At 63.9% G+C, this 53,824-nt stretch carries 62 protein-coding genes and 1 tRNA gene (1 of these 63 cut by a window edge); 30 read left to right on the top strand and 33 right to left on the bottom strand.

Annotation, left to right across the window (positions count from 1 at the left end; translation table 11 throughout):
• The 3 genes in view from Q4C89_RS00310 to Q4C89_RS00300 are tightly spaced (each overlapping or abutting the next) and all read left to right on the top strand, a layout consistent with a single transcriptional unit that may run on beyond the window.
• Positions 1-10, top strand: partial view of a branched-chain amino acid ABC transporter permease gene (locus Q4C89_RS00310; RefSeq protein ID WP_303100613.1) — the end only. It extends 920 nt beyond the left edge of the window; the window shows 10 of its 930 coding nt (coding positions 921-930); the start codon falls outside the window, past its left edge; its stop codon occupies positions 8-10.
• Positions 7-798: an ABC transporter ATP-binding protein gene (locus Q4C89_RS00305; protein WP_303100612.1), complete on the top strand. Its 792-nt coding sequence runs from the start codon at positions 7-9 to the stop codon at positions 796-798. The genes Q4C89_RS00310 and Q4C89_RS00305 overlap by 4 nt, the downstream gene beginning before the upstream one ends.
• Positions 798-1,508 carry an ABC transporter ATP-binding protein gene (locus Q4C89_RS00300; RefSeq protein ID WP_303100611.1) on the top strand — a complete coding sequence of 237 codons (711 nt, stop codon included), beginning with the start codon at positions 798-800 and terminating at the stop codon, positions 1,506-1,508. Before Q4C89_RS00305 ends, Q4C89_RS00300 begins: the two co-directional genes overlap by 1 nt.
• Positions 1,509-1,733: 225 nt before the next feature.
• Here Q4C89_RS00300 and Q4C89_RS00295 read toward each other — a convergent pair whose 3' ends face one another.
• From Q4C89_RS00295 to Q4C89_RS00240, 12 genes are all read right to left on the bottom strand, one after another.
• Positions 1,734-3,230 carry a pyruvate kinase gene (locus tag Q4C89_RS00295; protein ID WP_303100610.1) on the bottom strand — a complete coding sequence of 499 codons (1,497 nt, stop codon included), beginning with the start codon at positions 3,228-3,230 and terminating at the stop codon, positions 1,734-1,736.
• A gap of 201 nt (positions 3,231-3,431) precedes the next feature.
• Positions 3,432-5,390: a bifunctional diguanylate cyclase/phosphodiesterase gene (locus Q4C89_RS00290; protein WP_303100609.1), complete on the bottom strand. Its 1,959-nt coding sequence runs from the start codon at positions 5,388-5,390 to the stop codon at positions 3,432-3,434.
• 174 nt (positions 5,391-5,564) lie between these two features.
• Positions 5,565-6,158, bottom strand: a complete 594-nt coding sequence (locus Q4C89_RS00285; RefSeq protein WP_303100608.1) for an adenylate kinase — start codon at positions 6,156-6,158, stop codon at positions 5,565-5,567.
• A 158-nt stretch (positions 6,159-6,316) separates the two neighbouring features.
• Positions 6,317-7,636, bottom strand: a complete 1,320-nt coding sequence (secY, locus tag Q4C89_RS00280; RefSeq protein WP_303100607.1) for a preprotein translocase subunit SecY — start codon at positions 7,634-7,636, stop codon at positions 6,317-6,319.
• Positions 7,636-8,106 carry a 50S ribosomal protein L15 gene (rplO, locus tag Q4C89_RS00275; protein WP_303100606.1) on the bottom strand — a complete coding sequence of 157 codons (471 nt, stop codon included), beginning with the start codon at positions 8,104-8,106 and terminating at the stop codon, positions 7,636-7,638. The genes secY and rplO overlap by 1 nt, the downstream gene beginning before the upstream one ends.
• Positions 8,103-8,270 (bottom strand): 50S ribosomal protein L30, encoded by a 168-nt coding sequence (gene rpmD, locus Q4C89_RS00270; protein ID WP_303100605.1) that lies wholly within the window; start codon positions 8,268-8,270, stop codon positions 8,103-8,105. Before rpmD ends, rplO begins: the two co-directional genes overlap by 4 nt.
• Entirely contained in the window at positions 8,267-8,851 is a 585-nt protein-coding gene (gene rpsE / locus Q4C89_RS00265; protein WP_303100604.1) for a 30S ribosomal protein S5, read from the bottom strand. Before rpsE ends, rpmD begins: the two co-directional genes overlap by 4 nt.
• Positions 8,841-9,185 (bottom strand): 50S ribosomal protein L18, encoded by a 345-nt coding sequence (gene rplR / locus Q4C89_RS00260; RefSeq protein ID WP_303100603.1) that lies wholly within the window; start codon positions 9,183-9,185, stop codon positions 8,841-8,843. The genes rpsE and rplR overlap by 11 nt, the downstream gene beginning before the upstream one ends.
• Positions 9,185-9,742 carry a 50S ribosomal protein L6 gene (gene rplF / locus Q4C89_RS00255; RefSeq protein WP_303100602.1) on the bottom strand — a complete coding sequence of 186 codons (558 nt, stop codon included), beginning with the start codon at positions 9,740-9,742 and terminating at the stop codon, positions 9,185-9,187. The genes rplR and rplF overlap by 1 nt, the downstream gene beginning before the upstream one ends.
• Before the next feature lie 75 nt (positions 9,743-9,817).
• A complete protein-coding gene (gene rpsH / locus Q4C89_RS00250) occupies positions 9,818-10,219 on the bottom strand; it encodes a 30S ribosomal protein S8 (RefSeq protein WP_303100601.1) in 402 nt (133 codons plus the stop codon).
• Positions 10,220-10,443: 224 nt separating this feature from the next.
• Positions 10,444-10,713 (bottom strand): 30S ribosomal protein S14, encoded by a 270-nt coding sequence (gene rpsN, locus Q4C89_RS00245; RefSeq protein ID WP_303100600.1) that lies wholly within the window; start codon positions 10,711-10,713, stop codon positions 10,444-10,446.
• Positions 10,714-10,911: 198 nt separating this feature from the next.
• A tRNA-Leu gene (locus Q4C89_RS00240) sits at positions 10,912-10,996 on the bottom strand.
• Positions 10,997-11,336: 340 nt separating this feature from the next.
• On the opposite strand from Q4C89_RS00240, the gene sufC reads away from it, so the two are divergent.
• The 5 genes from sufC to sufD all read left to right on the top strand — a co-directional run bounded on the left by sufC (position 11,337) and on the right by sufD (position 15,474).
• Positions 11,337-12,101 (top strand): Fe-S cluster assembly ATPase SufC, encoded by a 765-nt coding sequence (sufC, locus tag Q4C89_RS00235; protein ID WP_303100599.1) that lies wholly within the window; start codon positions 11,337-11,339, stop codon positions 12,099-12,101.
• Between the two features lie 77 nt (positions 12,102-12,178).
• Positions 12,179-12,448 (top strand): type II toxin-antitoxin system Phd/YefM family antitoxin, encoded by a 270-nt coding sequence (locus Q4C89_RS00230; RefSeq protein WP_303100598.1) that lies wholly within the window; start codon positions 12,179-12,181, stop codon positions 12,446-12,448.
• A 22-nt stretch (positions 12,449-12,470) separates the two neighbouring features.
• Positions 12,471-12,701 carry a Txe/YoeB family addiction module toxin gene (locus tag Q4C89_RS15095; RefSeq protein ID WP_368493189.1) on the top strand — a complete coding sequence of 77 codons (231 nt, stop codon included), beginning with the start codon at positions 12,471-12,473 and terminating at the stop codon, positions 12,699-12,701.
• A gap of 10 nt (positions 12,702-12,711) precedes the next feature.
• The gene (gene sufB, locus Q4C89_RS00225) at positions 12,712-14,118 is read left to right on the top strand and encodes a Fe-S cluster assembly protein SufB (RefSeq protein ID WP_303100597.1); all 1,407 of its coding nucleotides are present in this window, start codon (positions 12,712-12,714) and stop codon (positions 14,116-14,118) included.
• A gap of 3 nt (positions 14,119-14,121) precedes the next feature.
• Positions 14,122-15,474 (top strand): Fe-S cluster assembly protein SufD, encoded by a 1,353-nt coding sequence (gene sufD, locus Q4C89_RS00220; protein ID WP_303100596.1) that lies wholly within the window; start codon positions 14,122-14,124, stop codon positions 15,472-15,474.
• A 73-nt stretch (positions 15,475-15,547) separates the two neighbouring features.
• On the opposite strand, the gene Q4C89_RS00215 is transcribed toward sufD, so the two are convergent.
• Entirely contained in the window at positions 15,548-16,243 is a 696-nt protein-coding gene (locus tag Q4C89_RS00215) for a hypothetical protein (protein WP_303100595.1), read from the bottom strand.
• 44 nt (positions 16,244-16,287) lie between these two features.
• Here Q4C89_RS00215 and Q4C89_RS00210 point away from each other — a divergent pair, with 44 nt between their 5' ends.
• Positions 16,288-17,847, top strand: a complete 1,560-nt coding sequence (locus tag Q4C89_RS00210) for a hypothetical protein (RefSeq protein WP_303100594.1) — start codon at positions 16,288-16,290, stop codon at positions 17,845-17,847.
• A gap of 279 nt (positions 17,848-18,126) precedes the next feature.
• On the opposite strand, the gene Q4C89_RS00205 is transcribed toward Q4C89_RS00210, so the two are convergent.
• The 3 genes from Q4C89_RS00205 to Q4C89_RS00195 form a co-directional block, all read right to left on the bottom strand.
• A complete protein-coding gene (locus Q4C89_RS00205; protein ID WP_303100593.1) occupies positions 18,127-18,381 on the bottom strand; it encodes a hypothetical protein in 255 nt (84 codons plus the stop codon).
• A 68-nt stretch (positions 18,382-18,449) separates the two neighbouring features.
• Positions 18,450-20,051 carry a signal peptide peptidase SppA gene (gene sppA / locus Q4C89_RS00200; RefSeq protein ID WP_303100592.1) on the bottom strand — a complete coding sequence of 534 codons (1,602 nt, stop codon included), beginning with the start codon at positions 20,049-20,051 and terminating at the stop codon, positions 18,450-18,452.
• A gap of 105 nt (positions 20,052-20,156) precedes the next feature.
• Positions 20,157-20,768, bottom strand: a complete 612-nt coding sequence (locus Q4C89_RS00195) for a c-type cytochrome (protein ID WP_303100591.1) — start codon at positions 20,766-20,768, stop codon at positions 20,157-20,159.
• A gap of 124 nt (positions 20,769-20,892) precedes the next feature.
• Here Q4C89_RS00195 and Q4C89_RS00190 point away from each other — a divergent pair, with 124 nt between their 5' ends.
• A complete protein-coding gene (locus Q4C89_RS00190; protein ID WP_303100590.1) occupies positions 20,893-21,351 on the top strand; it encodes an Rrf2 family transcriptional regulator in 459 nt (152 codons plus the stop codon).
• Positions 21,352-21,475: 124 nt separating this feature from the next.
• Here the strand turns inward: Q4C89_RS00190 and Q4C89_RS00185 are convergent, their stop codons facing one another.
• From Q4C89_RS00185 to Q4C89_RS00165, 5 genes are all read right to left on the bottom strand, one after another.
• Positions 21,476-21,862: a diacylglycerol kinase gene (locus Q4C89_RS00185; RefSeq protein WP_303100589.1), complete on the bottom strand. Its 387-nt coding sequence runs from the start codon at positions 21,860-21,862 to the stop codon at positions 21,476-21,478.
• A 2-nt stretch (positions 21,863-21,864) separates the two neighbouring features.
• Entirely contained in the window at positions 21,865-22,332 is a 468-nt protein-coding gene (gene ybeY, locus Q4C89_RS00180; protein WP_303100588.1) for an rRNA maturation RNase YbeY, read from the bottom strand.
• 133 nt (positions 22,333-22,465) lie between these two features.
• Positions 22,466-23,539, bottom strand: a complete 1,074-nt coding sequence (locus Q4C89_RS00175; RefSeq protein ID WP_303100587.1) for a type III polyketide synthase — start codon at positions 23,537-23,539, stop codon at positions 22,466-22,468.
• Positions 23,540-23,647: 108 nt separating this feature from the next.
• Positions 23,648-25,195 (bottom strand): hypothetical protein, encoded by a 1,548-nt coding sequence (locus Q4C89_RS00170; protein WP_303100586.1) that lies wholly within the window; start codon positions 25,193-25,195, stop codon positions 23,648-23,650.
• Positions 25,192-25,734 (bottom strand): gamma carbonic anhydrase family protein, encoded by a 543-nt coding sequence (locus Q4C89_RS00165; RefSeq protein WP_303100585.1) that lies wholly within the window; start codon positions 25,732-25,734, stop codon positions 25,192-25,194. The genes Q4C89_RS00170 and Q4C89_RS00165 overlap by 4 nt, the downstream gene beginning before the upstream one ends.
• Before the next feature lie 326 nt (positions 25,735-26,060).
• Between Q4C89_RS00165 and infC the strand changes: the two genes are divergently transcribed.
• From infC to Q4C89_RS00145, 4 genes are all read left to right on the top strand, one after another.
• Positions 26,061-26,681, top strand: a complete 621-nt coding sequence (infC, locus tag Q4C89_RS00160; RefSeq protein WP_303100663.1) for a translation initiation factor IF-3 — start codon at positions 26,061-26,063, stop codon at positions 26,679-26,681.
• Positions 26,682-26,790: 109 nt separating this feature from the next.
• Positions 26,791-27,015 (top strand): DUF2905 domain-containing protein, encoded by a 225-nt coding sequence (locus tag Q4C89_RS00155; protein WP_303100584.1) that lies wholly within the window; start codon positions 26,791-26,793, stop codon positions 27,013-27,015.
• A 71-nt stretch (positions 27,016-27,086) separates the two neighbouring features.
• The gene (locus Q4C89_RS00150; protein WP_303100583.1) at positions 27,087-27,332 is read left to right on the top strand and encodes a glutaredoxin family protein; all 246 of its coding nucleotides are present in this window, start codon (positions 27,087-27,089) and stop codon (positions 27,330-27,332) included.
• Between the two features lie 80 nt (positions 27,333-27,412).
• A complete protein-coding gene (locus Q4C89_RS00145) occupies positions 27,413-28,273 on the top strand; it encodes a glycerophosphodiester phosphodiesterase (RefSeq protein WP_303100582.1) in 861 nt (286 codons plus the stop codon).
• A 1-nt stretch (position 28,274) separates the two neighbouring features.
• Here Q4C89_RS00145 and Q4C89_RS00140 read toward each other — a convergent pair whose 3' ends face one another.
• Positions 28,275-29,102, bottom strand: a complete 828-nt coding sequence (locus Q4C89_RS00140; RefSeq protein WP_303100581.1) for a PH domain-containing protein — start codon at positions 29,100-29,102, stop codon at positions 28,275-28,277.
• A gap of 59 nt (positions 29,103-29,161) precedes the next feature.
• On the opposite strand from Q4C89_RS00140, the gene Q4C89_RS00135 reads away from it, so the two are divergent.
• Positions 29,162-29,923: a class I SAM-dependent methyltransferase gene (locus Q4C89_RS00135; protein ID WP_303100580.1), complete on the top strand. Its 762-nt coding sequence runs from the start codon at positions 29,162-29,164 to the stop codon at positions 29,921-29,923.
• A gap of 235 nt (positions 29,924-30,158) precedes the next feature.
• On the top strand, positions 30,159-32,108 hold the full coding sequence (thrS, locus tag Q4C89_RS00130; protein ID WP_303100579.1) for a threonine--tRNA ligase: 1,950 nt from the start codon (positions 30,159-30,161) through the stop codon (positions 32,106-32,108).
• Positions 32,109-32,169: 61 nt separating this feature from the next.
• On the opposite strand, the gene Q4C89_RS00125 is transcribed toward thrS, so the two are convergent.
• The 4 genes from Q4C89_RS00125 to Q4C89_RS00110 form a co-directional block, all read right to left on the bottom strand.
• Positions 32,170-33,273 (bottom strand): permease prefix domain 1-containing protein, encoded by a 1,104-nt coding sequence (locus tag Q4C89_RS00125; RefSeq protein ID WP_303100578.1) that lies wholly within the window; start codon positions 33,271-33,273, stop codon positions 32,170-32,172.
• Entirely contained in the window at positions 33,270-33,620 is a 351-nt protein-coding gene (locus tag Q4C89_RS00120) for a PadR family transcriptional regulator (RefSeq protein ID WP_303100577.1), read from the bottom strand. Before Q4C89_RS00120 ends, Q4C89_RS00125 begins: the two co-directional genes overlap by 4 nt.
• Positions 33,621-33,695: 75 nt before the next feature.
• Positions 33,696-34,166, bottom strand: coding sequence for a hypothetical protein (locus tag Q4C89_RS00115; RefSeq protein ID WP_303100576.1), 471 nt, complete (start codon positions 34,164-34,166; stop codon positions 33,696-33,698).
• 17 nt (positions 34,167-34,183) lie between these two features.
• Positions 34,184-35,164 (bottom strand): MBL fold metallo-hydrolase, encoded by a 981-nt coding sequence (locus Q4C89_RS00110; protein WP_303100575.1) that lies wholly within the window; start codon positions 35,162-35,164, stop codon positions 34,184-34,186.
• Positions 35,165-35,207: 43 nt separating this feature from the next.
• On the opposite strand from Q4C89_RS00110, the gene Q4C89_RS00105 reads away from it, so the two are divergent.
• From Q4C89_RS00105 to Q4C89_RS00090, 4 genes are all read left to right on the top strand, one after another.
• Positions 35,208-35,618, top strand: a complete 411-nt coding sequence (locus Q4C89_RS00105) for a 2Fe-2S iron-sulfur cluster-binding protein (RefSeq protein WP_303100662.1) — start codon at positions 35,208-35,210, stop codon at positions 35,616-35,618.
• A 64-nt stretch (positions 35,619-35,682) separates the two neighbouring features.
• Positions 35,683-36,327, top strand: a complete 645-nt coding sequence (locus Q4C89_RS00100) for a DNA-3-methyladenine glycosylase (protein ID WP_303100661.1) — start codon at positions 35,683-35,685, stop codon at positions 36,325-36,327.
• 18 nt (positions 36,328-36,345) lie between these two features.
• Positions 36,346-36,903, top strand: coding sequence for an AAA family ATPase (locus Q4C89_RS00095; protein WP_303100574.1), 558 nt, complete (start codon positions 36,346-36,348; stop codon positions 36,901-36,903).
• Positions 36,896-37,981, top strand: coding sequence for a crosslink repair DNA glycosylase YcaQ family protein (locus tag Q4C89_RS00090; RefSeq protein ID WP_303100573.1), 1,086 nt, complete (start codon positions 36,896-36,898; stop codon positions 37,979-37,981). Before Q4C89_RS00095 ends, Q4C89_RS00090 begins: the two co-directional genes overlap by 8 nt.
• Here the strand turns inward: Q4C89_RS00090 and Q4C89_RS00085 are convergent.
• Together Q4C89_RS00085 and Q4C89_RS00080 are read right to left on the bottom strand one after the other, a co-directional pair.
• On the bottom strand, positions 37,974-38,966 hold the full coding sequence (locus Q4C89_RS00085) for a phosphotransferase family protein (RefSeq protein WP_303100572.1): 993 nt from the start codon (positions 38,964-38,966) through the stop codon (positions 37,974-37,976). The two genes, Q4C89_RS00090 and Q4C89_RS00085, sit on opposite strands and share 8 nt — an antisense overlap.
• On the bottom strand, positions 38,963-39,244 hold the full coding sequence (locus Q4C89_RS00080) for a hypothetical protein (protein WP_303100571.1): 282 nt from the start codon (positions 39,242-39,244) through the stop codon (positions 38,963-38,965). Before Q4C89_RS00080 ends, Q4C89_RS00085 begins: the two co-directional genes overlap by 4 nt.
• Before the next feature lie 125 nt (positions 39,245-39,369).
• Here Q4C89_RS00080 and glmM point away from each other — a divergent pair, with 125 nt between their 5' ends.
• Positions 39,370-40,704 carry a phosphoglucosamine mutase gene (glmM, locus tag Q4C89_RS00075; protein ID WP_303100570.1) on the top strand — a complete coding sequence of 445 codons (1,335 nt, stop codon included), beginning with the start codon at positions 39,370-39,372 and terminating at the stop codon, positions 40,702-40,704.
• Positions 40,705-40,825: 121 nt separating this feature from the next.
• Here glmM and Q4C89_RS00070 read toward each other — a convergent pair whose 3' ends face one another.
• Positions 40,826-41,932, bottom strand: coding sequence for a BMP family protein (locus Q4C89_RS00070; RefSeq protein ID WP_303100569.1), 1,107 nt, complete (start codon positions 41,930-41,932; stop codon positions 40,826-40,828).
• 189 nt (positions 41,933-42,121) lie between these two features.
• Between Q4C89_RS00070 and ligA the strand changes: the two genes are divergently transcribed.
• Genes ligA through tsaD form a run of 5 tightly spaced genes read left to right on the top strand, consistent with a single transcriptional unit; the run spans position 42,122 to position 46,578 of the window.
• A complete protein-coding gene (ligA, locus tag Q4C89_RS00065; RefSeq protein ID WP_303100568.1) occupies positions 42,122-44,206 on the top strand; it encodes an NAD-dependent DNA ligase LigA in 2,085 nt (694 codons plus the stop codon).
• A gap of 60 nt (positions 44,207-44,266) precedes the next feature.
• The gene (locus Q4C89_RS00060; RefSeq protein ID WP_303100567.1) at positions 44,267-44,614 is read left to right on the top strand and encodes an Asp23/Gls24 family envelope stress response protein; all 348 of its coding nucleotides are present in this window, start codon (positions 44,267-44,269) and stop codon (positions 44,612-44,614) included.
• Positions 44,611-45,090: a transcription antitermination factor NusB gene (gene nusB / locus Q4C89_RS00055; RefSeq protein WP_303100566.1), complete on the top strand. Its 480-nt coding sequence runs from the start codon at positions 44,611-44,613 to the stop codon at positions 45,088-45,090. The genes Q4C89_RS00060 and nusB overlap by 4 nt, the downstream gene beginning before the upstream one ends.
• A gap of 27 nt (positions 45,091-45,117) precedes the next feature.
• Positions 45,118-45,576, top strand: coding sequence for a divergent PAP2 family protein (locus tag Q4C89_RS00050; protein ID WP_303100565.1), 459 nt, complete (start codon positions 45,118-45,120; stop codon positions 45,574-45,576).
• Positions 45,577-45,585: 9 nt separating this feature from the next.
• The gene (tsaD, locus tag Q4C89_RS00045; protein WP_303100564.1) at positions 45,586-46,578 is read left to right on the top strand and encodes a tRNA (adenosine(37)-N6)-threonylcarbamoyltransferase complex transferase subunit TsaD; all 993 of its coding nucleotides are present in this window, start codon (positions 45,586-45,588) and stop codon (positions 46,576-46,578) included.
• A gap of 68 nt (positions 46,579-46,646) precedes the next feature.
• On the opposite strand, the gene Q4C89_RS00040 is transcribed toward tsaD, so the two are convergent.
• The 4 genes from Q4C89_RS00040 to Q4C89_RS00025 all read right to left on the bottom strand — a co-directional run bounded on the left by Q4C89_RS00040 (position 46,647) and on the right by Q4C89_RS00025 (position 50,771).
• The gene (locus Q4C89_RS00040) at positions 46,647-47,507 is read right to left on the bottom strand and encodes a DUF4384 domain-containing protein (protein ID WP_303100563.1); all 861 of its coding nucleotides are present in this window, start codon (positions 47,505-47,507) and stop codon (positions 46,647-46,649) included.
• A gap of 105 nt (positions 47,508-47,612) precedes the next feature.
• A complete protein-coding gene (locus Q4C89_RS00035) occupies positions 47,613-48,014 on the bottom strand; it encodes a DUF4259 domain-containing protein (protein WP_303100562.1) in 402 nt (133 codons plus the stop codon).
• Between the two features lie 580 nt (positions 48,015-48,594).
• Positions 48,595-49,863, bottom strand: a complete 1,269-nt coding sequence (gene ispG / locus Q4C89_RS00030; RefSeq protein ID WP_303100561.1) for a flavodoxin-dependent (E)-4-hydroxy-3-methylbut-2-enyl-diphosphate synthase — start codon at positions 49,861-49,863, stop codon at positions 48,595-48,597.
• A 122-nt stretch (positions 49,864-49,985) separates the two neighbouring features.
• Positions 49,986-50,771 (bottom strand): hypothetical protein, encoded by a 786-nt coding sequence (locus tag Q4C89_RS00025; RefSeq protein WP_303100560.1) that lies wholly within the window; start codon positions 50,769-50,771, stop codon positions 49,986-49,988.
• Positions 50,772-50,814: 43 nt separating this feature from the next.
• On the opposite strand from Q4C89_RS00025, the gene Q4C89_RS00020 reads away from it, so the two are divergent.
• The 4 genes from Q4C89_RS00020 (at position 50,815) to Q4C89_RS00005 (ending at position 53,687) form a co-directional block, all read left to right on the top strand.
• Entirely contained in the window at positions 50,815-51,264 is a 450-nt protein-coding gene (locus Q4C89_RS00020) for a DUF2262 domain-containing protein (RefSeq protein ID WP_303100559.1), read from the top strand.
• 56 nt (positions 51,265-51,320) lie between these two features.
• Positions 51,321-51,653: an Asp23/Gls24 family envelope stress response protein gene (locus Q4C89_RS00015; protein ID WP_303100558.1), complete on the top strand. Its 333-nt coding sequence runs from the start codon at positions 51,321-51,323 to the stop codon at positions 51,651-51,653.
• Positions 51,654-51,690: 37 nt separating this feature from the next.
• Positions 51,691-53,256 (top strand): DAK2 domain-containing protein, encoded by a 1,566-nt coding sequence (locus Q4C89_RS00010; RefSeq protein WP_303100660.1) that lies wholly within the window; start codon positions 51,691-51,693, stop codon positions 53,254-53,256.
• Between the two features lie 116 nt (positions 53,257-53,372).
• Positions 53,373-53,687, top strand: a complete 315-nt coding sequence (locus Q4C89_RS00005) for a hypothetical protein (RefSeq protein ID WP_303100557.1) — start codon at positions 53,373-53,375, stop codon at positions 53,685-53,687.
• The last annotated feature ends 137 nt before the right edge of the window (positions 53,688-53,824 follow it).

Genomic DNA, 53,824 nt, shown 5'->3' with positions numbered 1-53,824 from the left:
GAAACCATGACCGCTATGACTTCGGCGGCTGTGACTTCCCGGCCCACCGTGCTGGAAGCCCGCAACATGACCCGGCGTTTCGGCGGTCTGGTGGCGGTCAACGACGTGTCGTTCGAGGTGCGCCAGGGCGAGATTTTCGGGCTGATCGGCCCCAACGGGGCGGGCAAGACCACCCTCTTCAACCTGATGACGGGCCTGACCCCGCCTAGCAGCGGCACCCTCAGCTATGAAGGGCGCTCCATGACCGGCCTGCCGCCCTTTCGGGTCGCCGAAGCGGGCATGAGCCGCACTTTTCAGAACATTCGCCTCTTCCGCGACCTCTCAGCGCTGGAAAACGTCAAGATTGCCCAACATGCGCGCACCAAGGCGGGCCTGTGGGCGGGCGTCTTTGGTCTGACGCGGGCCGAGGAGCAGGCCGTAGAGCGCCGCGCCTGGGAACTGCTCGACCTGGTGGGCCTGAGTGACCGGGCGGGTGAACTCGCCGCCAACTTCAGCTACGGCGACCAGCGCAAACTGGAAATCGCCCGCGCCCTCGCCACTGAGCCGCGTGTGCTGCTGCTCGATGAACCGGCGGCGGGCATGAACACCTCGGAAAAGGGCCAACTGACGGCGTTTATCCGAGAGGTGCGCGACCACTTCGACCTGACGGTGCTGCTCATCGAACACCATGTGCCGCTGGTCATGGGGCTGTGTGACCGGGTGGCAGTGCTCAATTTCGGTGAACTGATTGCCATTGGCGACCCCGCCAGCGTGCAGCGCGACCCCCGCGTCATCGAAGCTTATCTGGGAGGCGAGTGATGGCCCTGCTGCAAATCGAGAATCTGAGCGTCAACTACGGCGCGATTCAGGCGGTGCGCGGCCTGAGTCTGGAAGTGGGCGAGGGCGAAGTCGTCACCCTCATCGGGGCCAACGGCGCGGGCAAGACGACCACGCTGCGGGCGGTGTCGCGGATGCTGCGGCCTGTATCGGGCAGCATTCGCTTCGGTGGGCGCGACATCACCCGCATTCCCGCCGACGAAGCCGTGAAAATCGGCATCGCCCAGAGTCCGGAAGGGCGGCAGGTGCTGGCGCGGCAGAGCATTGAGGACAACCTGGAGTTGGGCGCGTATGTCCGCTCCGACCGGGCCGGAATTCAGGCCGACATTCGCCAGATGTACGAGCGGTTTCCGCGTCTGGGCGAGCGCCGCACCCAGCTTGCCGGGACGCTTTCGGGCGGTGAGCAGCAGATGCTCGCCATCGCCCGCGCCCTGATGAGCCGTCCCAAGCTGCTGCTGCTCGACGAGCCTTCGCTGGGCCTCGCGCCCATCATCGTGCGCGAGATTTTCAGCATCATTTCCGAACTCAACAGCCAGGGCATGACCATTCTGCTGGTCGAGCAAAACGCCAAACTCGCCATGAACGCCAGCCACCGCACCTATGTACTGGAAGCGGGCCAGATGACCTTCAGCGGCGTGAGCAGCGAACTGGTGAACGACGAGCGGGTGCTGCACGCCTATCTGGGCGGATAGTCGGGGCTGTAAGAAGGAACGTCTTCCCTCCGGTCAGCGGAGAGGGGAGACGTTCCTGCTCTTATTGATAACGTGGTATGTCCGTATCACCCGCCGAGAGGCTGTTGCTCCTTGCCATGAGCTATGGGCCATGAGCCATGAAAATGCTGTTCAGACCTTATGGCCCATAGCTCAGAGCCAGTCGGCACGAGAGGCTCGATACTCACTCCGCACGTTATCCATAGTTCATTCTCCGGCAGACTGGGCCACGCTCAGCGCCCGGAACTGAGGCCGCTTCTTGTCGAAGTGGGGCCGCATCCGCCCGATGATGGCCGAGAGTTCGCGCACGCCGTCCACCACGTATGGCCCCTTGTTCAGCATGATGCACTCGGCCCGCACGCCGCCCGCCGCGTCGGTGAATTCGCCGCGTTCGCGCTGGCCTTTTTTGACCAGACCTTCGAGCACCTGCGTCGCCCAGATGACGGGCAGGTGCGCGGCCTCGGCCAGCCACAGCACTTCTTCTTGAATCTCGGCCAGCCGTGCAAAGCCCAGCTCGACGGCGAGGTCGCCCCGCGCAATCATTACGCCGCAGGGCCGTTCGCCTGCCGCCCGCACCATCAGGTCGGTGAAGTTCTGCACCGCCAGCCGGGTTTCGATTTTCAGCACAATGCCGAGGCGTTCGGGCGCACCCGCCGCCCTCAGCGCGTCCAGCAGGGCCGCCACGTCCCCCACCGTCTGCACGAAGGAATAGCCCACGAGGTCGGCGTGCTGGGCGACAAACTGCACGTCGGCGCGGTCTTTGTCGGTCAGGGCAGGCAGGTCGAGCGCCGTGTCGGGAAAGTTGATGCCTTTTTCGGCCTTCAGCTTGGCGCCCTTGAGCGGGGCGTGGGTGACCTTCAGGCGCAGCCAGTCGCCCTCTACCGTTTCGACCACCGTGCCGAACTTGCCGTCGTCGAACCAGACTTCCGCGCCCACTTCCACCTGAAGGAGCGCAGCGGGCAGGGTGCAGGTCACGCCCGGCAAGTCACCGGGCAAGGTGTCCTCCCGCGTGCCCAGGGCCAGCGTGTCGCCCACCTGAAGGCGCTCGGGGTCGTCGGGCCACTGGGGTTCCCCAGTGCGGACTTTCGGCCCGGCGAGGTCCATCAGCACGCGGCAGGTCTTGCCCGTCGTCTCGCGTGCCCGTTCCAAGTGGCGCAGCATCGCCTGCCATTCCTCGGGGCCGTCGTGCGCCAGGTTGATGCGGGCCACCGTCATCCCCGCTCGCAGCAGGTCGGTGACCAGTTCGCCGTTCTGCGCCGCCTCGGAAGGAAAGGTCACCATGATGCCCGGCGTGGCGGCGTCTCCGAACAGGTCGCGGGTATGGACACCCAGCCGCGATTCCAGTGCCGCAAAAGCCGTGCGTTCGGGCCACTGCGGGGCCTGGGCGAGGGCCGAGAGCGCCGCCTGGGTCGCCCGCAGGTTGGGCAAAACGTAAGGTTCGCAGCGGCCCAGGCTGGACACGCCCCAGGTCACCAGTTCGCTTTGCAGGTCACGGACATCGCGCGAGCGCAGCGCGAGGTAATGCGCCAGATTCTCGGCGCTCGGCAAATATGAAGCCCGCTTGAGCCAGGGCTGCCAGCGGCTCAAACGCGCCTGGGCCTCGACCTGCACGTCCCCGGTCAGTTGCTCAAGCTGGCGGCACAGCAGCGCCACTTGCTCCGGAGGCGCGGCGTGGTGGGCCGAATCTGCAAGGGCGCTGGTCATGATGCCCCGCAGTGTGCCGGGCCAACGTAAGCCCCATGTCTGCTGCCTTGCTGCGGCGGCCAAGGAGGTCACAGTTTATCTTGAGATGAACCGAGCGAGCTTTGAAAAGCTGAGCAGCAGAGCGAGGAGCGAAAGAAGGACGTTCAACCGGAAATGAAGCGTTTTCGGTTCCGTTCCGAAAAGGCGAAATGTGAGGCTAATTCAGCTGTTGTGGGACGGCAGCAGCAGGCCCAGCACCTCGCCGCCGGAGATGGGTTTCTGGAAGTAGTAGCCCTGACCGGAATGGCAGCCCAGGCGAGTCAGTTCTTGGGCCTGCTGCTCGGTCTCGACGCCCTCGGCCACAATTTCGAGGTCGAGGGTCGCCGCCACGGTCACCATCGCAGAGATGAGCGAACGGACGTAGAGCGAGCGGGTCTGGTCGGTGGCTGCAGCATCGGGAATCAGGTCGGACACGAAGGTTTTGTCGATCTTGACCACCTGCACCGGCAAGTCGTTGAGGTGAGAGAGCGACGCGAAACCCATCCCGAAGTCGTCGAGAGACAGAACGATTCCCAGATTCCGCAACTGCTCCAGGGTTTTCATGATCTGGTCTTTGTCGCGCAGCTCCACGCCCTCGGTCACTTCGAGTTCCAGGGCGCTCGGCGGCAGGCCGTGCCGCTCCAGTTCAGTGCGAACCAGTTCGGCGAAGCCCGGCTGCATCAGTTGCAGCGGCGAAACGTTGACCGCCACCCGCAGGTCGGTCAGGCCCGCGTCCCGCCAGCGCCGCAGCATCGAGAGGGCCCCGGCCAGCACCCAGCGCCCGATGGGGCCGATCAGACCGCAGGTCTCGGCAATCGGAATGAACTGCTCGGGGCTGACATTGCCCAGTTCGGCGTGTTGCCAGCGCAGCAGGGTCTCGAAGCACAGCGGGCGGCCTTCGGGCAGCGAGCAGATGGGCTGAAACACCAGTCGCAACTCGCCACGCTGCTCGGCATTACGTAACTCTCGCTCGAGGAGTTGGCGGTGTTCGTCTTCGCTGTGCAGTTCGCCGCCGTAAAAGCGCATGCCGTTTTTGCCACTGCGCTTGACGTTGTACATGGCGACATCGGCCCGCCGCAGCAGGTCGTTGCCTTCTTCTCCATCCTGCGGATACAGGCTGATCCCGACCGAGACGCTCAGGCGCAGCAGGTGTTCGCGCAGGATGAACGGGTCGGAGAGCTGTTGAACGAGTTGCCGCGCCAGGGCGTTGACCTCGCCCCGGTGGACGTAGGGAAAAACCACCACGAATTCGTCGCCACTGACCCGCGCCAGACAGCTGGCCTGCCACGCACAGGCTTCGACCCGCGCCGAAACCAGTTTCAGGACCTCGTCGCCAGTGGCGTGCCCCAGGGTATCGTTGATGGATTTGAAGCCGTCCAGGTCGAGAAACAGCACGGCGGCCTGGGTGCCGGGCACAAACAGTTCGCGGAAATGCTGTTCCAGATAGGCGCGGTTATGCAGCCGCGTCAAATCATCGAAGAAGGCCAAGCGGCGCAGGCGACGGTTGCGCCGCTGGTAGCGCTCCACCTTGCGCTGCAATCCGGCAAAGCTGCGCCCGGCCAGCAGCATGCCGCAGCCCACCAGACTCAGTTGAACGAGCTGAAGCCACCCGGCGGTGGACATGCTGCGGCTCTGGGGCGTGGCGGCGTAGGCGAGCAGCAGGCCCATAAAAAACAGCGGCAGAATACTGGTCAGACGTGCAGCCAGTGGGCTGACGCGGGTGGTGGCTGCCAGTACAGGCAAAATCAGCGCCCACAGCAGGATGGTGGAACTGTCTGCCAACACGTCGGCAGCCGACTTCGTGAACAGGCTGAGGGTCAGGCGCACACTCATGACCACTGCCGACTGAATTAGGAGCCAGGAGAGCAGCGTGCGCGGCGTTCTCAGCTGGAGGGCATGCAACACGGCAATAACCAGCACTCCAGCCAGGCCCAGCAGCGCCAGCCAGCCGTCGAGCTGGGCCTGGCCCCTGAGCAGGTTGCTTTGCACCAGAGCAAACCAGTACCCCAGGCTCAGCCCCACGATGCCGAGCCACAGTGGCCCCGACCCCGGCAGATGCTTGGCCAGGCGTTTGAGCGCAGTCATGGTGGCACTTTCCCGCTTGGGGAGTGCTTTGAGGGCGTGGTCTGCGGGCTGGCTCATGGGGACAGGATCAGTTCCAGGAAAAGGCTCTCGGTGGGAAGTGTGAAAAACTCTTGAATTTCATTATGCTGTCCCGAAAGCCGAAAAAGATAATACCGGCTCGCGGCTACATCTTGTCAGTCGCAACATATAAAGTGAGGGGAAAGCCTAAGCTCCCCCCGGAAACGACTGCTTTTACTGGAAGTGACCCGTAATTCGGCTATAGACCTCATCCATGCTGCCGACGCCGTCCACCGTATAAAGATGGCCGCGCTTCTGATAGTGGTCGATGAGGGGTTGGGTCTGTTCGCGGTACACCTGCTGGCGTTTGCGGGCCGTTTCCTCGTTGTCGTCGCTGCGTGGCTTCTCGCCCCTGGCAATGGCCTGACGCCCGCGCTCCACGATGCGGTCAATCAGGAGCTGGTCGGGGACTTCGAGCAGCGGCACGGCACTCACCGGCGCGCCGAGCTCTTCGAGCAGCAGGTCGAGGGCTTCGGCCTGGGCCTGGGTGCGGGGAAAACCGTCGAAAATGACGCGCACCGGCTCCATTCCGGCCAGGCGGTCACGAATCAGCGCAATCAGAATCTCGTCAGGCACGAGTTGGCCCGCTTCCAGAATGGGTTTGACTTGGCGGCCCAGTTCGGTATCACGGGCGACATGGTCACGCAGAATGTCACCGGTGCTGAGTTGCACGAGGTTGTGCTCGCGGGCCAGGCGCTCGGCCTGGGTACCCTTACCTGCTCCGGGAGGGCCGAGAAAAATCACGACCTTATTTTTCGACTGTGTCATTTGACCTCCGTTCGCTTACAGCATAAAGGCTGCGTCGCCCGGACGGGGCACACTGCCCAGACCGCACCGTGCAACTTCGTTCGTGCCACGATGAAAAAGCGGCCTGAAAAAACCGCCCCCCGTGAGGAGAGCGGCTGACTAAAAACCGATGGGCTGGCTCAGCTGTTGGTGCGGTCGCGCAGGCGACCCTTGCTGATGAAGCCGTCGTAACGGCGCACCGTGAGCTGGGCTTCAAGCTGCTTGAGCGTTTCGAGCGCCACACCCACGATAATCAGCAGACCCGTTCCGCTGAACTGGAAGGTCGTGATCCCAGTGGTCTTCTGGACCAGCTGCGGCAGAATCGTCAGAATGACCAGGAAGATGGCTCCCCAGAGGCTCAGGCGTCCGCTGATTTGACCCAGGAAGTCGGCGGTCGGCCCACCAGGACGCACCCCAGGAATGAAGCCGCCCGCTTCACGCAGTTGCTCGGAAATGCGTTTGGGGTCGAACTGCACACTGTTGTACAGGTAGGTAAAGCCGAAAATCAGCAGGGCTTCGAGGGCCAGGTAGAGCGGCTGTCCGAACGCCAGGTTCGAGTTGATCCAGGCGTTCACGTCCGGGGCGCGGGTGGCGGTGGCGCTGGCAATCAGGTTGGGGATAATCAGCATGGCCCCCGCGAAGATCACGGGAATCACGCCCGCCTGGTTGACTTTGATAGGCAGCCACGTGGCCTGTCCCGCTCCACGCGCCTGTCCCGCCGCCCCGCCACGAGCGCGGGCGTAAGTGACGGGCACCCGGCGCTCGGCCTGGTACACGCGCACAATTCCGGCGATGGTCAGGATAGTGACGGCGATAAACGCCACGACGCTCAGCAGGCTGGTCTGCCCGCTGCGCATCAGCTCGGCGGTAGCGGCGATTTCGCGCGGGTACGCGGCAATGATGCCTGCGGTGATGATCAGCGAGATCCCGTTGCCGACGCCGACTTCGGTGATGCGCTCCCCAATCCACATGGTGAAGGCCACGCCTGCCACCTGGGTCAGCACCATGACCAGCACGGTGAAAAGACCGGGGTCCCAGCCCACCGCCACGAATGACGGATTGCTGGTGATGTAGAGCGAGAAGAAGGTCGCCTGCACTGCGCCGAGCGCGACGGCAGCGTAGCGGGTGTACTGGTTGATCTTCTTGCGCCCTTCTTCGCCTTCCTTGGAAAGTTTTTCCAGAGCCGGGATGGTGGTCGTCAGGAGCTGTATGACGATGCTGGCCGTGATATAGGGCAGCACACCCAGAGCGAAGATGGAAAACTGCGAAAGATTGCCCCCCGAAATCATGCTGATGAGACCAAACAGGCCGCCCGAGCTGGCTTGGCTCAGGGCGGCGCTGTTTACGCCTGGGGTGGGAATGGCGCTCCCCAGGCGGTAGACGGCGAGCAGCAACAGGGTGAAGACAATCTTCCGCTGAAGGTCCGGAATCCGGAAAGCGTCGCGGAAGGCGCGGAGCATTACTCCGCCTTCTGAGCTTCGTCTTGCTGGGTCTGGACTTCGGGCAGGATGACTTGACCGCCAGCCGCTTCGACGGCCTTGATGGCGGCTTCGCTGGCAGCGTCCACGTGAACCGTCACGGCGCGGCTGATCTCGCCACTGGCGAGCAGCTTCACGGGGCGGTTCTTGCGGCGCACGAGGCGGTAGGCCTCCAGCACGTCACGGTCGAAGGTGGTTTCCTCGATGTCCTGAAGCTGCGAGAGCTTGACGACTTCGTAGGTGGTGCCGACGTTGTTGAAACCGCGCTTGGGCAGGCGGGCGATCAGGCGGCTGCGGCCACCTTCGAAGAACTGGCCCTTGCCAGCGCCGCTGCGCGACTTCTGGCCCTTGTGACCACGGCCCGCCGTCTTGTCGGTGCCGCCGGGGCCACGGCCCACGCGCTTGCGGTCCTTGCGGCTGCCGGGGGTCGGCTTGAGGTCATGAAGTTTCACTGCTGCACCTCCAGCAAGTGCTTGACGGTGTTGACCATGCCGCGAATGGCGGGGGTATCGCTCACTTCGCGCTCGTCACCGATTTTTCTGAGGCCCAGCGCCTTCACGGTCTTGACCTGATTTTCAGGACGACCAATCACGCTACGCACGAGCTTGATTTTCATTGGTTCCCTCCAGTGTCGGCGACGCCTTCACCGGCTTCGGTGGTGGCGCTGCGACCTGCGGGCGCTTCGCTGCTCAGGCTGGCGCGAACGTCCGTTCCGCGCAGGTCACGAACCTGCTTGGCGGTGCGGAGGTTCTTGAAGCCGTCGAACACAGCGTAGGCCACGTTCACCTTGTTGCGGCTGCCCAGTTCCTTGGACAGCATGTTGGTGATGCCAGCCAGTTCGGCGATGCTGCGGGGCACCGTGCCCGCGATCACGCCCGTACCGGGGCCGGCGGGCTTGAGCAGCACCCGGCTGGTGCTGTTTTCGCCCACGATTTCATGGGGAATGGTGCCGTTTTCCACAGGAACGGTGATCATGTTCTTGCGGGCGACAGCTTTGGCCTTCTCGATGGCGACCGGCACTTCCTTGGCCTTGCCGATGCCCATGCCTACGCGACCGTTGCGGTCACCCAGAATCACGAGAGCGGCGAAGCGGAAACGGCGACCACCCTGGTAGGTCTTGGAGGTGCGGTTGACGAAGAGCATCTTCTCTTCGAATTCGCTGGTCTCCATGCGGTCATTGCGACGGTTAGAAGTCAAGGCCACCCTCCCGCGCTGCGTCTGCGAGCGCCTTCACGCGTCCGTGGTACTTGTACGAGCCACGGTCAAAAACAACCTGCTTGATGCCTTTTTCGGCAGCAGCGGCGGCGAGTGCCTTGCCCACGGCAGCGGCGGTGTCGGACTTGTTGCCCGACTTCAGGGCGGCGCTGCTGGCGGCAGCGAGGGTCTGGCCCTTGCTGTCGTCGATGATCTGGGCGTAGATGTGCTTGCTGGAACGGTAGACGCTCAGGCGCAGGCGGCCACTGGCAGCAGTGGTCGTACGCACCTTGCGACGGGTCCGCAGCTTGCGACGGATAGTCGTTGCGGTAGCCATTATTTCTTCCCTTTCCCGCCCGTCGCACCGGCTTTACCGGCCTTGAGGGCAATCTTCTCACCAACAAAGCGCACACCCTTGCCGTGGTAGGCGTCGGGCTTACGCACCTTGCGGACATTGGCGGCGACTTGACCGACGAGCTGCTTGTCGATGCCGCTCACGTCAATACGGGTCGGCTCAGGCACAGCGAAGGTCACGCCAGCGGGCGGCTCAATCACGACGGGGTGGCTGTAACCGATGGTCAGTTCCAGCGCCTTACCCGCGAGCTTGGCGCGGAAACCCACGCCCTTGAGTTCCAGGTTGATGGTGTAGCCGTCGCTGACGCCCTTGACCGCATTGGCGACCAGGGTGCGGGTCAGGCCGTGCAGGGCGCGGTGCTTCTGAGCGTCACTGGGACGCTCGACGAGCAGCTGGTCGCCTTCTTGCTTGATGCTCAGTTCGGGGTTGTAGGGAACGGTCAGTTCGCCTTTGGGCCCCTTGACCTTGAACACGCCGTCCTGGGCGTTCACGGTCACGCCGCTGGGCACGGCGATGGGTTGTTTACCGATACGGGACATGAGTCCTCCTTTTCCTTAAGCCGCGCTGCATTCAGGCGGGGTCAGGTCTAAACGTCTGGGCAAAGGTTCCGGCGATTACCAGAGGATGCAGATGACTTCGCCGCCGACGCCGTGCTTGCGGGCTTCGCGGTCAGGCAGCAGGCCTTTGCTGGTCGACACGACCGCCACACCCAGGCCGCGCTGAATGCGGGGCAGGTTTTCGGCGCTGACGTAAGCGCGGCGACCGGGACGGCTGACGCGCTCGATGTGCTTGATGACCTGCTCGCGCTTCTCACCGTACTTGAGGGTGACGCGCAGCACGTCGAACTTCTGGCCTTCGGGACGGGTGCGCTCGACGCTCTGAACGTAGCCTTCGCGCACGAGCAGCTTGGCGAGTTCTTCCTTGAACTTGGAAGCCGGGATGTCCACGGTTTCCTTATGCGTGCGCGTCGCGTTGCGGATGCGCGTCAGCATATCTGCGATGGGATCACTCAACATGATGCCTCCAGGGGCATGTTGGCGGGGGCGTGTGTGGCCCCGCAATTGGCCCGGGTATCGGCCCGTACGGGCGACTTCGGGTCAGGCTTCCCTCTTGAAATTGGGCGAATGCTACCGGGGGCAGCTTCACGCTTCTTCTGTTGGGCTATATCCCAGTTCCGGACGATGACCAGACTTGTCGTTGGTTCGTATCCGGCAGGGGGCGGACAGGGAAAGGAGTGGTCTTACCAGCTCGCTTTCTTGACGCCGGGCAGTTCGCCACGGTGGGCCATTTCGCGCAGCACGATGCGGCTGACGCCGAAGAAGCGGATGTAACCACGGGGGCGGCCCGTGAACTCGCAGCGGTTGTGCAGCCGGGTGGGGCTGGCGTCGCGCGGGAGCTGGCTCAGGCCGTAGTAGTCGCCCGCAGCCTTCAGCTCGGCGCGCTTGGCGGCGTACTTGGCCACCGTCTTTTCGCGCTGCTTCTGCTTGGCAAGCTTGCTCTTGTTCGCCATGCTTTGTCTCCTTGGCAGGTCTCTTCTGCGCGGATGTCTCCGGCGCAGCGGCACACTCCACGTGGAATATGCACAAATAAGGATGATAACAGAGGTGGGCGGAGCCGTCTATACCGATAGCCGCAAGAAGTCAAGACAGCAGAGGGTTGGCGGCATGGGAGCACAAAAAAAGCCCCCAGCATTGCTGCTGGGAGTTTGTGGTGCCGAGGATGGGATTTGAACCCACACACCTCGCGGCGCTAGTCCCTGAAACTAGTGCGTCTACCAATTCCGCCACCTCGGCATATCGCTTTGGGCGCTTTCGCGCTTGGGCGCGTTTCAGGCTCAGTTAATGTACTCAGTCGCTCCGATTCTGTCAAGGGTCTCAGCGTGGAGTGCGGGAAATGGCCTACGCCTTGTGCTTTTGACCCCACTTGTCGCCTCGCCCGGCGGGTGCCTCCACGGCGTTTTCCGGGATGCCCTGGTGTCTGCCTGGCCTTACTTCTATGGCCTATGGCGATAGCGACAATGCGGCCTCTCGCCCTCTGATTTCCCTCTGAATCCACAGTGAGGTACTCGGCTTTCGGGTAAACTGGGCAGGTAAACAGGAATCATTCCTGAAATCACCCACCCAAGGAGTACGCATGAGCCAGCACCAACTCGAAATCCGCAACCTGCACGCCAAGGTCGAAGGCACCGACCAGGAAATCCTCAAGGGCATCAACCTCGTGGTGCCGCGTGGCGAACTGCACGCCATCATGGGGCCGAACGGCAACGGCAAGAGCACCCTCGCCAAAGTGATCGTGGGCGACCCCGAGTACACCGTCACCGAGGGCGAAGTGCTGGTGGACGGCGAGAACATTCTGGAAATGGAACCCGACGAACGCGCCCGCCTCGGTGTGTTTCTGGCTTTCCAGTACCCGGTCGAAATTCCTGGCGTGACCATCGCCAACTTCCTGCGCCTCGCCATGCAGGCCCGCAAAGGTGAGGGTGAAGAAGTCAGCTTCACCGAGTTCTACGGCAAGCTGAAGAAAGCCCTGGACGTGCTGGAATGGGACGAAAGCATCGTGGAACGCTACCTGAACGCGGGCTTCTCGGGCGGCGAGAAGAAGCGCAACGAGATTCTGCAGATGCTGATGCTGGAACCCAACTACATCATAATGGACGAAACCGACTCGGGCCTTGACGTGGACGCGCTGAAGATTGTCGCCAAGGGCGTGAACAGTATGCGCGGCGAGAACCTCGGTGGCCTCATCATCACCCACTACCAGCGCCTGCTGGACTACATCGTGCCCGACAAGGTGCACATCATCGTGAACGGTCGCGTCGTCGAATCGGGCGGCCCCGAACTGGCCAAGAAGCTCGACAGCGAAGGCTACGACTGGGTCAAGGAACTGGCGACGGCGTAAGCGCCAATGTCTAAGGGTCAGAAGATCTAAGAGTTTGGGACGTTCGCTGACCTTGATTCCCGATATAAGGAGGCAAGATGACCGCTTATTCCCTTAAATACTTCGAAGAAAATGCTGGTCGGATTGTTCGGGAAGCGTCTGAAAATGCCGAGTCCATTTACATCACTTTGGACAATGGCGAGGCCGTGATTCTGAAACCTGCGGGTAAAGACAAACCCTGGTCAGAAACAGACCCAGTGCTGAATCACCCCGCCAACCGTGAGCATATTCTCGCTTCTATCGCGGAATACCGCAGCGGTAAGACACTGACGCCTGACCTTGATGCGCTGGACGTCTCGCAGCCGTGAAACTTAGTTTCACCGAACGCGGCTGGGAGACTTCCTCTGGATTCGCGATAACGAGCCGAGGCTGGAACGCAAGCTGCGAAGGCTCTTGGAAGAGTGCAAACGCACCCCTTTTCAGGGCACTGGCAAGCCGAAACCCCTCAAGCACGACTACGCTGGATTCTGGGCCAGACGACTCAGTGACGAACACCGTTTGGTCTATAGCGTAGAGCCCGACGCTATCACCGTTATCGCCTGCCGCTCACACTACGAATAAAGGAGTCCTTGTGACCGTAAATCCCGAAGCAAGTCAAATCAACAAAGAGTACGAGTACGGCTGGAGCAACCCCGAACGCTACGCCATCAAAGCGCCCAAGGGTCTGAGCCGCGAGGTCGTGGAAATGATTTCCAAGGCCAAGGACGAGCCGCAGTGGATGCTGGATTTCCGTCTCAAGGCGCTGGACATTTTTTACGCCAAGCCCATGCCCGAGTGGGGCGCAGACCTGTCGGGCCTGAACCTCGACGAGATTTACTACTACATCAAGCCCGAAGGGTTCAACGCCCGCTCCTGGGACGACGTGCCTGAGGACGTGAAAAACACCTTCGAGCGCCTGGGTATTCCCGAAGCCGAGCGTGCGGCGCTGGCAGGCGTGGGCGCGCAGTACGAGTCGGAAATGGTGTACCACAACCTCAAGGAAGAGTGGGAAAAGCTGGGCGTAGTCTTCCTGTCCATCGAAGACGGCCTGAAGGAATACCCCGACCTCTTCCGCGAGCACTTCGCCACCATCGTGCCGCCCGAAGACAACAAGTTCGCGGCGATTAACTCGGCGGTGTGGTCAGGCGGTAGCTTTGTCTATATTCCCAAGGGCGTGAAGGTGGATATTCCGCTGCAAACATACTTCCGCATCAACGCCGAGAGCAGCGGCCAGTTCGAGCGCACCCTGATTATCGTGGACGAAGGCGCACAGGCCCACTACATCGAGGGCTGCACCGCGCCCGCGTACAGCAGCGACAGCTTCCACTCGGGCGTCATCGAAATCGTGGTGAAGGAAGGCGCACGCTTCCGCTATTCCACCATTCAGAACTGGAGCCACAACGTCTACAACCTCGTGACCCAGCGTGCCGCCGTGTACGGCAACGGCGTGATGGAGTGGGTGGACGGCAACCTGGGCAGCAAGGTGACCATGAAGTACCCCGCCTGCTACCTGCTGGAAGAAGGCGCACGCGGCGAAGTGCTGAGCATCGCTATGGCGGGGCGCGGGCAGCACCAGGATGCGGGCGCGAAGATTGTCCACTTTGCGGCGCACACCAGCGGCACCATCGTGTCCAAGAGCATTTCCAAGGATTCGGGCCGCAGCTCCTACCGTGGTCTGGTCAAGATTTATGAAGGCGCGAAGGGCAGCAAGACCAACGTGGAATGTGACGCCCTGCTACTGGACGAAGAAGCCCGCACCGACACCTACCCCTACATCGAGATCGAGGAAAAAGACGCCAGCGTGGGCCACGAAGCCACGGTGAGCAAAATCAACGACGAGCAGATTCTGTACCTGCAAAGCCGTGGCCTGAGCGAAGACGAAGCGGCGGGCCTGATCGTGCGCGGTTTTATCGAGCCGATTGCCAAGGAACTCCCGTTGGAGTACGCGGTGGAGTTGAACCGCCTGATCGAACTGGAAATGGAAGGGAGCGTCGGTTAAGCCATGACCAAATTCACCGAACAACTCAATTCCGCAGGCGGCCCCGAGTGGCTGACCGCCAAGCGCCAGCAGGGGCTAGAGCTGTTTACCTCACTGGAAGTGCCAACCGAGCAGGTGGAAGCCTGGAAATACACCCGCGTGGATGTGGATTTCGATGCGCTTCAGCCCCACCCCAAGCGCGAGGCGGTGACCGATACTGCCAAGTTGCCGACAAGCGTACAAAAGCGCCTGGGCAGCACCGACGTGGGCGCGTTCCTCGTGCTGGACGGCCCCGACGTGGTCTACCGCACCGAGCTGCCCGCCGAACTGCGCGAGAAGGGCGTGATTTTCACCGACCTGAAAACGGCGGTAGAGCAGCACGCCGACAAGGTGCAGCAGTACCTCTACTCGGTGGTGCCTGCCGAAGTGCCCGACGACACCACCATTGCGGCCCCCGGCACCACGCCCAGCAAGTCGCCCGACCCCTCAGAGGGCAAGTTTTCGGCGCTGGCAGCGGCCCTGTGGACGAACGGCGCGTTCGTGTACGTGCCACGCGGCGTGGAAGTGGAATTGCCCCTCGGCTCCTTCCGCGTGATGAGCGAGGCGGGGACGTACACGGCCACCCGCACGCTGGTCGTCTGCGAGGAAAACGCGCAGGTGACGTTTATTGACGAGCAGGACAGCGAAGAACTGCCCGGCACCTACGCCATCGGCGCGGTGGAACTGGTCGTCAAGTCGGGCGCACGCCTGCGCTACGTGTCTATCCAGAACTGGGGCAAGGGCGTGACCCACATCCAGCGCCAGCGCGGCGACGTGGAGCGCGACGGTACGCTGAACAGCCTCGTCGTGACGATGGGCGGCACGCTCAGCCGCACGGAGATGCAGAGCTACCTGCGCGGTCAGGGCGCGGATTCCGAGATGCTGGCGCTGTACTTTGCCTCGGAAGATCAGCACTTCGACCACTACACCCTGCAACACCACGCGGCGGCGCACGCGCACAGCGACCTGCTGTACAAGGGCGTGAACAGCGATGAAAGCGTGGGCGTGTTCAGCGGCATGATCAAGGTGGACCTGAACGCCCAGAAAACCGACGCCTACCAGAAGCACCGCACCCTGATGCTGAGCAGCGAAGCCCGCAATTTCAGCGTGCCCCAGCTGGAAATCAACGCCAACGACGTGCGTTGCAGCCACGGCTCGACCACTGGCCCCGTGGATCAGGAAGCGCTGTTTTTCCTGCGCTCACGCGGCATCAGCAAGGAGCTGGCCGAAAAGATGCTGGTCACGGCTTTCCTGGAAGACGTACTGAGCCGGGTGCCTCTCCAGAGTGTCGTGAAGTACATCGAGGGCATCATTGCCGAGAAGGTCGGGGCGGCCTGAGGCTGTCGGGAATTTCCGCTTTAGACCTTTAGACCGTATTCAGCCAGCTTTCCCACGTGGAGGCTGGCTTTCGCTATTGCTGCGCGGCTGGCGGCCACTCGTCCATGTTGCCGCCGTCGTAGCCACACACGCCCATGCGGGGGCTGTTGACCACGGGAAGCAGTGCGTCCTCGTCCGCTTCTTCGACGTGGGTGTCGCAGTACATCAGGGGTAGGCCCGTTTCTTCGTCGTATTCCCAACTGTTGAGCATGGTGGCGCTCTGGTCGCACTCGCTGCACTTCCATACGGGCGGCAGGTTACGAGCCAGCAGTGCGACTTTCTTTGTTCCACAGGCCATTTCCTGCGCCTGCACGGTCAATTCCAGGTCGGTGGAACTGCCCATGTCGTAGGTGTAGCCGAATTTCTGGCCCACGCTCAGCACTTCAGACAGCTTGGGCGTGGCCTTCTTGCCCCTTCTGAGCTTGGGCTTGACTTCCCAGAGGTCATCGGCCCAGTCGGGTTCGGGGCCAATCGTGAATTCGCTGAGGTGTCCGCAACATTCCAGCCAGATACCGCGCAAAAAGCGGTCTATATCGTCCAGTTTGGCATCGGCTACCGCTTCGATATCCAGCCAGAACGGGCCGCCACCCGAGACGCGCAACCTGAAGACCTCGCGGGGTTTGCCAGAGGTCGCCTGCCTCTTCTCACAACTGGCTTGATGCTTGGTCATGCTGGCCTTGGTGCCCACGTAACCGCAGGCGCGGCACATTCCTTTTTGCTGAGGAGCCATGGCCCAGTTTATGTCGAAAGGCCAATTCCCTTTACTCTAAATCTATGCCCAAAAAACAGACCAAACCCGCCGAAGTGCCGCCCGAATTGGCCGAAGCCATTCGACAGCTCTTCATGGGCCATCAGCCGCCCGCCATGACCAGCGAATACATCGCGGGGGAATTGGAAGCGTTGCCGCGCCGCGCCGAAAGCTGGCTGGTGGTCACGCATCAGGTCAACCTGGGTGAGTCGGAGGCGTTGCTCTCGCTGGTGGTGTGCCCCGACATCCCAGAGCCGCTGCTGTTTCAGCCGATGGAGAATGCCGAAGAACTGTTGCGGTTCGTGGTGGAAAGCATGGGCATGGGTCAGGGCGAGGGAGCAGGGCAATGGGAACCCTATGTCCCCGCGCAGTTTTTGGTCAACGACACTCAACTGGCGTTCACTTGGGGCAACCTGCTGCGCGAGGCGGGCATTGGGGTAGGCGTGGGCGTGCCCCCCGAACTGGACGCGCTGGTGGGCAAGGCTGCCGAGCAGTTTGCCCTGGCTATGGCGAATGGCGGCGCTGGACAGGCCGCACCCTTTTTGCAAAACCATACCCCCGAGCAGGCCAAAGATTTTCTGAGCGCCTTTGACGGCTTTATGAAGGCCAAACCCTGGAACTGGCTGGATGACCGCCCCCTTTTCGTGCAGTGGCAGGGTGAAAATGGAGAGGCACGCAGCCTGTACGCCGTGGTGATGGGGCACAACGGTCAGGAATTCGGGCTGTCGCTGTTCGAGCGCTGGACGGATTATCTGGAAGTGGCACTGGCGGGCCGCAGCAGCGAAATGATGGCGGCGGTGGTCGCGCAAGGCGGGCGCGAGGCAGTCAATCTGGCCCACTCTGGCGCTGAGCTTTCAGACGAGGACTGGGACTATTTGCAGCAGCACCGCCTGACCCGCAAAAAGCGTGAAAACTGGTCGGGCGGAGTCCAGCAGCGCATCGGTCTGGAAGGGTCTATTGCTCCGCGTTACCCGCTGCCTATGCTTACGGCCCTGCTGAAACTCCTGGCGGAAAACGCCCCGACGGCGCGGCGCGACTACCTCACCTCGTTCAAGCGCAAAACGCCAACCCTGCGCGTCAGCTACCCCGCCACCGCCCGCGACGAACTGACCCCCGCCGAGGCCGAAGCCTGGATTCGGGTGCGCGTCAAGGTGCGTGACCGCCGCGCAGAGTACCGCGAAAAGAAAGCCCTGACGCTGGAAATTGTGGCCCCAGGCGATGCGCTGCTAGGCAAGGTGTTCAGCGGGAAACAATTCCAGCGACTCTGGCAGACCAAGCTGGACGTGGCGAAGTGGACGCAATCTGACCGCACCAGCCTGAACTACGACCTCCCCGATTGGCTCTACCGCCTGGTGGATCTGGACGGCGAATCCACGCAACTCTTTTGCTACAGCCGCAATGAGATGGCCCCCACGCTGGCGCAGGTGCTGGCGCTCGCGCAGCGGGAAACCGTGTACGTCATAGACATGATGAACCGCTTTGGCGACGACTACCAGCACGTTCCGCTGGACATCGCTCAGGTGGACGGCCCCATGCAGGACGCAGCAGTCGAAGAAAAAGGCGTGGCGATGCGCTGGCTGGACTAAACCTTATACGGAACTGAACTCTTCTTCAGAGATGTCGGAAAAGCGCCGCCATCTCTTCCGCGCCGCTCAGCTCCGTATCTTCTTTTACTCACTCCGTTCGGAAAAATGGTTTGGTTATCCAAACCATTTTTCAAAGTGGTATCATACGGGACTGAACTATTCTTCGGAGATGTCGGAAAAGCACCGCCATCTCCTTCGCGCCGTTCAGTCCCGTATCTTCTTCTACTCACTCCGTTCGGAAAAATAGTTTGGATGCCCAAACTATTTTTCGAAGCCGTATCAGTGCCCTCCAAAGCGCCTGGGCCACAGCAGCGCCGCCAGGCTGACCAGTGCCCAGACGCCTTCAAGGAGGATGAAGCCCCAGTTGACCTCCAGCACGGCGACGAAAGCCAGCAGGCCGCTGCCCAGAAAGTTGAGCAGGCTGTAGGGACGGCTGCCGACCTTCATCCGGCCTGTTTGCCCCAGGATGTAGGCCGTCAGAATCTGCAGGGCGCCGAGAATGGAAATCAGTTGAACGACGTGTTCGTTGAGCATCCCGTCAGCTCACCACGCCCGTCTCTAAGCATGGTGAGCATCTGGCGCTGACTGCTGCCAAAGCCGGGTCAGCGCACTTTCACTTCCTGGTCGAACCAGGTCAGCACCCGCTCGTTGCCGAAGGGCCAGACGCCTACCTGGGCAGCCTGAGACGCTTCCTGCACGAATTCGGGGAAAGGTCCCTGCTTTTTCGGCGTGGCGTTCCAGGTGGGGGCGTCGGCAGGCAGGTCAGCCAGTTCGCGGGCGAGTTGCAGGCCCCGGTGCAGGTCGCCGAGTTCGTCCACCAGCCCCAGCTCCAGCGCGTCGTGGCCCGACCAGATGCGCCCGCGCCCCAGCTCGTTCACGCGCTCTTTGCTCAGGTCGCGGCCCTCGGCCACACGGGTCACGAAACGGTCATAGACCTCGGAGATGCCTTTTTCGATGTGCGCCCGCTCCTCGTCGGTGTAGGGGCGGCTGGGGCTATACATCAGTGCCCGGTCACGGCCCACCCGCTCGGGCCGGAAGCCCTGGCGCTGGTTGAATTCTTGCGTCACGGGCTTGCCGCTCACCACGCCGATGCTGCCCGTCAGCGTGTAGGGACTCGCCACGATCTTGTCGGCGTGGGTCGCCAGGTAGTAGCCGCCGCTCGCCGCGTACTCGCCCATCACGACGACCACGGGCTTTTCGCTGGTGGCGATTTCGCGCCAGATCAGGTCGGAGGCCAGCGCCGAGCCGCCGCCACTGTTGACATACACCACGATGGCTTTGGTCGCCTTGTCCTCCTTGGCGTGTCGCAGGGCCGCGACCACCGTATCCGACCCCGCCATCGGCCCACCGAGTAGGGGGAGGGGAAGGGGGTTGTTCTTGCTCTTGCCCGTCACGATGCTGCCGACCACCGACACCACCGCCACTTTGCCCGCTTTGGGGTCGCTGGGCTTTTTGGGCATCAACAGGTCAATGACCGCCGCCAGCGGGCGGGTGCCGGGGCCAACGAGTTCGTCCTCGTAGGCCACGCGGTCAATCAGGCCCGCATCCAGCGCACCCTGGGCGGAGGTCAGGTCGGCGTCCAGCCACGCCAGCGCCTCGGCTTCGCTCACGCCGCGCCCCGCTGCGAGGTCGGCGGCCCAGGCCGCTTCCAGGCCGCTTAGGTAGGCGCTGAGCTGCTCGCGGTTGGCGTCGTCCATGTGGTCTTGCGAAAAGCGGGTCAGCGCGGCCTTGTATTCCTTGATGCGCAGGTTCTCGAACTCAATGCCGTGCTTTTTGAGGAATGCGCCCAGGTAAGTCGGTTCGGTGGCAAAGCCGCCCAGCAGCACGTCCGCCGATTCCGGCGCGGCGATTTCCTTCGCGCCACTCGCGGCAATCAGGGTGGTCATCGTGAGCTGCGGCACGTAAGCTACCGTGCGCTTTTTCTCGCTCAGGCGGCGCAGAATCTCGCGGATGGCGTGGGCAGTTGCCGGGGCCGCCGCAAATTCGCTGATTCGCACCAGGACGCCGTGCAGCCAGTCGGCCTCTGCCAGTTTTTCCGCCTTGGCACTCAGCGCTTCGATGCTCTCGGCCTTGTTCAGCAGCGCGGCGAGGGGCTGGGTAGGTTGGCGCTCCGGGTAGGTTCCGGTCACGTCCAGCACCACCCAGGTCGGGCGGGTCACGCCTGCGGGCAGGTCGAGCAGGTCACCGAGAAAAGGAATGTTCATCCTCAGAGGGTACGCGCCAGCCGCATGAAAAGTTCCCGCCGGGCAAAAAGGCCACCGCCCGGCTTTTGCGCTGGGCGGCAGACAGAACGCGTTTGGAACCTAGATTTACAGGCCCTTGAGGTGCGCCTGGATGTTGGCGATGTCCTGGTCGCTGACCTGGGTCGCCACGAAGCGGGGCATGACCGGGCTGAGGGTCTTGCCAGGAGCGCGGCCTTCACGCAGGGCGGTGGTGAAATCTTCCAGGCTCCAGTCTTTGGCGTCAGCCAGGGCCGGGCCGACGCCACCTTCAGCGTTCGCTCCGTGGCAGCCCGCGCAGCTCGCCGCGTACTTCTCGGCTCCGGCGGCGGCGTCTCCGTCCGCGCTAGCGGCGTTGGTGTCGGCCTGGGCCGCCGCCATGTTCTCGGGGGTGTTGCCCGTCGTGCCGGGTTCGTTGTCATTGGTGTCGCTCGTGCTGCCCGCGTTGTTCACGCCGTCAGTGGCGGTGCTGGTATCGGTGTTGGCGGTGGGGGTGGCTTCGGTGCCGGTCGCATCTTCGGCCGCCGGACTCTCGGTGGTGGTCGCGTCGTGGGTGGTGGCTGCACCTTCTTCACCACCTTTTGCACCGTGAGCGGCGCTTGCTTCGTGGTGCGGCGTGGTGGCGATGCGGTAGCCCGCGATAGACCCGCCGATGGTCAGCGCCAGCAGCAGCGTCATGGTGACGGCGAAGGTGTTCTTCATGACCCGCAGGCTACCATACGGTCAGGGGGCGTTTGACCGCTCCTGGCGGCCGCAAACCCAGGTTTGTGGGAAAGGCGGCAAACCCCTACAGTTCGCCCGGATTTCACGGGTTAGAATGGCGTTCATGTGGGTGTCCACCAAAGCTCAATACGGCCTGCGGGCGTTGGTCGAAATAGGTCGCCGCGGCGGTGAAGCTGTTCCCCTCAAGGATGTGGCCGAGCGCCAGGGCCTGAGCCAGCACTACCTCGAGCAGATTGCCAGCAACCTGCGCCGCGCCGGATTCGTCAAGAGCGTTCGCGGCGCACACGGGGGCTACCGTCTGGCCCGCCCTCCCCAGGCCATCAACGCCTACGACGTGGTCACGGCGCTGGAGGGCAGCATCGCCCCGGTGTCCTGCGTGGAGGACGACCACATTTGCCAGAGCCATACCGTGTGCGGCACGCAGAACCTGTGGTTCCGGGTGGACGCTGCGCTGCGGGACGTGCTCGGCGGCACCACCCTGGCCGACCTGATTGCCGAGAGCGAGCAGGCCGACCATGCCCGGCTGGTGCAACTCGAACCCCAGTACACGCCGACCGCCTGATTAAGTACCTCGAAGTTCATCTTTGGATGAACCGAGCGGAGCGAGTACCGAAAAAGTACGTCGAACCGGGAGTGGAGTGTTTTCGGTGTTGTTCCGAAAATGCGGAATGTTAGGTTCGACGTACTTAGAGACAACCAGAGAGCCACGCCCACAGCGGCGGCCCTAGCACGCTCAGCCCGACCAGCAGCGCACCGAAACTCGCCAGCAGTACGGCGGCGGCGGCGCTGTCTTTGGCGACTTTGGCGAGTGGGTGAACTTCAGGGCTGACCAAATCCACCAGTGCCTCGGCAGCAGTGTTGACCAGTTCCAGCGCCAGCACCAGCGCACAACTCAGGGCGATGGGCGCCAGCGGAACACGCAGCAACAGTGCCAGGGAGAGGGCGACCACTGCCGCCCAGGTTTCGATGCGGAAGTTGGGTTGGCTGCGGTAGGTGTGCGCCACGCCCGCCCAGGCAAATCCGGCAGAGCGCCACCAGCGTTTCAGGGAAAGGGCCGACCCACCCGAATTCAAGCTCAGCTCCTGGCAGGCAGGCCACCCTGAGCAGCGGCCCAGGCGTCGTGAAACACCTGCCACTCTGCGCCCGTCGCGCCCTCTTCAAAGCCCAGCCCTTCGGCGTGGGGGTGGTCGTGCCCGACCAGATGGGTCAGGCCGTGACTCGCCAGCAGCGCCACCTCGCGGGTCAGGCTGTGGCCCCGCGCCTGCGCCTGCCGCGCCGCCGTGTCCAGGCTGATGATGATGTCGCCCAGATGCGGCGGCATGAAGGGGTCGCCCGGTTCCCAGGTCGGAAAGCTCAGCACGTCAGTGGCGGCGTCCTCGCCCCAGTGTTCGAGTTTGAGGGCGCGGATTTCACGGTCACCGACCAGCACCACCGTGACCTCGCGTTCAGCGACGTTGAAATGCTGCATTGCCGCGGTCAGGCTCGCCCGCAGCGCCGGACGCAACCCGGCGGGGGGGCGCTTGCGGGCGATAAGGTCGATCATATGGATTCCGATTGAATCCCAGAGTAGGGGGGGTGAAATCCGATTGGAAGGAGGGGGAATGGCATACGGGTTTCGCGGCATGGAGTCGTAGGCGGCGCTTTCCCGTCCACAGCGGAATGGAGCGAAATCCGTATCATGCGCCGAAGTCTAGCAGGACGTGTTCGGCGCTGAAGCCCGGCCCCATCGCACTCAACAGGCCGCGTCCCTGGGGCTTACGGCTCAGGACGTCTTGCAGCACGAACAGCACTGTGGCGCTGCTCATGTTGCCGAAGCGCCGCAGCACGTCGCGGCTGGCGTCCAGTGCTCCCGTCGGCAGGCCCAGCGATTCCTCGTAGGCCGCCACCACCTTGACTCCGCCGGGATGAACCACGAACTGCCGCAAGTCGTCCCGCGTCCAGCCCGCCCTTGCCAGGGCTTGGGCCACGTTGTCCTGCATCATGCCGCGCACCAGCGTGGGAATGTCGCGGGAAAAGCGCACTTTCAGGCCGTCGTCCACCACGTCCCAGCCCATGATGTCCTCGCTGTCCTCAATCAGCGTGGAAAAGTGGCCGTGCAGCGACAGCAGTGGAGCGGGGCCGGGCACGTCGGGCGCGGTGACGACCAGCGCCGCGCCCCCGTCGGCAAAGAGGGCCGTGCCGACAAAATTGCTCTTGGACTCGTCACCTTTCACGAAGGTCAGGCTGCACAGTTCGGCGGCGACATACAGTACCCGTTTGTATCCGGCCCGCACCAGGTCGGCGGCCCGCGCCAGCCCACTCGCGCCGCCCGCGCAGCCCAGCCCCCACAGCGGCAGCCGGACGGCCTGGCGATTGAGGCCCAGGGTTTCGATGAGATAGGCGTCCAGGCTGGGCGTGCTGATGCCCGACGTGTTGACCAGCACCACCGCGTCCACTTCGGCAGGAGCAATCTGGGCCTGGGCCAGAGCTTCGCGGGCCAGCCGCAGAGTCAGGGCACGGGCTTCCTCGATAAAGACGGCGTTTTTCTCGGCAAACCCGTGCGGCTCCAGGTACCAGTCCAGCGGGCGCGAGAGGACGCGGCGCTCAATCTGGGCGTTGCCGAAAACCTCCAGCATGCCCCGGCGCTCGCTCATGCGCGGGAAAAGGGTACGGGCCGCCGCCTGCACCTCGCTTTGCAGGGCCGAGTAGGGCGGCGTTCCTGTCACCAGGGCGCGAAGGACTGGGGTGGGTGCAGTGGACATGGGCGGCATTCTGCGCCTGTGGACTGCGGGCCGGTTGTGAGTTCCCGCGCAATGCCATGCGGCGAGGCTAAAGGTCTGGGAACTCTGAAGGTGGCGCCGGATTCAGTGGCGACAGGTTCAGTGGCCCTGTTCCTTGATGTAGCCGCCCTGCGCGAATTCCAGCAGCATCGCTTCGAGGTCGTGCAGGGCCGCGTCGGTCTTCACGGCGTACTCGGCGGGCGTCTGCTTTTCGCCCAGGGCGCGGATAAATTGCGCGGCGGCCTCGCCGTACTTGCTGCGGAACTCGTGGTAGACGCCCGTAATCGGGTTGTTGGCGTCGCGTCCGCGCAGGGTCAGGACATACAGTTGATGCGCCCAGCCCGCAAAGGAGCGCGGCAAGATGAGCGTCTGCGGACGCAGCGGCGCGGGAAAAGCGCCTTCGTAGGGCAGTCCGGCGGGCATGGTCGCCACCACTTCGCCCCGCGAGTAGAACAGCGCACCTTCCGGGTCGGCGTACAAGCCGGTAAAGTCCTCGGTCAGGTCGAATTTCCAGGCCCGTGACCCCACCCCGCTCAGCACATGGGCGTAGGCGGGCGGCAGGGGATAGGTCGCCATCGTCGCGCCCTGTTCGTAGAGGGACAGCAGTTCGCCCAGGGCTTGCTCGCCCGTCGCGTTGACCGCCGCCGCCGCCACCACCCGGCCCTCGTAGACCAGCGCGTAGGTGCTGAGGTCGCCCATCGCCACATGCAGGTAGCCGTACCAACCCAGGTCGTGCAGATACTTCAAAAAGGCGTGCAGGTCGCAGAAGCGGGCATTCAGGCCCATCTGCTGCGGGGCGCTCAGGGGCAGGAAGCGGGCCAGGAAGGGCGACACGCCCGGAAACATCGGTTCCAGATGAGGCACGACCACATGCGGGCCCGCAGGCATGGCGCTGAGCGGTGGCTGCGGGTCGGGCGGGTTGGAGGCAACCGGGGCCGCTTCGGCGGCAGGTTGCGGTGCCAGAGCAGCCTGTTCCTGCTGCCAGAGGCGCTCCAGTAGCTCGACAGGCAGGTCGGGCAGCAGGTCGGAGGCCAAGGCTTCTTGCAGGGTCAGCGGCGCTTGGCGGGGGAGCGACGCAGGCGCGGCTTCGTCACCCGCGTCGGCTCCTACAATCTGGCGCACGCTGGGCAACTTGGGGGCCGCAGGAGGGGCGGTCTGTGGCTGCGGCGCAGCGGCCTGGGGCGTCTTGGTGTGGCCCGAGGGTTCCTGGAGCCAGTCGCTCAGGGCGTGGTTGAGCCAGCCGCTCTGGGGAGCCGGGGCCGGAGTGTCCGAGGGCTCCTCGGCAGGTGCAGGGGCCGCAGCGGGAGGAGTCGCCGGAGCCGGGGCCACGGGTTCGGGACGGCGCAATTCCGCCGGGGTAGGTGGACGGCGCACGGCCCGCACATGGGCCGCCGTCTGGGCCGGACGCTCTGGTCGGGTGTCCAGTCCGCTGAGGGCTTCGAGTGAGGACTCGCCCCCACTGCCTGCCGGACGCCGCACCGGGCGCACCTGCACGCCAGGGTCGGCCGGGGCCTGTGGCGCAGCGGCCGGGTTGCGAATGGCCCGCACGCTGGGAATGGCCGAAGCTGCTTCGTCGAGCGCGGCGGGAGAGGGGCGATTAAAACCGGATTCGGAAGGCCACACGTTGCGGCGTTTGGAGTCTGTCATGGTCGGTCTCCTGCATCGTTCTTTTGCGGGGTCGGCGGGAAGGAGCGCAGTCCTTCCAGATAGCGTCGCCCGTTTCGCACGTAGTTGGCGGCGTTGGGGGCCGCGTCTACCGGGCGAACCACCTTGGCCGGTACGCCCACCGCCAGCATGCCGTCGGGCACTTCCTTGCCTTCAGGGAGCAGTGCTCCGGCCCCCAGCACCGCGCCCCGGCCCAGGCGGGAGCCGTTGAGCATGATGGCTCCCATCCCCACCAGGCTGCCCGCCTCGCAGGTGGCCCCGTGCACGGTGGCGCGGTGTCCGATGGTCACGTCTTCGGCCAGGGTGCAGGGAAAGCCGGGGTCGGCGTGCAGCACGGCACCGTCTTGCACGTTGCTGCGTGCACCCACATGCAGCGGGGCCGTATCGCCGCGCAGGACTGCACCGAACCACACGCTCGCTTCCTCGTCCACCCTGACCTGCCCGATCACGTCGGCACTGGGCGCCACGAAGGCAGTCGGGTGAATCTCGGGTGTCAGGTCCTCCAGGGTATACAGCGGCAACTCGGGCCTCCAGGCGGGGTGTGGGGCGGGTCGCCGCGTGGAATGGCGCCGAAAAACGCCCACCACACCGAAGTGGTCTTGGGGGTCAAGGTAGCATAGTGGGGCCGCGCTGCGCCGCGTTTTCCGGCCTCCCGACGTGCCGGGCAGCCGGGCACGGGTCTGCCTCACCGGGAGGAGCTGGCCTGACCTTGAGCTTTGGAAGCAGAAGCCTGAAACCAGGGGCAGGCGTGATAGACTTGTCCTCCGAACTCGCCGGGATACGGCGCAGTCGAGCCGCCCAGCACCGGGAGCCAGAACATAAGGGCTTTTTGTGGGGCGCGGCGGAGGTGATGACAATAGCGAAAGATCATAAGGTCAACGAGCAGATTCGTGTCCGGCAGGTCCGCCTGATTGGCGCGGAAGGCGAACAGATTGGGATTATCGATACCCGCGAGGCGATGAACATGGCCCGCGAGAAGGGGCTGGACTTGGTCATGGTCAGCCCGCAGGCCGTGCCGCCCGTCTGCCGCCTCCTCGATTATGGCCGCTTCCGCTACGAGCAGCAGCAAAACGAGAAGGAAAACCGCAAGCGTGCCCGCTCGCAGGAAGTCAAAGCGATTAAGTTCCGCGTCAAGATTGACGACCACGACTTCAAGACCAAGACGGGCCACGTGCGCCGCTTCCTCGAAGAAGGGCATAAGGTCAAGGTCACCATCATGTTCCGTGGCCGTGAACGCACCCACCCCGAACTGGGCGAGCGCATTCTGGTGCGCGTGGCCGAGACCCTCTCGGACATCGGTGCTCCCGAAGGCAACCCCAGCATGATGGGCATGGACATGAACATGATCATGGCCCCCAAGGCTCCGGCGGCCCCCAAGAAGGACAAAGCCGAGCGCCCCGAGGACACCGAAGCCGCGCCCGCCCCAGCCGTGGCGGAATCTGCCGAAGCTGCTCCCCCCGTCGCCTGAAGTCTTTTCGGCCTCGCCCGGTCTGCCCTGAAAGCAGGCCGGGTTTTTATCTGCGTTCGCTCTGGTCGGCCTCAACTTTGGCTGGCCCGGAGGCTCTAGCCTGCACCCCATGACCACACTTCCCAAGCTCCTGATCCTGGCGGGCGTTCTCGCCATCGTGCTGGGCCTGCTGTGGGCCTACCAGCCGGGGCTGTTGCGAACCCTGTTCGGCTGGTTCGGGCGGCTGCCGGGCGACATCCGGTATCAAAACGGCAACACGTTCGTCTTCGTGCCCTGGGTCAGCATGTTGCTGGTCAGCGTCGTGCTCAGCCTGCTGGCGCGGCTTTTTCGCTGACCCGCCTTTCCTCAAGCCCCGCTCAAGCTGCCCAACCTTGCCGCGCATACTTTATTTTGTAAACTAGACGTATGGTCAAGATGTATACGACAACCTGGTGCCCCGACTGCCACGCCGCCAAGCGTGCGCTGACGCAAAAGGGCATCGCCTTCGAGGAAATCAACATCGAGCAGGACGCGCAGGCCGCTGAATTCGTGATGAGTGTCAACGGCGGGCGGCGCAGTGTGCCCACGCTGGTCAGTGGCGAGGTGGCCCACAGCCTCAGCGGATTCCGGCCCCAGAAGCTCGACGCTTTTCTGGCGGAAGCCGGACTGTAAACCCTGGGCGTAAGGGGGCGGCTCTGTCACGGGGTCGCCCCCTTGCTGCTGCCCTGACCGGAATGCGCCAGAGTGTGGGCATGTCCCGAATCTGGCTCGCTGCCTCGGCCCTGCTGCTCTCAGGCTGCACCGCTTCCGTTCCGGTGCCTAGCAACCCTTACCGCGCAGCGCGTCCGCTCAATATCGCCCACCAGGGCGGCGAACAGCTCTGGCCCAGCAACACCATGACCGCTTACCGGGGAGCGGTGAATCTGGGGGCCGATGTTCTGGAAATGGACATGCACGCCACCCGCGACGGGGTGCTGGTGCTCTCCCACGATGAAACGCTTGACCGCCTGACCAACATGAGGGGCCGCATTCAGGACATGACGCTGGCCGAAGTGCTGAAGGCCGACGCCGGATACACCCTCACCCCGGCGGGCGGCAAGGGCTTCCCGTTTCGCGGTCAGGGGGTGCAGGTGGCCCAACTGCGTGAGGTGCTGACTGAATTTCCGAATACGCCCATGATTATCGAACTCAAGCAGGCGTCGCCCAGCATTGCCGCTCCGTTCTGCCAGACTTTGCGGGAAACCGGGGCCACCCGGCGCGTCATTGCGGCGAGTTTCAGTGACGTGGCGCTCAACGAATTTCGCCGCCTGTGCCCCGAAGTCGTGACTTCCATGACCGCCCAGGAACTGCTGCCGCTGGTGCTGCTGAGCAAGGTGGGCCTGTCGGGGCTGGCCGCCGCGCCGGGTCAGGTCGCGCAGGTTCCGGTGCGTCAAAGCGGCATCGAAGTCGTAACGCCTGCCTTCGTGCGGGCCATGCACGCCAGAGGCGTCGCCGTGCAGGTCTGGACGATCAACGACGAGGCCGAGATGCGCCGCCTGCGCGACATGGGCGTGGACGGCATCATCACCGACCGCCCCGACCTGCTGAAGAAGGTGCTGGCCGAGCAGCCCTGACTCAGCCTTCCCCAAACCACGCCGCCACCGCTGCCGGGTCGCTGGGGGTGAGGTAGTAGCGTTTGCCGCCGTGCTCCAGCAGCAGCGCCTGCGCGGGCCGGGCCGTGCTCGCCGCCGCCTGTACGTTGCCCGACTTGGTGGCGAAGGTGCCGGTGTGGTAGCCGGGCATCCCGGTTCCGAAGAGGCGCACGCCCAGCGGGTCGGTGGTCAGGCTGGCCTGCGTGCTGCCGCGTGGAAACTCGGTGCGGCTGGCGCGGGTTCGGACGGTCAGGGTGTCGCCTACGATGGTGTAGCTCAGGCGAGGCTTCTGGAAAAAAAGGGCCGTGACCACGCCCAGAGCAGGCAACAAGAACAGCAGCGGCCAAAGCTGCCGCGTCAAGGGGACAGGCGCAGGGCGAAAGGTCGCCGTTTGCCCGCCTCGCCAAGCGGTAAGCAGCGCCTCGGGGTCGGACGGCGTCAGGAAGGTCGGCGGACGTGTGCCGAACAGCAGGCCCGTCCGCGAATCGTTGCCGTACACCGCCACCTCGTCACGCTCCGAGTCGAAACGCCCCGCGCTGTAGCCTGCGCCCGACGTTCCCATCTTCTTGCTGAGATGCAGGGTGACGGCTTCCACAGGGGTTTGCGCCGGAATGACCGTGCTGGAAGCGATGGAACGCGCCACGATTTGCCCGCCTGAAACTTCGTACCTCGGCACCTGGAGCACGCTGGGGGCGAACACGGCCAGCAAGGGCCAGAGCGTCAGCAGCACGAGAGCGACGCGCAGCCAGGGCCACCATTTCGGGGTCGGCTCCTGCACCGGGGCAAGGGCTTGGGGAGAGGGGAGGGTCATCTCCCCACTACGGGCCTTGAAGCGCAAAAGTTGCCTCTTCGCTGCGTTAGCCTGAACCCATGACCCAGCACGCCGCTGCCCAGTACGGTAGTCCCGACAAGTTGCAGGCCCGCGTCGAAACCCACCGCCGCTATTCCCAGGGGCCGGAACTGGAAGCGGCGGTAGACAGTGTGCTGGGCCTGACGGGAAACGAAGCCCTGCTTGACCTCGGCTGCGGCCCAGGCGTGTTTCTGGCTCGGCTTCAGCAGGCAGGTCACCGGGGGCGACTGGTGGGCCTCGACCTTTCCGAAGGGATGTTGACCCAGGCCCGTATGCAGGCGCCGGGCGTGGAGTTCGTGCAGGGGGACGCCGAGGCTCTCCCCTTTGATGAGGCCTCTTTCGATGTCGTCACGGCGCGGCACATGCTCTATCACGTTCCCGACATAGATGTGGCCCTGCGAGAAGCGTGGCGGGTGCTGCGTCCCGGCGGCCTTTTTCTGGCGGTGACGAATGCCAGCGACTATATGCAGGAATGGTACGTGCCGTTCAATGCGGCGCTGAGTGGCATTCGCGGACAGCACCCCGACGCGCAGAGGTTTACGGAAAAAGGCGGGCCAGAGCGGGTGGAGCAAGTGTTTGGGGAAGTCGAAGTCAACACGCTGGACTCGGCCCTGGTTTTTCCGCAGCCGGAAGACGCGCTGCCCTATTTCCGCAGCCTGTTTGACGAGGAGGTGCCACCCGGCGCGGAGCAACGCTTTCTCGACGAGGTCGCCGGGCGCCTGGGGCCGCAAGGCTGGCGCGTTCCCAAACGCGTGCTTTTGCTGAGTGCAAAACGGGAGTGACTTTCGCTGGCACAGGCTGTTTTGACCCTGACCCTGGCCCCGCGCTATCCTTAAACCCATGAAGCCCGCCGCCCGTCACTCCAGTCTGGTGAGGTGCGCGGCGGGTTGCCGAAGTTATGTCATGCACGGTCTGACCACGCGAACTCTGAGCGCCTGAGAACCCCCACGCGGTTTTCGGGCGCTCCCTTTGGCACGCGGTCAGACTGGGTCAATTCTGTTTCAACGAGGTTTTTCTATGCACGTAACCCTTCCCGACGGTAAACAACTCGAACTGCCCCAAGGCGCGACGGCCCTGGACGCCGCCAAAGCCATCGGCCCCCGCCTGGCCCAAGACGCGCTGGGCGCAACCGCCAACGGTGAACTGACCGACCTGATGACGCCCCTGCCCGACGGCGCGAGCATCACGCTGATCACCAAGAAAAATCCCGCCGACGCCGCGCCGCTGTTTCGTCACTCGCTGGGCCACGCGCTCAGCATGGCGGTGGGCGAGTACTACGTCGCCAAGGGCTACCCCAAAGAAGCCGTCAAGCGCGGCGTGGGGCCGTACATCGAAAACGGCTTTTATCAGGACTTCGACCTGCCCGAGCCGCTCAAGGAAGAAGATCTGCGCCAGATAGAAGTCATCATGAAAGACATCGTCGGGCGCGGGCTGGACATCGTTCGTCAGGACGTGGGCAAGCAAGGGGCGCTGGAATACTTCGCCTACGACCCCTACAAGGTCGAACTGATTACCGAACTGCCCGACGACGAGCCGATTACCTTCTACACCCAGGGCGATTACACCGACCTGTGCCGGGGGCCGCACTACCCCAACACGGGCAAGCTGCCGCAAGCGTTCAAGCTGATGAGCACCAGCGGCGCGTACTGGCGCGGCAACGAGAAAAACCCCATTTTGCAGCGCGTATATGGCGTGGCCTTCGCCACCCAGAAAGAGCTGGACGAGTACCTGCACAAGCTCGAAGAAGCCAAGCGGCGCGACCACCGCAAGCTGGGCAAAGAACTTGAACTGTTCACCATTGACCCGCTGGTGGGCCGGGGCCTCCCGCTGTGGCTGCCCAACGGCGCGATTTTGCGCGAGGAACTGACCAACTTCATGAAGGAGCAGCAGTTCCGCCTGGGCTACTCGCCCGTGGTCACGCCCAACATCGGCAACCTGGACCTGTACCGCACCAGCGGGCACTACCAGAACTACTCGGACTCGCAGTTCAAGCCGATTGAGGTGGACGACGAAGAGTACATGCTCAAGCCGATGAACTGCCCCCACCACATGCGGATTTACGCCAGCAAGCCGCGCAGCTACCGCGACTTGCCTGTGCGCCTCGCCGAATTCGGCACGGTTTACCGCTACGAGATGTCGGGCGAACTCAACGGCCTGACCCGCGTGCGTGGCTTTACCCAGGACGACGCCCACATTTTCTGCCGTCCCGACCAGATCAAGTCCGAGTTCCTGAGCGTGCTCGACCTGACGGTGCTGGTGCTCAAGACCTTCGGCATGACCGACGTGCGCTTCCGCGTGGGCGTGCGCGAACCGGGCAACGACAAGTATGTGGGTGAGGACGCCTACTGGGACATGGCCGAGGGACAGATTATCGAGGCCGTGACCGAAGTGGGCCTGCCTTACACCATCGAACCCGGCGACGCCGCCTTCTACGGCCCCAAGCTGGATTTCGTGGTCAAGGACGTGCTGGGCCGCGAGTGGCAACTCGGCACCATTCAGGTGGACCCCAACTTGCCCGAGCGCTTCGACCTGACGTATGTGGGCGAGGATGGGCAAGACCACCGCCCCATCGTGATTCACCGCGCTCCGTTCGGTAGCCTGGAGCGGTTCACGGGCATCCTGATTGAGCACTACGCGGGCGATTTCCCGCTGTGGCTGGCCCCACGCCAGATCATGCTGATTCCGATTGCCGACCGCCACAACGAGTACGCCGAGCAGCTCCGCGCCGAGTTGCACGCCGCTGGCCTGCGCGCCGAAGTGGACGACTCCAGCAACCGGATGCAGGCCAAAGTCCGCGACGCCGAACTGCACAAAATCCCCGTGATGCTGATCGTGGGCGACAAGGAAGCCGAGGCCCGCGAAGTCAGCGTCCGCGAACGCACGCAGGGAGGCACCAAGGAACGCAAGGGTGTTAAGTTTGACGACCTGCTGGCGGAATTGCTGGAGCGCAAGAAGAACCGTTCGTAAACCGGGCAAAGAAAGAGGCCGCCTCCGAGAGTGTTGGGGGCGGCTTTCTCGTTGGGTGGTATTACTGGACAGGCGTCAGCTTGAGCGGCTTGAGTTGGATGGGGTCGGCAGTGTTGGTGCTGAGGGGTACGAGGATGGCGGAGTTTACGAAATCGGGAGCACTGCGCCACTTCGTCAGGTCGTCGGTCAGCAGGATGGGCTGAATGGAATCCCGCTTGAGGCCGTTACGCATAAGCTCGGTCGGAAGTACCACCGTTTGGTCAGGCCCGACCCACCTGAAGGCGGTAAAAGCCGACGGGTAGGCCGTGGATTTGGATGCCCGCACCAGCAGCATGACTGGGGTGTTCGCGGGCGCGGCGACCCGGTAAGTGACTGGTTTGCCAGAACTGAGTGCGGTGAGTGACCAAGTAGACCCGAGTAGCTTTTCAACTTGTTGCCCGTAAAGCCATCCTTGTGAAAGGTCGTACCATGCTTTGAGGCTGATTTTGCTCTCTGGCGGAAGCGTCTGGGGCAGGTAAGGCAGGGTTTTGCCCCGAAACAGCACGGAGTCGGGGGTCACTTCCAGAGGCCAGCCCGCACTGGCGAGGCAACCCGTCAGCGTTTCCGGCGAGACGTAGAGATGGGACGGACGCACTTCAGGCAAAAGACGGTTCATGCCCGGGTCGGCGTAGACAGGCTGCTGGCAGGACATATCCAGTTTAACCGTGGGCAGCCCAGCGGCTTCGAGCTTGGCCCAGGGACCGAAAAACTTCAGACTGACGCCGCTTTCGCGCAGGCGTCGGGCCGCTTCTGGAAGCGAAACCATGCCTTCGGCGCGGAGTTCGGCTTCGGTACTGCTGTGTCTGCGACCATCATTAGAATCGTTTCTCCAAGCCAGCCACGCGTCTACCGCTGGAAAGCCCACCAGCACCCCCGCCAGCGCCGTGAGCACCGCCGCGCTCAGCAATGGGTGGACATGCTCGGTGCGCCGTAACCCCCGCGCAATCTCACTGGGGGCGCCGAGTTCCTGCATGGCCTGCGCCTGCGCCGAGGGCAGCGGCTTGCCCAGCAAAATCAACTGGTTGGTGCGCTCGTGCAGGTGCGAACGCAACTCGGCCTGGGCTTCGGCCCGTTTGCGGCGGCTCAGGCCCCGTGTGGCGCTGCGGATGAATGTTTCGACGTTCATGCCAGTCTCCAGAAGTTCAGAAAGGGGGCCAGGGCGCGGGCATGGGCGCGTTGGACTTCACGCTGGCGGGCCAGTTCGGTTTTTCCGCCTTCGGTCAGTTCGTAGTATTTGCGCGGGGGGCCGCCGGCCTCACTGGGGCGCATCTCGGCACTGATCAGGCCGCGCCCCTCCAAGCGGTGCAGGGCGGGATAGAGGGTGCCTTCCTTGAAGCTGAAGTGCCCGCTCGTCTTCTCCTGCACGTCCTGAATAATCCTCAGGCCGTACAGCGGGCCGTCTTCCAGGCTGGCGAGCAGCAAAAAATCCAGCGTGCCGCGTAACAGGTTGCCGTCAGAGCTTCTTCCTTGCATGACTACATAGTGGCACAAGGTAAGGGGTCGTGACAAGTTGTCCGCTGGAGTGGCAGCGGTGCAGTCGGGCCATGCCTAGGCGCTCAGGCCCTTGCTGCCGTGCAGGGTACGCTCGACGGTTTCGGTGATTTCCTGGGTAAAGCGGCGCAAATGCTCGCGCAGGCGGGCCAGTTCGCTGTCATTCAGGTCGGGCAGCCACAGTACGCTGCGCCCCAGTACCGCGAAGGTGAGTGGAGCGTCGTCGGGGATGTGCCCATCCTCGTCCTCGACTTCGACCGGGTCGAGGTTGAGTGCGCCGTAGTCGAGACCCTGGTTCATCAGGTTGATGCCCATCAGAATGTCGGGCAGCGAATCTTCCTCCACATACAGGTCGAGGTCGAGATGGAGCCGAACCAGCACGCCGCCCGCCGGGTCAGCCTCGGCAAAGAGGGCCACCCGCGTGTCTCCCTCGCGCACCAGCGCCCCGTCTTCAATGGCTTCGGTGGTCAGGCCGCCGCCTTGCAACGCCGTGATGATGCGCCGCAGTTCGTTCTGAGAAGCCGTCATGGGGCCGAGTATAGAGGTCAGCCGTGATAGACCCAGACCCCCGCCGCTTCGTCCCAGGTGCGGTAGAGCTGGCCCAGCAGCCGCAGATGTTCCAGGTGCGCCAGGGTTTCCGCCAGCGCAAAGCGGCGGCCCCCACGGTCAAGGTCACGGGGAAACATGGCAAAGGACAGGGCGTAGGCGCTGCGGGCCTCCCTCCGGGCTTCGGCCCCGATAAAGTCGAGGCGTTCGTGGTGGTGGGCGCGGAGTTCGCGGGCGCGGGCCTGCACGCCTTCCATGACCGGCCCGTGATGCCCGACCACGGCGCGGCGCGGCTGAAGGGCTTCGAGTTTGCCCAGCGTTTGCAGGTAGTCGCCCAGCGGGTCGGGGCGGGTGTAGGCGTACAGGCCGACGTTGGGACTGATGCGCGGCAAAATTGCGTCCCCGGCAATCAACAGGCTTTCGTGTTCGTTCCACAGCCCCAGGTGTCCGTCGGCGTGACCGGGCAGCCACAGCACCGTCCAGTCCTGCCCGGCCAGCGGCACCGTTTGGCCCTCGCGCAGCGGCTGCACCTGCCGGGCCGGGTGGACGTGGGGGTTCTCGGCGCGCAGTTCTTCCAGAGACACTTCGGGGAGGCCGTGGTCGCGCATGTGTTTGCGGTGGCCCGGCAGCCACTCGGTCAGCATGTGCCAGTAGCGTTCGCCGCGCCCGATTTCCACGTCCAGCATCTGCACGCTCGCGCCGCTGCGTTCTTCAATCACGCCCGCCAGCCCGTAGTGGTCGGGGTGGTGGTGGGTAATCAGCAGCCGCTCGATGTCCTGCCAGTGGGCGCCGACCTGCGCCAGCCCCGTCTCGATGGCAGCCCGCGCTTCGGGGGTGTTGAGGGCGCAGTCCACCAGCGTCAGCGGCCCCCGCGCCGGGGCGTCGATCAGCACCGTCACGGTCTTCATGGGATAGGGAATCGGGACTTGCAGGGCGTGCAGGCTGCCCACGACGGGCACGAGGGCGGGGGCGGAGGTCATGACCCAGAGTATCTTCCATAGCCGTATCCCGTATGCTGACCGCATGACCGAACCCGTGATTGCCCAGCAGGAAAGCCAGCCCGTGACCATCGTCGTGGAGGGCTACGGCGAGATTCAGGCCCTCAGCGGCGAGCGCCTGGCCGTGGCCCTGGAGCGCGGCGGCGTGGATATCCTGCACCGCTGCGGCGGCGTTGCCAAATGCACCACCTGCCGCGTGGAATTCACGGCGGGCGAACCCGACGAAATGACCATCGCCGAGCACGACAAGCTGACCGAAAAGGGACTGCTGGGCACGGCGCGCCTCTCCTGCCAGATCAAGTGCGCTGAGGGTATGGCCCTGAAACCCGTGCAGACCGAGCAAAACAGCGGCCTGGAACGCGGTAAGGCCATCAGCGAGGAGATTCAGCCCGAAGCGCAGTGGACGGTGCGGCCCGGCGCGAGTACGGAGGGCTGAGGGCAGGGCAGATGGCTGAGAGCAGAGAGCGAAAGCGGTTCGGCCTTCTGCCCTTTAGACTCTAATTCCCTTGACCCTCCTTCCCGCCCACTTCAATGCCGACCCCGTGCGCCTCGCCCGTGAACTGCTGGGCGCGACCCTGGTGCGTGTAACGCCCGATGGCCTGCGCCTGAGCGGGCGCGTGGTGGAAACCGAAGCCTACGACTGCCCGCGTGACCCCGCTTGTACGGCGGGGCGTTTTCATGCTGCCCGCAGCGCGGAAATGAGCATTCCGCCGGGGCACTGGCTGTTCTGGTTCGCACATGGGCACCCGCTGCTCCAAGTCGCTTGCCGCGAAGAAGGGGTCAGCGCCAGCGTGCTGATTCGGGCCATAGAGCCGCTAGAAGGCGTGCCCAAGATGCTGGATTACCGCCCCGTGACCCGCCAGCGCGACCTGACCAACGGCCCCGCCAAACTGGTCTATGCGCTGGGACTTGACCCGATGCAAGTCAGCCACCGCCCCGTGAGCAGTCCCGAATTGCACCTGCTGGCCCCCGAGAAGCCGCTCGGCGACGCCGAAATTCTGGTGACGGCCCGCGTGGGCATCAAGGAGGGGCGCAACCTGCCCTGGCGCTTTGCCGAACGCGGAAACCCCTGGGTGTCGCCCGGAGTGCCGAGCATGGAGATGGTGACGGAGTTGGGCGATTCGGACGATGCGGAAGCGGGTTAAAGCTTCCTACAATTGGGCATGGGCCACCTCTTTTACCTGATTGGGCCGCCGGGGAGTGGCAAACGCACGGTCGGGCTGGAACTCTCGCGGCTGACCGGCGCGGCGCTGATGGACAACCACCTCATCAATGATCCGATTTTTACGGCGTGGGGGGCGGATGGTCACAAGCCGCTCCCGCCTGAAATCTGGGAATTTACGCGCCGAGTGCGTGACATCGTGCTGGAAGCCGTCGCCGCCGCGCCTGCCGAGGTCAGCCACATTTTCACCAACTATCTGGCGGATTTGCCCGGTGAGGCCGAATTCATTGACCGTTTCGCGGCCCTGGCGCGGGAGCGGGGCGCCCAGTTCGTTCCCGTGTATCTGACCTGTCCCACCGAGGAACTGCGGCGGCGCATGCCCCTGCCCGAGCGCCGCGCCCGCCTGAAACTCAGCGACCCCACCCGCTTGCAGGCCACGCTGGACAAAAACGGAGTGTTGCCCGTGCCAGACGGGATGCTCACGCTGGACACTTCGCAGATGACGCCCGAGCAAGCGGCGCGGGCCATCCTGACCTTTGCCGAGGCCCAAGTTGCCTGACCTTTCTACCCTCCGCGCCGCCGCCTTCCGCACCCTCGCGCCGCAACCCGACCTTCAGACCGCCCTGAACGCGTTGGGTTTCGTGCAGGCCGACCCCATCCGTGCCCCCGCCAGAGCGCAGGATTTGACGCTGATGCAGCGTGTCGCGGGTTATCGGGCGGGCGACTTGGAGCGACTGTATCCCACCTTGGACGCCGAAGAAGACATGCTGCCCAACTACGGCTTTTTCCCGCGTGAGACGCAGAAGCTGCTGCATCCGCGTGAGGTGGGCGTCACCCGTATCGAGCGCGAACACCCCGAACTGCTGGACGAGGTGCGCTCGCTCCTGCTTGAGCGCGAGGAGTTGCACCCCCGCGAAGCCGACGCGCTGGTGGGGCGTGGACGGGTCGGTAATGCCTGGGGCGGGCAGTCCAGCGCCACGACCCGCGCCCTGGACGCCCTGCACTACCGGGGCGAGGCCAGGGTTACGCGGCGGGTGTCGGGCGTGCGGCTCTACGGGCCTGCGCCCCATCTGGCGGCCCTGCGCGAGCGGCCCCTCCCCGACGCGAAGCGGCTGCGCGGCGCCGTGCATCTGCTGGCGGCACTCTACGGCCCCCTCCCCGAGGCCAGTTTGCGCGGGCTGGTCAACCTGTCTCGCTACAGCTTTCCGCATCTGCACGGCGAACTGAGGGCGGCGTTTCAACTTGCCGTGCGCGAAGAACTGGCAAGCGCTGAGGTGGAAGGCGTCCGCTACGTCTGGCCTGCCGAGTGGGTGCTGGAAAATGTCTCCACACCGCAGGGCGTGAGCATCGTCGGCCCCTTTGACCCGCTGGTATGGGATCGGCGGCGCTTCGAGCATCTGCACGGCTGGGCCTACAAGCTGGAAGCCTACACGCCTGCCGAGAAGCGGCAATTCGGCTACTACGCTCTGCCCATTTTCAGCGGGGAAAAGGCGGTGGGTTGGGCCAATTTGAAAGTAGAGGGGGGAGAGTTGAGGGCAGAGTGCCAGTTCATCCCCGGTGTGCGGCAGACGAAGGCGCTGACTGGGGGCGTAGAGCGGGAGTTGATGCGCTACCGGGCCTTCCTGAACCTCACCTGAGGTCGCGCCAGGCCTGGACCACGTTCTCCAACGCTGCGCTGACCCCTTCCCCCGGTTCCCGCTGGGCCTGCCGCGCTGTTGCCAGCAGATTGAGGGCGATTCCCGCCCGTTCCTGGGCCATCTGTTCGGCGGGCGTCAGGTCAAGGCCGCGCCGGGCCACTTCGTTCCAGTAGGCCGCCCGCACGCCGTCGCCGTAGCGGGCGCGTTCCCCCGCATCCAGCCGCACGGTCAGCAGGTGGGCGAGGTCTTCGCCGGGCAGACCGGGGTGAACCTGCCCATAGTCCAGCAGCAGCGGGGGAGAGCCGTCACGGGGCCAGACCACCTGCCCTGCGTGAATGTCGCCGTGGACCAGTCCCCAGTGCGGCGCGGCAGCGAGCAGGTCAGGCAGTTGCGCGGCGGCCTGCTGCACAGCCGGGGCATGTGGGCCACCGTAGGCATGGGCGAATTCGGCGGCTTCGGTACATACGGCGTCAGGCTGCCACGTCCACACGCCCTTCAGCGCCGAATGCCCGGCCCAGGCCGCATGAAAGTGCGCCAGCAGACGGGCAATGTCATGCAAACCGCCTTCCCGCTCGGCCTCGGTCTGAAAGCGGCCCCACCCCCATGTTCGGGCGGTCAGGTCGGGCGTCAGCAGGTGCGCCCGCCGCCTCGCCGCGTCCAGTTCGGCATGCAGCAGAGGGGCGTGCGGCACGTCCACCAGCGGCGCGAGGTCGCGCAGGTACTCGATTTCGCGCCGGAAGCGTCGAAAATAGCGCCCCTCACGCTCTCCGGCGCTCAGGCACTTCAGAAAGAGCGGGCCGTGCGGCGTGTCGTACCGAGCAAAACTCGCCCCGTCGCCCGCCCACTGCTCGGTCAGACGACGCGGGCCAGGAAAAGCCGCCCGCAGGTGACGCGGCCACCAGCGGGCAAAAGAGGCCGGGCCGTCGCCGCGTCGGGCCGCCCGGAAATCCTCCAACCAGTGGCTCAGCCGCCGGGGGCCGTTCACGCCAGTAGTGAAACCAGCCCGGCCAGCCCACTGCCGACCAGCGCCCCGCCGACCAGGAACGCTCCCAGGCACCCACGCGGCCCGCGACTGTGTACGGGGCGCAGGTGTCCGCCTTGCACGTAGCGCCCGCGCCCGCCGCTGCTGTGACTGCCGCCCAAAAAGCCGCCCCTACGGTGCCCGCTGGAATGCGAGTGCCCGTAGCCGCGCACCATGCCCCCGCGCCGATGTCCGCTGGAATGACTGCGTCCGAAAAATCCACCGCCAGAAAAGCTGCTCATAAGTCAGGGTACGGTCTGGACGCCCTCCGGGTTGCGAGACATGCCTTTATGTTCCCGTCAGATAAGCGTCAGCCTTATGATGAGCTTTCTACACATCCCACTCATCGGCATATCATGGCGGCGTTATGTCGGAACGCAACTATTTCGGAACAGACGGCGTGCGTGCCGTGGCCGGTCAGTATCCCCTCACGGCGCAGTGGGTCATGCAACTCGGCGCGGCGGCGGGCGAGGTCTTCAAGCGCCGCAACCCCCGCGCCAGCGTAGTCATCGGCAAGGACACCCGCCAGAGTGGGGACATGCTCGAAGCGGCCCTGGCGGCGGGCCTGACCAGCCGGGGTGTCAACGTCATTCACCTCGGCGTGCTGCCGACCCCCGGTGTCAGCTACCTGACCCGCCACCTTCAGGCCGACGCGGGCGTGGTCATCAGCGCCTCGCACAACCCCTACGAGGACAACGGCATCAAGTTCTTCGGCAGCGACGGGCAGAAGCTCAACGACGAGACCGAACTGGAAATCGAAGCAGCCATCGACGAAGTGGCGAACCTCGACCCCGTCACGGGCGTGGACATGGGCGGCGTGACCAACTACGCCGAAGCCGAGCGCCTTTACAGTGCCTTCCTGCGCTCGCACGCGCCCGACCTGAGCGGCCTGAAAATCGCGCTCGACTGTGCCAACGGTGCTGCCTACCGCGTGGCCCCCAAGGTGTTCCAGGCGGCGGGGGCCGACGTGTTCGCCGTCTACACCAACCCCGACGGGCGCAACATTAACCGGGGCTGCGGCTCGACCCACATGGACCATCTGCGCCTGATCGTGGCCCAGGGCGACTATGACCTGGGCATTGCCTTTGACGGTGACGCCGACCGCGCCCTGTTCGTGGACTCGCGCGGCAACATCATTCACGGCGACCACATGCTGCTGCTCAACGCCCGCGCCCGTGGCGAACTGTCGGTGGTGGCGACCATCATGACCAACATGGCCCTCGAAGTGAAACTGCGCGAAGCTGGAATTCCGCTGGAACGCACGGCTGTCGGTGACCGCTATGTTCACGAACGCCTGCACTCCAAGGGCCTGAACCTGGGCGGCGAGCAGAGCGGGCATGTGCTGTTCCTCGACGTGTCGCCTACTGGGGACGGCGTGCTGACCGCACTGCTGACCCTCGCCAGCATGAAAAAGCTGGGCACGACCCTGGACGAGTTGCACGACGACCTGGTCATGTTTCCGCAAACCCTGGTCAACGTGCGCGTGAAGGACAAGAAGGCCATTGCCAGCGACGCCACCGTGCAAAAAGCCGTCTCCGAGGCCGAGGTCAGGCTGTCGGGCAAGGGCCGAATCAACCTGCGGCCCAGCGGCACCGAGAACCTGATTCGGGTCATGGTCGAGGGCCAGGACGAAACCGAGATTCATGAAATTGCCGCTGCCGTCGCCAAAGTGGTCGAGGAGCGCGGAGCCGCCGGAGCCTGAAGCGTTCGGTCCTGCTTGGCCCGGTTCTCCGCGATGGGGCCGGGCCTTCTTCTTCCCTTCCCCCTCAACCCTCCACCACGAAAAAACCGCCCCCGAAGGAGCGGCGTTTGAGTGAGGCGCTTTACTTGGTGGGCACCTTGATCTGGCCCTTGATGATCTTCTGCTTCACAGCTTCGACCTTGGCGATCTGGGCGGAGGGCAGCAGCCCCTTGTTGTACTGGTCCACGGCGTAGGTGACGCCGCCGTCCTTGAGGCCGAAGCGGCGCTCGCCACCCTTGAACCTGTCGTTCTTGACATCGTTGATCAGGGCGTACACGGCGTTGTCCACCCGCTTGACCATGCTGGTCAGGCCGTGGTTCATGGTGGCGGGGTTCTTGTCGAAGTCGCCCAGGTAGTTCTGGTTGCTGTCCACGCCGATAAAGAACATGGGACGGGTGTTGCCCGCGCAGGCCTTGGTGTAGGCGGCGCTCTTCTTCACGTTCTTGAAGTTGTCGGACTTGAAGGTCACGCCCTTGGGCAGTTGCGCGGCCTTGAGGCAGGGGGTCTGCTTGATGTAGTCGATCAGGCCGTTGCCGGAGCCGCCCGCAGCGGCGAAGATGATGTCCGCGCCGCGTCCGCGCATGCTGGCGGCGATTTCCTTGGCCTTACCGGGGTTGTTCCAGGCGTCGGGGGTGTTGCCGACGTACTGCGAGATGATGACGGCTTTGGGGTTGGCGGCCTTCACGCCCGCCTTGTAGCCCGCTTCGAACTTGTGGATCAGCGGAATGTTCATGCCGCCGATAAAGCCCACCACGCCGGTGCTGCTGTTCATGGCGGCGAGGTAGCCGACCAGGTAGCTGCCCTGCTCCTCGTTGAAGACGAGGCTGGCGACGTTCTTGGCGGTGCTCACGTCGTCCACCAGACCGAAGTACAGGTCGGGGTTTTCCTTGGCGACCTGGGTGATGCTGGCGTTGTTGGCAAAGCCCACGCCCACGGTCAGGTCAAAGCCTTCCTTGGCGAAGGAACGGATGCCCTGAATGATCTGGCTGGGGTCGCTGGGCTCGAAGTCCTTGACCTGCACGCCCAGTTTCTTGGCGGCGAGCTGGCTGCCTTCATAGGCGCTCTGGTTGAAGCTCTTGTCGGCCTTGCCGCCCGCGTCGTAGGCCATACCGATACGGAGGGCCTGGGCAGAGGCGACGGAAGTGCCGAGGGCGGTCAGGGCAAGGGCCAGGGTAACGATTTTTTTCATGACAACTCCTAGTTGAGGGAGAAGGGAACTTCGGGTCTGTCTAGCCGACACGCAAGTATAGAGTCCGGCGAGTGAGGACAACGCAAGAAATCTGACGCTGGACTGACTTTGGCGTGCCACTCGGTAGGGGGGATGGGGGGTGTTGGGAGGGCTGATTCTGTTGTCAGCTAAATACGCTACCCTGAGCGTATGACCGACCCCGCTTCCGCTTCAGAGTGGCAGGCCCGTTACCTCGCGCTGCGGGCCGAGGTCGCCTCGCACAACCGCGCCTACTACGAGCAGGACGCGCCGACCATTCCCGACGACGAATATGACCGTCTGGTGCGCGAATTGCGCGAACTGGAAGCCCAGTATCCCGAGTTGGTAGCCGAAGAAAGCCCCGCCCAGACGGTCGGCGGCGCACCCTCGGCGGCTTTCCAGAGCGTGACCCACCCCACGCCGATGACCAGCTTGGACAACGTATTTGACGACGCGGAGCTGGCGGAGTGGCAGGAAAAACTGGCCCGCTCACTGAACTTGCCACCCGACCACGACGACTTCACCTTTACGGGCGAACTGAAAATTGACGGCCTCAGCGTGAATCTGTACTACGTGGACGGCGCGTTGCAATGGGCCGCCACGCGGGGCAATGGGCGCGTGGGCGAGATGGTGACGGCGCAGGTGCTGACCGTTCCCGAAATCCCGCAAAAGTTGGACGGGCTGACGGGCGAACTGGAGGTGCGCGGCGAAGTCTATCTCTCCCGTGCCGATTTTGCCGCCTACAACGCGCAGGCCGAGGAGTTGGGCCAGCCGCTGCTGAAAAACCCGCGCAACGGAGCCGCTGGAGCCTTGCGCCAGAAAGACCCCGAAGTGACCCGCACCCGCAACCTCAAGGCGATTCTGTACAGCCTTGGCAAGCGCGACGGCGTGAGCGCCCGGACCCAGTGGGAAGTGCTGGACTGGCTGCGTGAACGCGGTTTTCCGACCAGCCGCTACTCCGAGCAGTTGCACGGCCTCAAAGCCGCTGCCGACTACCACGCCCGCATGACCGCCGCCCGCGCCGACTTTGAATTTGATGCCGACGGCACGGTGCTCAAGCTCGACAGCCTCAAATTGCAGGAAGAATCGGGCTTCACCTCCCGCGCTCCCCGCTGGGCGATTGCCTACAAATTCCCCGTGGAGGAGGTGGAAACTGTGCTGGAAAGCATCAGCATCGGCGTGGGGCGCACGGGCAAGCTCGCGCCGCTGGCCCACCTTTCGCCGCGTCTGATTGAAGGCAGCACCGTCAGCAAGGCCACCCTGCACAACGAGGACTACATCCGCGATATGGATTTGCGGATTGGTGACACGGTGCGGGTACGCAAGTCGGGCGGCGTGATTCCGCAGATTATGGGCGTGGTACTAGAAAAACGGCCCGCTGATGCTGTCCCCTACGTCTTCCCGACCCACTGCCCCGCCTGCGGTGAGAGCGTCGTGCGCCACGAGGACGACGCCAACACCTTCTGCGTGAATCCGCTGTGCCCGTCGCAGGATTTCCGCGCCATCGAATACTTCGTGAGTCGTGGGGCGCTGGACATTCAGGGCGTAGGCGAAAAGCTGATTTTGCAACTGCTGGACGCGGGTTTGGTGGGGGACCCCGCCGACCTCTACAGCCTCAGCGCCGAGCAACTGGCAGGCTTAGAGCGCGGCGGCGAGAAGAAGGCGCAGAACATCCTCAAGCAACTGGAGGACAGCAAAACCAAACCGCTGTGGCGCTTTATCAACGCGCTGGGCATTCCGGGCGTGGGGGGCCGCAACGCGCAGGCTTTGGCGGGAGCGTTCGGCACGCTGGACGCCTTTATCGCCGCCACCCCCGAACAGATTGAGGCCGTGCCCGGGCTGGGCAAAGTGCTGGCGGGCAAGGTCGTTTCGGCGCTGGCCCTGCCCAAAACCCAGACCATGCTGCAAAAGCTACGGGCGGCGGGCGTAAGTCCCCAGGCCGAGGCCGTGACCCGCACCGACCATCTGGCGGGCCTGAATTTCGTGCTGACCGGCACGCTCAGCCGTCCCCGCGACCAAATCAAGGCCGAATTGGAGGCCGCAGGCGGGCGCGTCACGGGGAGCGTCACCAAAAAGACCTCCTACCTGATTGCGGGCGAGGAAGCGGGCAGCAAGCTGGAAAAAGCCCAGGAACTCGGCGTGAGCGTGCTGGATGAGGCGGGCTTGGCGGCGCTGCTGGCGGAAAAGGGACTGGTGGAGGGAGGTTCGGAACAGCCGGGCGTGACGCAAGGCGGCGTCCCGGAGTCGGAGGGCTGATACCCTAGTTCTCATAAGTGGCGCGGCAGGCATTCACCCCACGCCCGGAGGCACACGAGCATGACCGAAGTAGACATCAGCAAAAGCGTGTTGCTGGACATTGCATCCACCACGCTCGAAGGCATTGAAGGCATTGAAATTGCTCCCGCACCGCTCAAGATGGGCGAAGTCATCCGCAACCAGCCCGGCAGCCGCCGCCCGCGTGCCCTGCGCGTCGTGCGCGAAGGCCAGGACGTGACGGTGGACATTGGCGTCAACATCGACTACGGTCAGCACCTCGTCAAACTGTCGCAGCAGGCCCAGCGCTCGATTTGCGAGAACATCGAACTGATGACCGGACTCAGGGTCAAGAGCGTCAACGTCGCCGTGCAGGGCATCTGCTTGCCCAAAGGTCAGGCGAACTCTTGACCCGCCGCCGTGAGAGGGCACAGCAACCCGTCGGCACCCGCCGCGCCGCCCGTGAATTCGTGTTCCGGGTGCTGTTCGAGGCTGACCGTGGCGACATGCCGCTGCAAGCCGTGTTTACCCGCGCCGAGGGTGCCATGCGCGAGGGCGACGACACCTTCCCGCAACTGGGCAGCGACGCGTTGGAATTTGCCGAACAGCTGGTGCGCGGCCTGGAACGCTCGCGCGCCGAGATTGACGACGTGCTGCACCGCACCATTCGCGGCTGGACGTTCGACCAGATGGCCCAGACCGACCTGAACGTGCTGCGCCTCGCCACCTACGAGCTGATGTACACCCCCGAACCGCATCCGCCTGTCATCGAGAGCGCCGTGCGTATCGCCCGCAAGTTCGGCGGCGACGATTCGGGCCGCTTCGTCAACGGCGTGCTGGCGGGACTGTCGCGGAACCTGCGCGGCGACGCGGGCAGCGAAGGCTGAGCCTCCGCCTATCCCGGTGCGCCCTGCATGACCGTTCTGACCGAACTGCTCAGTAACCGCTGGCTCTGGACGGCGGTGGTGGCTTCGACCTCGGCGCAACTGCTCAAGGTGCTGCTAATTTTGCTGCTGGAATGGCGCTGGCACCCGGCGGCCTTCATGGAAACGGGCGGGATGCCCAGCAGCCACTCGGCGATGGTGGCGGCCCTGAGCACCGGGGTCGGGCTGACCGAGGGCTGGAACACGCCTGTTTTTGCCGTCGCTGCCGCCTTCGCCATGATTGTGATGTACGACGCGACGGGCGTGCGCCACTCCAGCGGGGTGCAGGCCAAACTGCTCAACGAACTGGTGGACGAGTTGCGGGCGGTGGTGCGCGAGGGCTTTGCGCCCAAGCCGCTCAAGGTGCTGCTGGGCCACACCTACCTCGAAGTGCTGATCGGTTCGCTGATTGGGGTACTGGTGGGTTGGTTCAGTTTCCGGGTGCTCTAGACTCTCCGAATGACCCGTTTCATTCTCGGTATCGACACTTCCTGCGACGACACGGGCGTGGGCATCGTGGAGCTGCTGCCCAGCGGCGGGGTCGAGGTGCGGGCCAACCGGGTGTGGTCGCAGGCCGTTCATGCCCAGTACGGCGGCGTAATGCCCGAACTCGCCAGCCGTGAACATGTGGAGCGCATAGACGACATTCTCGGCGACGCACTGACCGAAGCGGGGCTGCAGCTGACCGACATCGGCGCGGTGGCAGCGACGGCTGGCCCTGGTCTGGTCGGCGCCCTGCTGGTCGGCCTGATGTACGGCAAAGGCGTGGCCCAGGCGCTGGGCGTGCCGTTTTTTGCCGCGCATCACCTTGAGGGCCACATTTTCGCCGCCGCGTCCGAGGCCGAGTTGCAGCCGCCTTACCTCGCGCTGGTGGTGTCGGGTGGTCACACCCACCTGTTCGATGTGGTCGCGGAAGGTGACTACCGACTGGTCGGCGCGACGATGGACGACGCGGCGGGCGAAGCCTTCGACAAGGTGGCGCGGCTGTGTGGGCTGGGGTATCCCGGCGGACCGGCCATCAGCCAAGCCGCCACGCGGGGCGACCCCGACGCCGTGCCCTTCAAGGAACCGCTCAAGGGCCAGAAGGCCTTCGACTTCAGCTTCAGTGGCCTCAAGACGGCGGCGCTGCTGGCCCACAAGGGCGGCGCGAAACCCGAAGACCTCGCCGCCAGTTTCGAGCGGGCCGCCGTGCATTTTCTGGTGAAGACGACGGTGCGGGCCGCCGAACACCTGGGCCGTCAGACGGTGGTGGTTTCGGGTGGGGTGGCCGCCAACCGTGCCCTGCGCGAAGCCTTTGCCCAGACCGGGCTGCGGGTGGTTTTTCCCGGCAAGGGGCTCAACACCGACAACGGCGCGATGATCGCCCTCGCCGGAGCCGCCGCCCTGCGTGCCGGGCGCGAGCCTTCGCCGCTGAGTGTGGGGGCGGAAGCCTATGCGCCGCTGGCCCGGTGAGCGGCAAAAGCAGAGCGTAAAAAAGAAAGAGCCAGAGGTTTGATCCTCTGGCTCTTTTCCGACTTGGATTAGCGGTTGATCTGAATCTGGAACTGGCCGCCCGTCAGACGGATCACCAGTTGGGCCGTGCCCGCGTCGCCCCGGTAGGTGGCGTAGAGGCTGTCACCGCGCTGCTGGCGGCTCACCAGACGGTAGCCCTGGTTGGCGAACTGGGTGTTGTAGGTCTGGTAGACGGTGGTGACGGTCGTGCCCTGGGTGTAGGGAGTGTAGCTCTGCCACACGCGTACCTGGGTCCAGGGGTAGACGGGGCGGGTGGGGGTCACGGGTGCGGGCTGGGCCACGCTGCCCTGGGCGACGTTGTAGAACGCGGTGGCCGAGTCCCAGGAGTTCTGGGGAATGGGCTGGGCGACGGGGTTGACCACGATGCTCAGCGCCTGGGCGAGCTGCTGCTGGCCCTGCACGGTGGTGGTGGCGAAGCCGCTCTGCTGGCTCTTGAACTGGGCGATCTGGTCGATGTTCAGAGGGGTGCGGCTGGCGAGGGCGAGCACCTTGTTCAGGCCGTAGGGCGCGGCGATGTCGAAGGTAAAGCCTGCGCCTGCGGGGGGGAAGACCTTGGTGGTGTTGGCCTTCACGAAGTTCTGGCCGCCGGCGTAGCGGTTGGGCAGAATCATGTCCACCTGACCGTTGGGGTCCACGTTAAACAGGTAGACGTAGGCGTCTTGGTCCACGCTGGTGTAGATCTGGATGCGCTCGCCGGGCACGTAGTTGGGGGTGCGGGTGCCGGTGCTGTCCTTGTTGGTCCAGACGCGCACGTTCACGTTGTTCTGCACGGGGTTGACGATGATGCTCTGGGCGCTGATGACCGGAGCAGCAGAAGCGGTGGCGGCGAGGGTGGCGGTCAGGGCGGTGAGGGTCAGGAGCTTTTTCATGGCTGTCAGTGTGCGGCGGGTGCGTGACGTGAGCCTGATGCAGCGTCTCAAGCCTCTGAGGAAAGTTCTCATGGCACATTCACCCCCCTTCGGCGGCAAGCGGCGTCAGTCCAGAGCCGCCCGCAGCCGCTCCACTTCCGAGCGCCACGCCTCGGCATCGCTGCTTTCTTCCCAGAGGGCGCCCAGTTCGCTCTGGTCACTCAGCACCCGTTTCAGGGCGTTACGGGCCGAGGTTTTCAGCGCGGCCAAAGCATTGGCATCGGCGTTTTGCACCCAGCCGCGCAGCCCGGCGTCCACCAGGCGTGAGGTGTCGTCCGTCAGCACCGCCGCCAGGATTTCAGCCGCTGCCACCACGCGAAACCCCTCTTCAGCCTCCACATAATCCATGTCGGCGTCCAGCACCACGTCGAAGGCTTCGTCCAGGGCGTAGTCGCCGTCTTGCAAAACCTCGTCTGCGAAGGCTTTGGCGGCGTCGTTGTCAAAAGGGCCAGTTCCCCAGAGGTTCATAGGGATAGGGTAGCGCCCCCTTCCTCCGATGAAGCGGCAGCTTGCGTGCGGAGAGTAATCAACTCGTCGGATACAGTAAAACAAATGGGGTCAAAACAAATGTTGAGGAAACGAATATCAGCATTTTCGGAGAGGGGTTGAACTATGGACAGTCTTACTTTTTTATGGCTCCTATCTAATGCTTTGTACACCACTGACATCGTCACGACTTGCTTGGCCCTCAAAAAGTACCCACACCTAAGTGAAGAGGAAAATCCTGTCCTCAGCCGCTTATTCGCTCAGCACGGGCTAGGCGTGGTTACCGTAGTGACACTGGCTCTGTTTTACCTCCTGACTTTTCTGATCCGGCGCTTTGCACCCGCGCCTGACACAGTCTTTGTAGCCATGAGTGCAGTCAGCGTCATGATTCTGGTCAGGAACTACCGCACCTTTCAAAAAGCGAAACGACTTTGGAAGGAAAGGGCAGAGTCGGGTGACAAATGAAGTGGGTCTAACGACACTGTGTACGCCGCTTCTTTCCCCAGCCCTTTGAGGGAAAGATTTTCGAGGTGAATGGGGCACCTTCACCCTGAAAAGGGCCTTAGCTCACGCCCCGCCCATACCGCTCTTCGACATACTTTTCCAGCAACTCCTGAAACTCCTCGGCAATGCGCGGCCCCTTCAGCGTGGTCAGCAATTTGCCGTCCTGATACACGGGGGCGCGGGGGTCTTCGCCCGTTCCAGGTAGGCTGATGCCGATGTTGGCGTGCTTGCTCTCGCCGGGGCCGTTGACGATGCAGCCCATCACGGCGACCTGCATGTCCTCCACGCCCGCATATTTGCCCTTCCATTCGGGCATCTGCTCGCGGATATAGTCCTGAATCTTCTGCGCCAACGTCTGAAAAAAGCTGGAGGTGGTGCGCCCGCAGCCTGGGCAACTGGTCACTTGCGGCAAAAACTGGCGCAGGCCCAGGCTTTGCAAAATCTGCTGAGCCACCTCTACTTCCAGTTTGCGCGAGGCCCCAGGCTCAGGCGTAAGCGAGACGCGGATGGTGTCGCCAATGCCGTCTACCAGCAGCGGCGCAAGGGCCACACTACTCGCCACCATGCCTTTCATGCCCATGCCCGCTTCGGTGAGGCCGAGGTGCAACGGGTAGTCACACAGCGGCGCGAGTTGGCGGTAGACCTGCCACAGTTCGGGGGCGCTGGAGACCTTGACCGAAATCAGGATTTTGTCGTGCGCAAGGCCGAGTTCCTCCGCCATCCGTGCCGATTCCAGCGCCGAAACCACCATCGCGTCAATGGTGACATCGGTGGGCGATTTGGGATGACCTGCCGCCGCGTTTTCGTCCATCAGGCGGGCCAAAACACTCTGGTCAAGGCTGCCCCAGTTCACGCCGATGCGAACGGGTTTATCAAAGTCTTTGGCGACCTCAATCATGGTGGCAAAGTTTTCGTCGTGCCTCGCGCCCGCGCCCACGTTACCTGGGTTAATGCGGTATTTGGCGAGTAGGCGGGCCGTTTCGGGGTACTCGCGCAGCAGAATGTGGCCGTTGTAATGAAAGTCGCCCACGATGGGCACGTTTACGCCAATATCCGCCAGCCTTTGCACAATTTCGGGAAGCGCCGCCGCCGCCTCTTTGGTGTTCACGGTCACGCGCACCAATTCCGAGCCAGCGCGGGCCAATTGTGCGACCTGCATGGCGGTGGCCTCCGCGTTGGCGGTGTCGGTGTTGGTCATGCTCTGCACCACGATGGGGTGCGCCGAGCCGACCATCACGCCGCCCACGTTTACGCTCACGGTGGGGCGGCGGCGGGCCTGACTGGGTTCACCTTGGAGGGGCAGGGCGGGCAGCGCGTCAAAGCTCATGGGCACAGTTTAGGCGCTCACCCCCTGCCTACCGTTGTCTGTCCCTCCTTTTTTCTCCATCATCCATCAGCGCAGCGGGCAAGCCCCATTCTGGGTGCTGTTCTGCCCAAGACGCGGAACCATCATCTATCACCTTCAACCTCCACCCACTCCCAGCGCGGCAGCCCTTCGCACAAAATCTCCACCATCACCGAATTGGAGGAAATGAAAAGGTGGCGGTAGCGCGGGCGTGAGCGTTCCAGCGCGGCCTGAGCCTCCTGATTGCGTTTTACAGCGGCGTCAAATTCGGCCCTTTGCTCTGGCGTCGGCTCGGTTTCACCCGTCCAGAAATAGTCGCGGCTGCTGACCGTTTCTGCTGAGGCAAAACGCCCACCGCCGCTAAATGTATCGGTCTCGCGGTCATATTCCAGCACTTTCGGTGCGTAGGGTGGGAAGGTATCAGTGTTGTTGTTCTCGCGCAGAATTTCCAGAATCCAGGGGTCGGGGTCGTTGACCACTTCGTAAAGCCCACTGGACTTTATGCCCTGCTCAAGCGGGTGAAAGGTGCCAAACGGCCCCGCGTAAAACTCCTCGTAGGTTTGCAGGAAAAAGATGCGCTCGGAATGAAACACCGTCACCCCGCCCCCATTCAGTCCGCCGTCCCGTTCCTCCCAGCGGTTTTCCCAGGTCAGCCGCAGCGCCCGCCTTGGCCCGCTGACCCCGTGACCATAAGCCTCATACTTGGCCTTGACCTGCGCGACATCGGCAAAATACTCGCCATCAAACTCAATGACCAGCGCCGTCAGACTGTTTAACCGCTGCTCTACCCGCGTGACAGCGGGCATATAGAGATGAGCGGCAGCCTCGACCAACCCCTCATCCGGCCACGTGGCCCACTGGTACTGCGAAAAGCGTTCGCGTCTGCCCATGCCCCTCAGGATAGGGGCGGGCGCAGCCTCTACCATGCGGGTCATGGTGTCTACTTTTCGGGACGGGGTGCTGGGCCAACTGACTTACGACGACCGCCTGAGCCGCTGGGACGGCGCTTCGGCGGTGCTGGGCGTGCCGTTTTCGCTCAGTGCCCATACCTTTGCCGAGAGTGAGCGTGGGCTGCCCGAAGACGCGGCGACCCTGGAACGCTACCGCATGGCCTTCTTGCGGTTGGAAAGGGACGAACCCGCCCTCCGTCGGCAGATGGCCGAGCGGATGCTGCCGCTGGCGCAGGAGTGGCAGGAGGACGACGGCGAAATGCCCCTAACCGCGCCGCAATTGCTGGAGCGGGTGACGCTCGAAAGCTTCTCCATCTATGAAGACGGGGACGCCGAACTGTTTTACAACGACGGAGACGTGTTTGCCGGGCATGTCATCATCGCCGTGATGAACGAGGACGGCACGCTGGGGAACACCAGCATCGCGGGTTAAGACAGCGGGGGCAAAAGGGTTTCGAGCAGCACGCGCACCCTATACTCGTCTGTATTGTGAGTGGAAGCATCCAAATTACCGAGGCGGCACTCGCCTCCCTCATCGGGCTGACCGCCCATGAAATTCCTGGCGTGGTGGGCATGGCTCCCGCCAACCTCAAAGAGGGCCTGTCCCGCGTGCTGGGCCGCGCCAACGCCTCCGATGGCGTGCTGATTAGCAAGGAGGGGGGCAAGTTCGCCGCCGACCTCTACATCGTGGCGGCGTACTCGGTCAATATTCCCAACGTGGCCCGCAACATCGTGGAAACGGTGACGCACGTGGTCAAGGCGCAGGCGGGCATTGACCTCGCCGCCGTGCGGGTTCATGCCGTGGGGGTTCAGCGTGTCTAACCCCGTCAAGACCCTCAAACCCGCCGACCTCGCCCGCATGTTCCGCACCGCCACCGACTGGCTGGGCGTGTACCGCGAACAGGTCAACGCGCTCAACGTTTACCCCGTCCCCGACGGCGACACGGGCACCAACATGCACCTCACCATGCAGTCGGTGCGGCGCGAACTGGACACCGCCGACGACCGCTCTATGCCCGCTGTGGCCCGCGCCATCAGCTACGGGGCGCTCCTCGGCGCACGTGGCAACAGCGGCGTGATTCTCTCGCAACTGCTCAAGGGCTTTGCCGAAGCAGTGCGCGACGGCGGCGAAGTGGACGCGGCGAGGCTCGGCAAAGCGTTCAAGGCCGCCCAGAAAAGCGGCTACGGCGCAGTGATGAAGCCTGTGGAAGGCACCATCCTGACCGTGGCGCGGGGCGTGGCGGACGGTGCGGCGAAGAAAGCCGACAACGTGGAAGCCGTGCTGGAAAACGCCCTCTTTGAAGGCCAGAAACTGCTCGACCAGACCCCCGATATGCTGCCCGCGCTCAAGCAGGCGGGCGTCATTGACTCGGGCGGTCAGGGCTACCTGTATGTCGTGCAGGGAATGCTGGCGGCGCTGCGGGGCGACGCGCTGCCCTCGGTGCCCGAAGTGACCCAGTACGCCCAGCAGCAGTTCGAGAACGAAGAATTCGGTTTTTGCACCGAGTTTTTGATGAGCGAGGCGACCAAGCCGATTGAAGAAATCCGCGAACTGGTCAGCCCGTTCGGGGATTCGCTGCTGGTCGTGGGCGCGGAGGGTTACGTCAAGGGCCACATCCACACCAACCAGCCCGACGAACTGCTCTCTACCGTGGGGCGCTACGGCAAGATGCTCAAGACTAAGGTCGAGGATATGTCCGAGCAGCATACCGAAATCCTGGGCATGGCAGGCGCGGCAGCAAAGGCCGAGGACGAAATCCCCTCATCCGGCCTGGTCGCGGTTGCCAACGGCTACGGGCTGGTCAAGCAGTTCCGCGCCCTGGGTGCCCGCATCGTCTCGGGTGGGCAAACCGCAAACCCCAGCGTGCAGGACATCGTGGACGCCGTTCGCTCGGTCAGCGCCGAAAAAGTCATCATCCTGCCCAACAACAAAAACGTGCTGATGGCGGCAGAAAAGGCGATGGAACTGATGGAAGGCCGCGCCGTCGTGATTCCCACCCGCACGCTGGGTCAAGGGTTGGGCGCGGCGCTGGCTTTCGCCCCTGACGCCGACGCCGACGAACTCAAGGACGCGATGACCGAGGGGGCGCAAGCTGTCACCACCTTTGAAATCACGCGGGCGAGCCGCACCACCAACATCACCACGAAGGACGGGCGCACCCTCGCCATTGCCGAAGGGGACGTAATTGGCCTGCAAGACGACGAACTGATGCAGGCGGGCGGCACCCCCGAGGACAGCGTGCTGGAGATGCTGGGCCGCGCCTATGCTGGGCAGGAGATCCTGACCATTTTCGGCGGGCCGACCAAGACCCCCGAAGACCTGGAAGCCCTGGGCGAACGCATCAGCGCCCAATTCCCCGACGTAGAGGTCGAAGCCCACGCGGGCGGCCCTGACCTGTACGATTATCTGGTGACGCTGGAATAACGGCGGAGAATTGAGGGCAGAGCGGGGGCCAGATGCTTAGGCGCTGGCCCCCGCTCTTGAGGATGGTCTGTAGCTTCTCGGCGCTTTTTCGCGGGCCAGTTCATGGGAGGTTGAGCATGAGTGAGTGGCAGCGTCTTGCAGAAGAGCACTGGACTTACCAGTTGAACCAGACGTTCACCCTGAGTTTGGAAGGCCTAGGGCTGTACCTTTCGCCCGTTTCCCCTGACAGTGTCGTGGACTACCGCTTTTCTCCGATGGAGCAGTGGCTTGAGCTGGGGTTTGAGTGGAACCTACATAGAGGGGACAGTCAACATCTCAACATGGAAGTGAACTTGCTCGGTACACTCGCCGCAGGTGATTGCATCTCCTTGCGTATAGGTGGGACGGAATGGGAAGTAGCCCCGTTTCCGCCCGAACTCCTTGAAGATTGACCAGGCAAAGAAGCGCCAGAACACGCACTAGGACGGCGTATTCTGGCGCTAGAGCTTTAGAGCTTACTTCAGCTTCTCGGTTATCCAGCCTGCCAGCTCGCTAATTTTCACGCGGTCTTGCTCCAGCGTGTCGCGGT

Origin of the sequence: Deinococcus sp., from assembly GCF_030523985.1 — a bacterium.
Lineage (GTDB): Bacteria > Deinococcota > Deinococci > Deinococcales > Deinococcaceae > Deinococcus.
The sequence above is the reverse complement of the archived record's forward strand: the minus strand, read 5'-3'. Positions and strand labels throughout refer to the sequence as shown.

Bases quoted from the DNA above. Each gene is read 5' to 3' on its own strand.
- Q4C89_RS00205 (WP_303100593.1), bottom strand. From the start codon at position 18,381: ATGCTCAACGAACACGTCGTTCAACTGATTTCCATTCTCGGCGCCCTG.
- Q4C89_RS00080 (WP_303100571.1), bottom strand. From the start codon at position 39,244: ATGAGCAGCTTTTCTGGCGGTGGATTTTTCGGACGCAGTCATTCCAGC.
- Q4C89_RS00145 (WP_303100582.1), top strand. From the start codon at position 27,413: ATGTCCCGAATCTGGCTCGCTGCCTCGGCCCTGCTGCTCTCAGGCTGC.
- thrS (WP_303100579.1), top strand. From the start codon at position 30,159: ATGCACGTAACCCTTCCCGACGGTAAACAACTCGAACTGCCCCAAGGC.
- Q4C89_RS00110 (WP_303100575.1), bottom strand. From the start codon at position 35,164: ATGACCTCCGCCCCCGCCCTCGTGCCCGTCGTGGGCAGCCTGCACGCC.
- Q4C89_RS00175 (WP_303100587.1), bottom strand. From the start codon at position 23,539: ATGCCGCCCATGTCCACTGCACCCACCCCAGTCCTTCGCGCCCTGGTG.
- rplR (WP_303100603.1), bottom strand. From the start codon at position 9,185: ATGGCTACCGCAACGACTATCCGTCGCAAGCTGCGGACCCGTCGCAAG.
- sufC (WP_303100599.1), top strand. From the start codon at position 11,337: ATGAGCCAGCACCAACTCGAAATCCGCAACCTGCACGCCAAGGTCGAA.
- rplF (WP_303100602.1), bottom strand. From the start codon at position 9,742: ATGTCCCGTATCGGTAAACAACCCATCGCCGTGCCCAGCGGCGTGACC.
- ligA (WP_303100568.1), top strand. From the start codon at position 42,122: ATGACCGACCCCGCTTCCGCTTCAGAGTGGCAGGCCCGTTACCTCGCG.
- rpsN (WP_303100600.1), bottom strand. From the start codon at position 10,713: ATGGCGAACAAGAGCAAGCTTGCCAAGCAGAAGCAGCGCGAAAAGACG.
- Q4C89_RS00210 (WP_303100594.1), top strand. From the start codon at position 16,288: ATGCCCAAAAAACAGACCAAACCCGCCGAAGTGCCGCCCGAATTGGCC.
- Q4C89_RS00125 (WP_303100578.1), bottom strand. From the start codon at position 33,273: ATGAACGTCGAAACATTCATCCGCAGCGCCACACGGGGCCTGAGCCGC.
- Q4C89_RS00050 (WP_303100565.1), top strand. From the start codon at position 45,118: ATGACCGTTCTGACCGAACTGCTCAGTAACCGCTGGCTCTGGACGGCG.
- Q4C89_RS00215 (WP_303100595.1), bottom strand. From the start codon at position 16,243: ATGGCTCCTCAGCAAAAAGGAATGTGCCGCGCCTGCGGTTACGTGGGC.
- Q4C89_RS00105 (WP_303100662.1), top strand. From the start codon at position 35,208: ATGACCGAACCCGTGATTGCCCAGCAGGAAAGCCAGCCCGTGACCATC.
- sppA (WP_303100592.1), bottom strand. From the start codon at position 20,051: ATGAACATTCCTTTTCTCGGTGACCTGCTCGACCTGCCCGCAGGCGTG.
- Q4C89_RS00135 (WP_303100580.1), top strand. From the start codon at position 29,162: ATGACCCAGCACGCCGCTGCCCAGTACGGTAGTCCCGACAAGTTGCAG.
- Q4C89_RS00290 (WP_303100609.1), bottom strand. From the start codon at position 5,390: ATGAGCCAGCCCGCAGACCACGCCCTCAAAGCACTCCCCAAGCGGGAA.
- Q4C89_RS00150 (WP_303100583.1), top strand. From the start codon at position 27,087: ATGGTCAAGATGTATACGACAACCTGGTGCCCCGACTGCCACGCCGCC.
- Q4C89_RS00010 (WP_303100660.1), top strand. From the start codon at position 51,691: ATGTTCCGCACCGCCACCGACTGGCTGGGCGTGTACCGCGAACAGGTC.
- Q4C89_RS00005 (WP_303100557.1), top strand. From the start codon at position 53,373: ATGAGTGAGTGGCAGCGTCTTGCAGAAGAGCACTGGACTTACCAGTTG.
- Q4C89_RS00230 (WP_303100598.1), top strand. From the start codon at position 12,179: ATGACCGCTTATTCCCTTAAATACTTCGAAGAAAATGCTGGTCGGATT.
- Q4C89_RS00305 (WP_303100612.1), top strand. From the start codon at position 7: ATGACCGCTATGACTTCGGCGGCTGTGACTTCCCGGCCCACCGTGCTG.
- Q4C89_RS00095 (WP_303100574.1), top strand. From the start codon at position 36,346: ATGGGCCACCTCTTTTACCTGATTGGGCCGCCGGGGAGTGGCAAACGC.
- glmM (WP_303100570.1), top strand. From the start codon at position 39,370: ATGTCGGAACGCAACTATTTCGGAACAGACGGCGTGCGTGCCGTGGCC.
- Q4C89_RS00300 (WP_303100611.1), top strand. From the start codon at position 798: ATGGCCCTGCTGCAAATCGAGAATCTGAGCGTCAACTACGGCGCGATT.
- Q4C89_RS00025 (WP_303100560.1), bottom strand. From the start codon at position 50,771: ATGGGCAGACGCGAACGCTTTTCGCAGTACCAGTGGGCCACGTGGCCG.
- Q4C89_RS00295 (WP_303100610.1), bottom strand. From the start codon at position 3,230: ATGACCAGCGCCCTTGCAGATTCGGCCCACCACGCCGCGCCTCCGGAG.
- Q4C89_RS00190 (WP_303100590.1), top strand. From the start codon at position 20,893: ATGTGGGTGTCCACCAAAGCTCAATACGGCCTGCGGGCGTTGGTCGAA.
- Q4C89_RS00020 (WP_303100559.1), top strand. From the start codon at position 50,815: ATGGTGTCTACTTTTCGGGACGGGGTGCTGGGCCAACTGACTTACGAC.
- Q4C89_RS00035 (WP_303100562.1), bottom strand. From the start codon at position 48,014: ATGAACCTCTGGGGAACTGGCCCTTTTGACAACGACGCCGCCAAAGCC.
- Q4C89_RS00140 (WP_303100581.1), bottom strand. From the start codon at position 29,102: ATGACCCTCCCCTCTCCCCAAGCCCTTGCCCCGGTGCAGGAGCCGACC.
- Q4C89_RS00115 (WP_303100576.1), bottom strand. From the start codon at position 34,166: ATGACGGCTTCTCAGAACGAACTGCGGCGCATCATCACGGCGTTGCAA.
- Q4C89_RS00195 (WP_303100591.1), bottom strand. From the start codon at position 20,768: ATGAAGAACACCTTCGCCGTCACCATGACGCTGCTGCTGGCGCTGACC.
- Q4C89_RS00070 (WP_303100569.1), bottom strand. From the start codon at position 41,932: ATGAAAAAAATCGTTACCCTGGCCCTTGCCCTGACCGCCCTCGGCACT.
- rpsH (WP_303100601.1), bottom strand. From the start codon at position 10,219: ATGTTGAGTGATCCCATCGCAGATATGCTGACGCGCATCCGCAACGCG.
- Q4C89_RS00120 (WP_303100577.1), bottom strand. From the start codon at position 33,620: ATGCAAGGAAGAAGCTCTGACGGCAACCTGTTACGCGGCACGCTGGAT.
- sufD (WP_303100596.1), top strand. From the start codon at position 14,122: ATGACCAAATTCACCGAACAACTCAATTCCGCAGGCGGCCCCGAGTGG.
- rpmD (WP_303100605.1), bottom strand. From the start codon at position 8,270: ATGAAAATCAAGCTCGTGCGTAGCGTGATTGGTCGTCCTGAAAATCAG.
- ispG (WP_303100561.1), bottom strand. From the start codon at position 49,863: ATGAGCTTTGACGCGCTGCCCGCCCTGCCCCTCCAAGGTGAACCCAGT.
- tsaD (WP_303100564.1), top strand. From the start codon at position 45,586: ATGACCCGTTTCATTCTCGGTATCGACACTTCCTGCGACGACACGGGC.
- Q4C89_RS00060 (WP_303100567.1), top strand. From the start codon at position 44,267: ATGACCGAAGTAGACATCAGCAAAAGCGTGTTGCTGGACATTGCATCC.
- Q4C89_RS00155 (WP_303100584.1), top strand. From the start codon at position 26,791: ATGACCACACTTCCCAAGCTCCTGATCCTGGCGGGCGTTCTCGCCATC.
- Q4C89_RS00170 (WP_303100586.1), bottom strand. From the start codon at position 25,195: ATGACAGACTCCAAACGCCGCAACGTGTGGCCTTCCGAATCCGGTTTT.
- ybeY (WP_303100588.1), bottom strand. From the start codon at position 22,332: ATGATCGACCTTATCGCCCGCAAGCGCCCCCCCGCCGGGTTGCGTCCG.
- secY (WP_303100607.1), bottom strand. From the start codon at position 7,636: ATGCTCCGCGCCTTCCGCGACGCTTTCCGGATTCCGGACCTTCAGCGG.
- Q4C89_RS00285 (WP_303100608.1), bottom strand. From the start codon at position 6,158: ATGACACAGTCGAAAAATAAGGTCGTGATTTTTCTCGGCCCTCCCGGA.
- Q4C89_RS00040 (WP_303100563.1), bottom strand. From the start codon at position 47,507: ATGAAAAAGCTCCTGACCCTCACCGCCCTGACCGCCACCCTCGCCGCC.